Origin of the sequence: Neobacillus sp. NPDC058068, assembly GCF_042885335.1 — a bacterium.
In the GTDB taxonomy this organism is placed as follows: domain Bacteria; phylum Bacillota; class Bacilli; order Bacillales; family Cytobacillaceae; genus Neobacillus.
In genome coordinates, this window is record NZ_JBHVSI010000026.1 from 1 (window position 1) to 57,671 (window position 57,671).

The 57,671-nt window shown below is 38.5% G+C and carries 54 protein-coding genes and 1 pseudogene (1 of these 55 running past the window's edge); 33 read left to right on the forward strand and 22 right to left on the reverse strand.

The window, feature by feature from the left end:
• Positions 1-222 precede the first annotated feature (222 nt).
• Positions 223-1,860 (forward strand): AMP-binding protein, encoded by a 1,638-nt coding sequence (locus ACFVSW_RS23885; protein ID WP_387319120.1) that lies wholly within the window; start codon positions 223-225, stop codon positions 1,858-1,860.
• Between the two features lie 99 nt (positions 1,861-1,959).
• On the forward strand, positions 1,960-2,163 hold the full coding sequence (locus ACFVSW_RS23890) for a DUF6501 family protein (protein ID WP_387319121.1): 204 nt from the start codon (positions 1,960-1,962) through the stop codon (positions 2,161-2,163).
• A gap of 54 nt (positions 2,164-2,217) precedes the next feature.
• On the opposite strand, the gene ACFVSW_RS23895 is transcribed toward ACFVSW_RS23890, so the two are convergent.
• The 5 genes from ACFVSW_RS23895 to ACFVSW_RS23915 form a co-directional block, all read right to left on the reverse strand.
• A complete protein-coding gene (locus ACFVSW_RS23895) occupies positions 2,218-2,814 on the reverse strand; it encodes a YhcN/YlaJ family sporulation lipoprotein (protein WP_387319122.1) in 597 nt (198 codons plus the stop codon).
• 185 nt (positions 2,815-2,999) lie between these two features.
• On the reverse strand, positions 3,000-3,791 hold the full coding sequence (yidC, locus tag ACFVSW_RS23900) for a membrane protein insertase YidC (protein ID WP_387319123.1): 792 nt from the start codon (positions 3,789-3,791) through the stop codon (positions 3,000-3,002).
• Positions 3,792-4,280: 489 nt separating this feature from the next.
• Positions 4,281-5,033, reverse strand: a complete 753-nt coding sequence (gene pflA, locus ACFVSW_RS23905) for a pyruvate formate-lyase-activating protein (RefSeq protein WP_387319124.1) — start codon at positions 5,031-5,033, stop codon at positions 4,281-4,283.
• Positions 5,034-5,100: 67 nt separating this feature from the next.
• The gene (pflB, locus tag ACFVSW_RS23910) at positions 5,101-7,326 is read right to left on the reverse strand and encodes a formate C-acetyltransferase (protein WP_387319125.1); all 2,226 of its coding nucleotides are present in this window, start codon (positions 7,324-7,326) and stop codon (positions 5,101-5,103) included.
• Between the two features lie 336 nt (positions 7,327-7,662).
• Complete coding sequence (locus tag ACFVSW_RS23915; protein ID WP_387319127.1) at positions 7,663-8,115, reverse strand: cupredoxin domain-containing protein; 453 nt, start codon at positions 8,113-8,115, stop codon at positions 7,663-7,665.
• 263 nt (positions 8,116-8,378) lie between these two features.
• Between ACFVSW_RS23915 and mprF the strand changes: the two genes are divergently transcribed.
• The gene (mprF, locus tag ACFVSW_RS23920) at positions 8,379-10,904 is read left to right on the forward strand and encodes a bifunctional lysylphosphatidylglycerol flippase/synthetase MprF (RefSeq protein WP_387319128.1); all 2,526 of its coding nucleotides are present in this window, start codon (positions 8,379-8,381) and stop codon (positions 10,902-10,904) included.
• Positions 10,905-11,049: 145 nt separating this feature from the next.
• Positions 11,050-12,210: a D-alanyl-D-alanine carboxypeptidase family protein gene (locus ACFVSW_RS23925; RefSeq protein ID WP_387319129.1), complete on the forward strand. Its 1,161-nt coding sequence runs from the start codon at positions 11,050-11,052 to the stop codon at positions 12,208-12,210.
• A gap of 40 nt (positions 12,211-12,250) precedes the next feature.
• Here ACFVSW_RS23925 and ACFVSW_RS23930 read toward each other — a convergent pair whose 3' ends face one another.
• A complete protein-coding gene (locus tag ACFVSW_RS23930; RefSeq protein WP_387319130.1) occupies positions 12,251-12,508 on the reverse strand; it encodes a hypothetical protein in 258 nt (85 codons plus the stop codon).
• Positions 12,509-12,687: 179 nt separating this feature from the next.
• Between ACFVSW_RS23930 and ACFVSW_RS23935 the strand changes: the two genes are divergently transcribed.
• Together ACFVSW_RS23935 and ACFVSW_RS23940 are read left to right on the forward strand one after the other, a co-directional pair.
• Positions 12,688-13,170: an Hsp20/alpha crystallin family protein gene (locus tag ACFVSW_RS23935; protein WP_387319198.1), complete on the forward strand. Its 483-nt coding sequence runs from the start codon at positions 12,688-12,690 to the stop codon at positions 13,168-13,170.
• A 93-nt stretch (positions 13,171-13,263) separates the two neighbouring features.
• Entirely contained in the window at positions 13,264-13,674 is a 411-nt protein-coding gene (locus ACFVSW_RS23940; protein ID WP_387319131.1) for a hypothetical protein, read from the forward strand.
• 29 nt (positions 13,675-13,703) lie between these two features.
• Here the strand turns inward: ACFVSW_RS23940 and ACFVSW_RS23945 are convergent, their stop codons facing one another.
• Positions 13,704-13,946 carry a YkuS family protein gene (locus ACFVSW_RS23945; protein WP_387319132.1) on the reverse strand — a complete coding sequence of 81 codons (243 nt, stop codon included), beginning with the start codon at positions 13,944-13,946 and terminating at the stop codon, positions 13,704-13,706.
• 99 nt (positions 13,947-14,045) lie between these two features.
• Here ACFVSW_RS23945 and ACFVSW_RS23950 point away from each other — a divergent pair, with 99 nt between their 5' ends.
• Positions 14,046-14,177 carry a YuzL family protein gene (locus ACFVSW_RS23950; protein ID WP_387319133.1) on the forward strand — a complete coding sequence of 44 codons (132 nt, stop codon included), beginning with the start codon at positions 14,046-14,048 and terminating at the stop codon, positions 14,175-14,177.
• A gap of 49 nt (positions 14,178-14,226) precedes the next feature.
• On the opposite strand, the gene ACFVSW_RS23955 is transcribed toward ACFVSW_RS23950, so the two are convergent.
• On the reverse strand, positions 14,227-15,846 hold the full coding sequence (locus ACFVSW_RS23955; protein WP_387319134.1) for an ABC-F family ATP-binding cassette domain-containing protein: 1,620 nt from the start codon (positions 15,844-15,846) through the stop codon (positions 14,227-14,229).
• 381 nt (positions 15,847-16,227) lie between these two features.
• Positions 16,228-16,830 carry an SCO family protein gene (locus ACFVSW_RS23960; RefSeq protein WP_387319135.1) on the reverse strand — a complete coding sequence of 201 codons (603 nt, stop codon included), beginning with the start codon at positions 16,828-16,830 and terminating at the stop codon, positions 16,228-16,230.
• A 138-nt stretch (positions 16,831-16,968) separates the two neighbouring features.
• On the opposite strand from ACFVSW_RS23960, the gene ACFVSW_RS23965 reads away from it, so the two are divergent.
• The 3 genes from ACFVSW_RS23965 (at position 16,969) to ACFVSW_RS23975 (ending at position 20,327) form a co-directional block, all read left to right on the forward strand.
• The gene (locus ACFVSW_RS23965) at positions 16,969-17,364 is read left to right on the forward strand and encodes a CidA/LrgA family protein (protein WP_387319136.1); all 396 of its coding nucleotides are present in this window, start codon (positions 16,969-16,971) and stop codon (positions 17,362-17,364) included.
• Positions 17,348-18,025, forward strand: a complete 678-nt coding sequence (locus tag ACFVSW_RS23970; protein ID WP_387319137.1) for an LrgB family protein — start codon at positions 17,348-17,350, stop codon at positions 18,023-18,025. Before ACFVSW_RS23965 ends, ACFVSW_RS23970 begins: the two co-directional genes overlap by 17 nt.
• A gap of 373 nt (positions 18,026-18,398) precedes the next feature.
• On the forward strand, positions 18,399-20,327 hold the full coding sequence (locus tag ACFVSW_RS23975; protein WP_387319138.1) for an endonuclease MutS2: 1,929 nt from the start codon (positions 18,399-18,401) through the stop codon (positions 20,325-20,327).
• Positions 20,328-20,369: 42 nt separating this feature from the next.
• On the opposite strand, the gene ACFVSW_RS23980 is transcribed toward ACFVSW_RS23975, so the two are convergent.
• Entirely contained in the window at positions 20,370-20,501 is a 132-nt protein-coding gene (locus ACFVSW_RS23980) for a hypothetical protein (protein WP_387319139.1), read from the reverse strand.
• Positions 20,502-20,562: 61 nt separating this feature from the next.
• On the opposite strand from ACFVSW_RS23980, the gene ACFVSW_RS23985 reads away from it, so the two are divergent.
• A complete protein-coding gene (locus ACFVSW_RS23985) occupies positions 20,563-20,766 on the forward strand; it encodes a cold-inducible protein YdjO-related protein (RefSeq protein WP_024029740.1) in 204 nt (67 codons plus the stop codon).
• Positions 20,767-20,838: 72 nt separating this feature from the next.
• Here the strand turns inward: ACFVSW_RS23985 and ACFVSW_RS23990 are convergent, their stop codons facing one another.
• Entirely contained in the window at positions 20,839-21,024 is a 186-nt protein-coding gene (locus tag ACFVSW_RS23990; protein ID WP_387319141.1) for a hypothetical protein, read from the reverse strand.
• A gap of 120 nt (positions 21,025-21,144) precedes the next feature.
• Positions 21,145-21,282, reverse strand: a complete 138-nt coding sequence (yhfH, locus tag ACFVSW_RS23995) for a protein YhfH (RefSeq protein ID WP_007086707.1) — start codon at positions 21,280-21,282, stop codon at positions 21,145-21,147.
• Positions 21,283-21,561: 279 nt separating this feature from the next.
• Between yhfH and ACFVSW_RS24000 the strand changes: the two genes are divergently transcribed.
• From ACFVSW_RS24000 to ACFVSW_RS28085, 4 genes and pseudogenes are all read left to right on the forward strand, one after another.
• Entirely contained in the window at positions 21,562-23,715 is a 2,154-nt protein-coding gene (locus ACFVSW_RS24000; RefSeq protein WP_387319142.1) for a PAS domain S-box protein, read from the forward strand.
• A gap of 131 nt (positions 23,716-23,846) precedes the next feature.
• Positions 23,847-25,919 (forward strand): formate dehydrogenase subunit alpha, encoded by a 2,073-nt coding sequence (fdhF, locus tag ACFVSW_RS24005; protein WP_387319143.1) that lies wholly within the window; start codon positions 23,847-23,849, stop codon positions 25,917-25,919.
• Between the two features lie 190 nt (positions 25,920-26,109).
• Entirely contained in the window at positions 26,110-26,601 is a 492-nt protein-coding gene (locus ACFVSW_RS24010) for a LysM peptidoglycan-binding domain-containing protein (RefSeq protein ID WP_387319144.1), read from the forward strand.
• Between the two features lie 47 nt (positions 26,602-26,648).
• Positions 26,649-26,939: pseudogene (locus ACFVSW_RS28085) on the forward strand (3D domain-containing protein); the annotation flags it as partial.
• 47 nt (positions 26,940-26,986) lie between these two features.
• On the opposite strand, the gene ACFVSW_RS24020 reads toward ACFVSW_RS28085, so the two are convergent.
• Complete coding sequence (locus ACFVSW_RS24020) at positions 26,987-28,285, reverse strand: MFS transporter (protein WP_387319145.1); 1,299 nt, start codon at positions 28,283-28,285, stop codon at positions 26,987-26,989.
• 213 nt (positions 28,286-28,498) lie between these two features.
• Positions 28,499-30,004 carry a nitrate/nitrite transporter gene (locus ACFVSW_RS24025; RefSeq protein WP_387319146.1) on the reverse strand — a complete coding sequence of 502 codons (1,506 nt, stop codon included), beginning with the start codon at positions 30,002-30,004 and terminating at the stop codon, positions 28,499-28,501.
• A gap of 315 nt (positions 30,005-30,319) precedes the next feature.
• Here ACFVSW_RS24025 and ACFVSW_RS24030 point away from each other — a divergent pair, with 315 nt between their 5' ends.
• Complete coding sequence (locus tag ACFVSW_RS24030) at positions 30,320-30,973, forward strand: potassium channel family protein (RefSeq protein ID WP_387319147.1); 654 nt, start codon at positions 30,320-30,322, stop codon at positions 30,971-30,973.
• Between the two features lie 57 nt (positions 30,974-31,030).
• On the opposite strand, the gene ACFVSW_RS24035 is transcribed toward ACFVSW_RS24030, so the two are convergent.
• Both ACFVSW_RS24035 and ACFVSW_RS24040 read right to left on the reverse strand, forming a co-directional pair.
• Positions 31,031-31,189, reverse strand: a complete 159-nt coding sequence (locus tag ACFVSW_RS24035; protein WP_387319148.1) for a hypothetical protein — start codon at positions 31,187-31,189, stop codon at positions 31,031-31,033.
• 114 nt (positions 31,190-31,303) lie between these two features.
• Positions 31,304-31,492 (reverse strand): hypothetical protein, encoded by a 189-nt coding sequence (locus ACFVSW_RS24040; protein ID WP_387319149.1) that lies wholly within the window; start codon positions 31,490-31,492, stop codon positions 31,304-31,306.
• Positions 31,493-31,916: 424 nt separating this feature from the next.
• Between ACFVSW_RS24040 and ltaS the strand changes: the two genes are divergently transcribed.
• Positions 31,917-33,875 carry a lipoteichoic acid synthase gene (gene ltaS / locus ACFVSW_RS24045; protein WP_387319150.1) on the forward strand — a complete coding sequence of 653 codons (1,959 nt, stop codon included), beginning with the start codon at positions 31,917-31,919 and terminating at the stop codon, positions 33,873-33,875.
• A 52-nt stretch (positions 33,876-33,927) separates the two neighbouring features.
• Positions 33,928-34,839, forward strand: coding sequence for a thermonuclease family protein (locus tag ACFVSW_RS24050; RefSeq protein ID WP_387319151.1), 912 nt, complete (start codon positions 33,928-33,930; stop codon positions 34,837-34,839).
• 42 nt (positions 34,840-34,881) lie between these two features.
• Here the strand turns inward: ACFVSW_RS24050 and ACFVSW_RS24055 are convergent, their stop codons facing one another.
• A complete protein-coding gene (locus tag ACFVSW_RS24055) occupies positions 34,882-35,358 on the reverse strand; it encodes a hypothetical protein (RefSeq protein WP_387319152.1) in 477 nt (158 codons plus the stop codon).
• A 216-nt stretch (positions 35,359-35,574) separates the two neighbouring features.
• Between ACFVSW_RS24055 and ACFVSW_RS24060 the strand changes: the two genes are divergently transcribed.
• From ACFVSW_RS24060 to ACFVSW_RS24110, 11 genes are all read left to right on the forward strand, one after another.
• On the forward strand, positions 35,575-39,018 hold the full coding sequence (locus ACFVSW_RS24060; protein ID WP_387319153.1) for a hypothetical protein: 3,444 nt from the start codon (positions 35,575-35,577) through the stop codon (positions 39,016-39,018).
• 187 nt (positions 39,019-39,205) lie between these two features.
• Entirely contained in the window at positions 39,206-40,366 is a 1,161-nt protein-coding gene (locus ACFVSW_RS24065; protein WP_387319154.1) for a cation:proton antiporter, read from the forward strand.
• Positions 40,367-40,528: 162 nt separating this feature from the next.
• Entirely contained in the window at positions 40,529-40,657 is a 129-nt protein-coding gene (locus tag ACFVSW_RS24070; RefSeq protein WP_387319155.1) for a hypothetical protein, read from the forward strand.
• Positions 40,658-40,925: 268 nt separating this feature from the next.
• On the forward strand, positions 40,926-41,924 hold the full coding sequence (locus tag ACFVSW_RS24075; protein ID WP_387319156.1) for an ABC transporter substrate-binding protein: 999 nt from the start codon (positions 40,926-40,928) through the stop codon (positions 41,922-41,924).
• Between the two features lie 86 nt (positions 41,925-42,010).
• On the forward strand, positions 42,011-43,042 hold the full coding sequence (locus ACFVSW_RS24080; protein WP_387319157.1) for an ABC transporter permease: 1,032 nt from the start codon (positions 42,011-42,013) through the stop codon (positions 43,040-43,042).
• A complete protein-coding gene (locus tag ACFVSW_RS24085) occupies positions 43,017-43,811 on the forward strand; it encodes an ABC transporter ATP-binding protein (protein WP_387319158.1) in 795 nt (264 codons plus the stop codon). The genes ACFVSW_RS24080 and ACFVSW_RS24085 overlap by 26 nt, the downstream gene beginning before the upstream one ends.
• Positions 43,812-44,056: 245 nt before the next feature.
• Positions 44,057-45,172: a 4-hydroxyphenylpyruvate dioxygenase gene (hppD, locus tag ACFVSW_RS24090; protein ID WP_387319159.1), complete on the forward strand. Its 1,116-nt coding sequence runs from the start codon at positions 44,057-44,059 to the stop codon at positions 45,170-45,172.
• 300 nt (positions 45,173-45,472) lie between these two features.
• Positions 45,473-46,405: a fumarylacetoacetate hydrolase family protein gene (locus tag ACFVSW_RS24095; protein ID WP_387319160.1), complete on the forward strand. Its 933-nt coding sequence runs from the start codon at positions 45,473-45,475 to the stop codon at positions 46,403-46,405.
• Entirely contained in the window at positions 46,405-47,568 is a 1,164-nt protein-coding gene (locus ACFVSW_RS24100; protein WP_387319161.1) for a homogentisate 1,2-dioxygenase, read from the forward strand. The genes ACFVSW_RS24095 and ACFVSW_RS24100 overlap by 1 nt, the downstream gene beginning before the upstream one ends.
• Before the next feature lie 113 nt (positions 47,569-47,681).
• Positions 47,682-48,296 (forward strand): NUDIX hydrolase, encoded by a 615-nt coding sequence (locus ACFVSW_RS24105; protein WP_387319162.1) that lies wholly within the window; start codon positions 47,682-47,684, stop codon positions 48,294-48,296.
• An 89-nt stretch (positions 48,297-48,385) separates the two neighbouring features.
• Positions 48,386-49,747 carry an aspartate kinase gene (locus ACFVSW_RS24110; RefSeq protein WP_387319163.1) on the forward strand — a complete coding sequence of 454 codons (1,362 nt, stop codon included), beginning with the start codon at positions 48,386-48,388 and terminating at the stop codon, positions 49,745-49,747.
• Between the two features lie 91 nt (positions 49,748-49,838).
• On the opposite strand, the gene ACFVSW_RS24115 is transcribed toward ACFVSW_RS24110, so the two are convergent.
• Positions 49,839-50,405 carry a DUF2238 domain-containing protein gene (locus tag ACFVSW_RS24115; RefSeq protein ID WP_387319164.1) on the reverse strand — a complete coding sequence of 189 codons (567 nt, stop codon included), beginning with the start codon at positions 50,403-50,405 and terminating at the stop codon, positions 49,839-49,841.
• 164 nt (positions 50,406-50,569) lie between these two features.
• On the opposite strand from ACFVSW_RS24115, the gene ACFVSW_RS24120 reads away from it, so the two are divergent.
• Positions 50,570-51,187, forward strand: coding sequence for a GntR family transcriptional regulator (locus ACFVSW_RS24120; protein ID WP_387319165.1), 618 nt, complete (start codon positions 50,570-50,572; stop codon positions 51,185-51,187).
• 32 nt (positions 51,188-51,219) lie between these two features.
• On the opposite strand, the gene ACFVSW_RS24125 is transcribed toward ACFVSW_RS24120, so the two are convergent.
• Both ACFVSW_RS24125 and ACFVSW_RS24130 read right to left on the reverse strand, forming a co-directional pair.
• On the reverse strand, positions 51,220-52,779 hold the full coding sequence (locus tag ACFVSW_RS24125; protein WP_387319166.1) for an ABC transporter permease/substrate-binding protein: 1,560 nt from the start codon (positions 52,777-52,779) through the stop codon (positions 51,220-51,222).
• Complete coding sequence (locus tag ACFVSW_RS24130; protein WP_387319167.1) at positions 52,779-53,900, reverse strand: ABC transporter ATP-binding protein; 1,122 nt, start codon at positions 53,898-53,900, stop codon at positions 52,779-52,781. Before ACFVSW_RS24130 ends, ACFVSW_RS24125 begins: the two co-directional genes overlap by 1 nt.
• 273 nt (positions 53,901-54,173) lie before the next feature.
• Between ACFVSW_RS24130 and ACFVSW_RS24135 the strand changes: the two genes are divergently transcribed.
• Positions 54,174-54,857: a M50 family metallopeptidase gene (locus tag ACFVSW_RS24135; RefSeq protein WP_387319168.1), complete on the forward strand. Its 684-nt coding sequence runs from the start codon at positions 54,174-54,176 to the stop codon at positions 54,855-54,857.
• Positions 54,858-55,146: 289 nt separating this feature from the next.
• Entirely contained in the window at positions 55,147-55,611 is a 465-nt protein-coding gene (locus ACFVSW_RS24140; protein ID WP_387319169.1) for a GreA/GreB family elongation factor, read from the forward strand.
• Positions 55,612-55,683: 72 nt separating this feature from the next.
• On the opposite strand, the gene ACFVSW_RS24145 is transcribed toward ACFVSW_RS24140, so the two are convergent.
• Entirely contained in the window at positions 55,684-56,205 is a 522-nt protein-coding gene (locus ACFVSW_RS24145) for a MerR family transcriptional regulator (protein WP_387319170.1), read from the reverse strand.
• Positions 56,192-57,091, reverse strand: coding sequence for a MerR family transcriptional regulator (locus ACFVSW_RS24150; protein WP_387319171.1), 900 nt, complete (start codon positions 57,089-57,091; stop codon positions 56,192-56,194). Before ACFVSW_RS24150 ends, ACFVSW_RS24145 begins: the two co-directional genes overlap by 14 nt.
• A 253-nt stretch (positions 57,092-57,344) precedes the next feature.
• Between ACFVSW_RS24150 and ACFVSW_RS24155 the strand changes: the two genes are divergently transcribed.
• Positions 57,345-57,671: the 5' portion of a VC0807 family protein gene (locus ACFVSW_RS24155; protein ID WP_387319172.1), read on the forward strand. It continues 318 nt past the right edge of the window; 327 of the gene's 645 nt are visible here — the first part of the coding sequence; the start codon lies at positions 57,345-57,347; its stop codon lies off the right edge, out of view.

The following is a 57,671-nucleotide window of genomic DNA, read 5'->3' on the forward strand; positions in this document are numbered from 1 at the left end:
GGTCTCACCTGTCCCGCTGCTCCCGCAGGAGTCTCGCGCCTTCCACTCCAATCAACATTGTGCTCAAAATCAACAATGTTCTTTAACACAGCCAATAATTAAAAAAGGATTCACACATTTTCCACAAAGTGAAATTATATTTTAAAAATATTGAATATTCTTATAAGTATGGTAACATAATTTTGACAGCGTTTCATTTTATAATGACTAGGGGGGAAGAGTTTGTCGACTTTATTGAATGTTACGATTGGTGAATTATTAGAAAAAAAGGCAGATTTGCATCCATATCATGAAGCGGTGATTTATTCAGACCGTAATTTACGCCTAACTTATCGTGAATTTGATGATATTTGCCGCAGGGCCGCAAAAGGTTTTATCAAATTAGGAATTGATAAAGGAGAACATCTTGCAGCTTGGTCGACAAATACGCCAGAATGGCTAATCACCCAATTTGCGACCGGGAAGATGGGGGCAGTCCTTGTGACAGTGAACACGAATTATCGCACAGCTGAACTGGAATATCTGTTAGAGCAATCAGATGCCACCACAATCATATTAATGGATACCTGGAAAGATTCATCTTATATCGAGATGCTCAATGAGATTGTACCGGAATTAAAAGATGCTGAGCCTGGTAAATTGAAAAGCAGCCGTTTGCCCTTTTTAAAAAATGTCATCGTCCTTGGGGATCAAAAATATCCGGGAACCTATTGCTGGGATGACATTTTAAAACTTGGCGAAACCGTTACAGATGAGGAATTAAATGAACGAATGACAACTCTCGACCCGGAGGATGTCATAAATATGCAGTACACCTCAGGAACAACCGGGTTCCCAAAAGGAGTAATGCTCACCCATAACAATATTGTCAATAATGGATTTAATATTGCAGGCTGTATGGAGCTGAAAACAGAGGACAGGCTTTGTATTCCTGTACCGTTTTTCCATTGCTTCGGCTGTGTTCTCGGAACCATGGCCTGTGTATCTGTTGGTGCCACAATGGTTCCGGTTCAAGAATTCAATCCAAAAAGAGTTTTGCAAACCGTTCAGGATGAAAAATGTACAGGGCTTCACGGCGTTCCTACGATGTTCATAGCCGAATTAAATGATCCTGATTTTGAAAAGTATGATTTATCCACGCTTAGGACAGGAATTATGGCGGGATCGAATTGTCCAATAGAGGTGATGAAAGCAGTTATCGAAAAGATGGGAGCCGCCGAAATAACAATCGCATATGGGCAAACAGAATCATCACCAGTTATCACACAAACAAGAACTGATGACCCGATTGAATTACGTGTTGAAACGGTAGGTAAGGCACTTCCGAATGTTGAAGTGAAAATTGTTGAGCCTGGGACGAGCAAGGAAGTAGTTCGGGGCATACAGGGAGAGTTATGTACAAAAGGTTACCATGTTATGAAGGGGTATTATAAAAATCCTGAGGCCACAAAGGAAGCCATCGATAAAGACGGCTGGCTCCATACAGGCGATTTAGCTGTAATGGACGAAAATGGCTATTGCAAAATTACCGGTCGCCTGAAAGATATGATTATCAGGGGAGGGGAAAATATTTATCCGCGTGAAATTGAAGAATTTCTCTATTCCTATCCAAAAATTCTTGATATCCAGATAGTTGGTGTTCCGAATGAAGTTTATGGGGAGGAGGTAATGGCTTGGATTATTTTAAAAGAGGGGGAATCGGCCACTGTAGAAGAAATTCAGGAATATTGTAAAGGGAAGATTTCCAAACATAAAATTCCGCGTTACATAAATTTTACTGATTCCTATCCAATGACTGCATCTGGGAAAATCCAGAAATTCCGCCTTAGGGAACAATCTGTAGAAAGTGTCAAAAATTAAAACGATTTCAAAAGTCGAAGAAAACGATATTGTTGCGCTGCATTGCTCCAATTGATTATACTAATAATTGGACAATGACCGAAAGGAACGGTGGCAGTAATGATTCATTTATCTTGGCGTGATCGGGAAACAGTTAAGAAAGTAAAATGTGTTCATACGGATGCAAAAAAATATCTTGTCAGTAATACCTTAACGGCAGGGAATTACTATGATGTGAAAAATGAAACAGAAGAGTTTTATTACCTTATCGACAATACCGGAAAAATTGGCGGCTTTTACAAAGAATATTTCCAAGACGCCTAAACCCAAAAAATGCCTGGCTAAAACAGCCAGGCATTTTTTAAATTAAATTTGCCGTTATCTTGCGTTAGGAAACACCCTGCGGATGGTATCAGTAAACTGGTTAAAGAATCCGGAGATTGGTCTGCCATTGCGAATATCGCCTGCATAGTTATTCATTCGATCATAGAAATCTGGGTTAACGGATACATAAACATTGTCAATATCCCGATCGACTGATTTAACTGCACGGGAAATTTTATCTTCAATAGTTGATGTCATTTCATTTCGAGATGAACGGTCCAACCTAGCAGCAACGTAAGCGTTATTTTCGGTAACGATGACATTTGCTCGGTCCACTTCAGGTAAATCCGCTACCTTATCTGCTGCCTTGTCAGCCACTCTCATTTTTGATTGATTGTTTCCAACGTTGTTTCGATCATTACGTACATTTCTTACATTGGTACGATCCATATTCCGATCAAGTCTTGTGTCACTTGTATCAATACCCGTTACCGCAGGTCCGCCGGGATAATTAGGGTTGGTGTAATTTACCCTAGTCGGTTCTGTTGCAATCCGGTTGCGAGCAACATTATCATTTACATTATTCCGTGCGCAACCGGATAAATAAAGACTAAAGATGAGGGTTGATATGACGAATAAACTTTTTTTCATGTTGTTTTAACACTCCTTTTGTCTTAGTGGTACAACATTAGGATTCCAAATTTGAATTAAACTATCCTTACAAACAAAATGGAAAAAAATAAAAATGGTTGTTAAAATGATTTGCCCTTTGCGGCCTCATAATTGGAAGAAGAAAATAAAAAGAAGCGCTCAAATTGCGCTTCTTTTTTGTCCATTTATTTTTGCTTCACCGGTATTACTTCCGGTTTTTTCGTTTGATAAAGTTTTCTGCTTATCAGTGTTTGAACAGTCAAGAATATTCCACCCACTACCCAATAAAGCGGCAGGGCTGCTGGAGCGCTAAATGAAAACATGACAATCATTAATGGAGAAAGCAAACCCATGTACTTCATTTGCTGCTGCTGTGCTGTTGGCATATTAGATTGTGAAACCTTAAATTGAAAATAATAAATAATCCCGGCAATTATGGTAATCACTATATCAGGATGTCCAAGGCTAAACCATAAGAATTTATGGTGTGCAATCTCTTGAGATCCGCGAATCGCATAATAGAAGGCAGTTAGAATTGGCATTTGAATCAGCAGTGGTAAACAGCCCATATTTAATGGATTTACACCATGCTTTTTATACAAACCCATCATTTCAGCTTGAAGCTCTTGCTTTTTCTTTGGATCTTTTTCGGACTTCATTTTCTTTTGAATAGCATCCATTTCAGGCTTTAGAACATCCATTTTCTCTTTCATGCCCATTTGGTTTTTATACTGTTTTAGCATTAATGGCATTAAGATAAGTCTGATTATTACTGTCACAAGGATAATAGCTAACCCATAGCTTCCGTTAAATAATTCAGCAACAGTTCTAATGAAAATCCATAACGGGTGAACAAGGAAATCGTGGAAAAAATTTCCGTTTGTCCCGCTGGGATCTTGTGAAGAGCATCCAGAAAGCAATAAGGTTGTTAACGATAAAAGAGCGATTAGTATAAGTGAAGAACGTTTTGTTTTCATATTTCCTCCTAAAATGTGTATAAATTGTTAAGTAAGAAGGAAGGAAATAGGTTCTTCGGAATCATCTTGAGAATATTCTTTTTTGCGAATAAATTTTACAATTCTAATGAGAATAAAACTGCCATTTAAACAGCTTTTTTTCTTATAAAAAAACAATGGATGAATAATTTTTGTGTTCGCAGGATTTGATATGGAGCCAATAAATGAATATTCCACACCCCATGCCAATAAAAATTTCAGTATTAAACCAAAGTAAATACTGATATAAAGAGCATTCAGGGTATTAATATCCGAATGATCGATAAGTAACTGAAACAAAAATTATCACCTCATTTGTGTAACCAATGATATGAGTATATAGGAGAATAGCTAAATAATCAATTTAAACTATAGCAAAATACCAGTGTTTGAAAACTTTACTAAAAGTGAAATAGGCATCGATAAACAGCAACACCGGTTCCATTTGGAAGCGGTGTTCATTAAATAACGTTATTTTTCTAGTATTGGCTTATTCCAATGTGCAGTCAGCATGTGATAAGCGAATTCCACTTTATCTTCAGATGGCGGCTCGACATCCTTTAATGGATATTCAAGACCAAGTGCTTCCCATTTATAGACCCCAAGTTTGTGATAGGGGAGAATCTCAATCTTTTCGACATTTTCCAGCGTTCCAATGAATTCACCCAGCTTTTGCAGGTCTTCAGGATCATCGCTTACAGTTGGCACCAATACATGACGGACCCAAATTGGTATATGTCGATCTGATAAAAAATTTGCAAATTCAAGGATATGATCATTTGCCATTCCGGTTAGTTGGATATGCTTTTTACGGTTGATATGTTTTAAATCAAGCAGGATTAGGTCAGTGTACTGCAAGAGTTCCTCAAGCTGCTCAATGAAAAGCTTAGAGTGAGAGAAACAGCCCCCTGAAGAATCAATGGTTGTATGAATCCCTTTTCGTTTACATTCTTTAAATAATTCAATCAGAAAAGGTATTTGCAATAACGGTTCACCGCCGCTTACCGTAATCCCGCCTTTAGAAGCTTGAATGAAAGGGAGATAGCTCATCAAATCATTCATGATTTCGGAAACGGTCATTTGTTTTCCCGAGCCGATTTCCCAGGTATCTGCATTATGGCAAAACTGGCAGCGTAAAAGGCAGCCTTGTGTAAAAACAATATAACGAATCCCTGGTCCGTCGACTGTCCCTAATGTTTCTATGGAATGAATATTTCCGTTCATGATGATATTCCCCTTTCATTTATCGGAAGGGAGCTCCTCGAAAAAGGGCCCCTTCTTAAACTGCTATTTACAATGATTCATGGAAAGTTCTGTTGATGACGTCAAGCTGCTGTTCTTTTGTTAGTTTAATAAAGTTTACTGCATAGCCAGAAACACGAATTGTTAATTGTGGATATTGTTCAGGATGTTCCATTGCATCAATTAATGTTTCTCGATTAAAGACGTTTACGTTAAGGTGATGTCCAGTTTTTATGGCATAGCCATCCAAGATGGAGACTAAGTTGCGAATTTGTGTCTTTTCTTCTTTGCCCAGCGCCTTAGGGACGATCGAGAAAGTATTGGATATACCATCCAAGCAAAAGCTGTAAGGAAGTTTAGCAACAGAAGATAGGGAAGCTAATGTTCCTTTCGTATCACGGCCATGCATTGGGTTTGCACCTGGTGCAAACGGCTCTCCGGCGCGGCGGCCATCAGGCGTATTACCGGTTTTCTTACCATAAACAACGTTTGAAGTGATGGTTAATACTGATAATGTGTGAACAGAATTGCGATACGTTCCATGTTTGCGTAATTTTTTCATGAAGGTTTCAACAATTTCTACGGCGATGCTGTCAACACGGTCATCATTGTTGCCGTATTTAGGATAGTCACCGGCTGTTTCAAAATCTACAGCCAAACCATTTTCATCACGAATCACTTTTACTTCACCATATTTAATTGCACTAAGGGAATCAGCGACAACGCTTAAGCCGGCAATTCCTGTTGCCATTGTACGAAGTATTTCTGTATCATGCAGAGCCATCTCAATTCTTTCATAGCTGTATTTATCGTGCATATAATGGATGACGTTCAAGGTGTTAATGTAGAGACCTGCAAGCCATTCCATCATTTGATCAAATTTTTCCATGACTTCCTCATAATTCAATACTTCTTTTGTAATTGGCTGATATTGTGGACCAACCTGAATCTTTAACTTTTCATCGACGCCGCCGTTGATAGCGTAGAGAAGGGCTTTGGCAAGGTTTGCACGAGCACCGAAGAACTGCATTTGCTTACCGATCTCCATTGCGGATACACAGCAGGCAATTCCGTAATCATCGCCATATTCAGGGCGCATAATATCGTCATTTTCGTATTGAATCGAACTTGTTTTAATCGACATATTCGCACAGTATTTTTTAAAGTTTTCAGGCAGCTGCGGCGACCATAGAACAGTTAAGTTTGGTTCTGGTGCAGGTCCTAAATTATCTAATGTATGAAGGAAACGGAATGAGTTCTTGGTAACAAGAGCACGTCCATCCAAAGACATTCCGCCAATTGATTCTGTTACCCATGTTGGGTCGCCGCTAAATAATTCATTATAATCCGGTGTTCGGGCGAATTTCACAAGGCGCAGCTTCATGACAAAGTGGTCGACAATTTCTTGTGCTTCCGCTTCAGTTAATGTACCATTTTGCAAATCTCTTTCGATATAAATGTCAAGGAAGGTAGATACACGTCCAAGGCTCATTGCGGCGCCGTTTTGCTCTTTGATCGCTGCTAAATAACCTAAGTATAACCATTGAAATGCCTCTTGGGCCGTTTCAGCAGGGCGTGAAATATCAAATCCATAGCTTGTGCCAAGCTCTTTCAATTCTTTAAGTGCGCGAAGTTGTTCAGCCATCTCCTCGCGTAACCGGATATTTTCTTCTGACATAACTTTGCTTGTATTTCGATAATCCTGTTGTTTTTCTTTGATTAAGAAATCGACACCATATAAAGCAACCCGACGATAATCGCCGATAATCCGGCCACGGCCATAGGCATCTGGAAGTCCGGTAATGATAGCGGCTTTACGAGCAAGCATCATATCGTCTGTATAAGCATCAAATACACCTTGATTGTGAGTTTTTCGGAACTCAGTAAAAATTCTTTCGATTTCAGGGTTTAATTCGTAACCGTACGCTTCGCAGGCTGCCTTAGCCATCCGAATCCCACCGAAAGGCTGCATCGACCGATTAAATGGTTTGTCCGTTTGAACACCAACGACCTTTTCCAATTCTTCATTAAGATATCCTGGTCCATGGGAAGTAATCGTAGAAACCGTTTCAGTATCCATATCGAGGACACCGCCATTTTCACGTTCCTGCTTAGTAAGTTCCATTACTTGCTCCCAAAGTTTGTTTGTAGCGTCTGTAGGACCAGCTAAGAAGGAGTCATCTCCCTCAAATGGAGTGTAGTTTTTTAAGATAAAATCGCGAACGTTAACTTCCTTGGACCAAGTCCCAATAATAAATCCATACCATGCTTTCATTATTTTTCACCTCGTAAGTTTTTTTAAAAAAATATAACAGATGAGATATTTTTACCTTAAACACAGTATAACAGGTAAATTTTGAAGTGTGGGGCATAAAATAGGGGGTAATTGTTAAGATATTGTGAAGTGTTGGTGTTTAAGTGTTTTTAGAGGTTTGGATGTGACTATTCTATGAACTTTTCCTAGTTCGAATTAAAACTGTACTATAAAAAATAGATAAAATAGATAACCTGTTATATAAGGAGAAGTCGATAATTTCAACATATTAACAGTGAAAACCTATGAAACAGTAGACTTTGAACATTGAAAAAAGCAGGAATACTGCCCCTGCTTTTAATTGACTACAATATCAGCAACCATCGGACCATTATGCGATCGATCTGAATGTGCCTCACAAATTATCCGGTAAGTACCTGCTTTATTGAATTGAAGTGGAACTATGGTTTCCTCACCCTTTTTTACAGTTCCCTTAATTTTTGTGCCTTCAATATAGAAAGGATGTTTTTCTCCGTTAATTCCGCTAATAAACAAATTCACTTTTTCACCCTGTTTCATAGAGATTGATCCAGGATCCCATCGATATACCTCTAATTCCTTGCCATTTTTCATTTTCGTTTTGAATTCTACTGTAACCATATGAATCTCACGGATATCCTTATCTGATTGTTGATTAAATACCGTAGAATCACCTGCTTTTAACATAAACCATGCTGAAATACTGGCAAGTACAACTACTACCGCTAGAAAGAAAAGCAATGTTTCTTTTTTTAAGACCAAGAATTTCACCCAAAAACCCCCTCATCAATTTGTCCTAATTAATACTTATGCAGAGTAGGTTAGGAAACTTGTCTATTTTTTAAAATTTTAATTTGCATAAGCGCAAAAAAAGGAACACCGCATGTTGGTTTCATAGATTGCAGAGGTTGAACATCTAAGAAAATGTCTACAATGAGAATAACGAAATGGCGTTTAAACGAATATATTTCTTTGTTTTTCCTAGCGAAAAGTTTATATTTAAATCAGGAATGAAAAAATAGGTGGTTATCTTGTTGGGGATTAGAAAAGAAAAAATATTAAAAGCAGCAAAAATCATTTTTCCATTGTTTTTATTAATCTTTGCAATCATAGAAATCAAAAAGTTTACCGGGGATTTGAATGTACAGTTGCTTAAAGATGAGATCAATCAACTGAACTTCTGGATTTTATTGCTTATATTAGCGATTACCTTTGTTGCGGTATTACCAATGCTGCTATACGATGTTATTTTAATCCGCATTTTGAAATTAAGGGTTCCGAAAAGAGAGCTATTAGAACAATCGTTTATTGCTAATTCTTTTTCCAATTTAATCGGTTTTGGCGGTCTGATTGGCGCCATGCTGAGAACCTACTTTTTTCACAAACTTGAACAGGATAAACGAAGGCTGCTTGGGATCATTGCCTCGGTTTCACTTTTTTATTTAACAGGGATTTCAGCGCTTACCTGGATTGTAACGATTGGATTCCGGCACTTTCCATTGTTTGCTGATGTGAAGTGGCTCTATTTTGCCGTGTTAGGCGTGGGACTTTATCTGCCGATTTTTTTAGTTATCCATACCTATAAGTCAAAAAAAAATCAGTCCTTGATTACGGCTAATGTCAGTATTGAGCTTGTTATCGTTTCTATTGTAGAATGGCTGGCAGTTTTTATAGCTATTTATGCTTTAAGCAGGATTTTGGGCATCCCAATCTCTTTTAAGAATCTTTTTCCTGTATATATTGTGGCAGCATGTGCCGGTATTATTAGTATGATCCCTGGCGGACTTGGGTCGTTCGATTTAGTTTTTATCTGGGGCATGCAGGATTTACATATACCTGAAGAAAAAGTATTAGTGCTTCTATTGTTTTACCGAATCGGTTATTATTTCATCCCTTTTCTTATCAGTCTTGTGTTTTTTGTAAAACTATATTGGAAAAAATGGAACCAGTCATGGAATTATTTGCCGAAAGCGATTATCCAAAGATTGAGCCATGTCCTATTAACAATGCTCGTTTTTTTATCAGGATTAATCCTGCTTTTATCTGCAAGTGTACCAGGTATCATGTCCAGGCTAAAGGTAGCTCAAGAACTATTATCACTGCCAATTATTAATGTTTCCCACCAACTGTCGGTGGCGGCTGGATTTTTACTGTTGGGTTTATCCCGCGGAATTGAATACAGTGTTAAAAGGGCATATGAATTGACAATGTTCGCGTTAATTCTTGCGGCGTTATTCTCTATTTTTAAAGGAATAGATTATGAGGAAGCTATTTTTTTAATTATTGTAGCGCTAATCCTTCGGGCTTCAAAGGGACAATTCTATCGAGAAAGTTATGTTCTTACATGGGGAAAGACCATTTTTGATTTTACAGTCATTTTGATTATCACATCGATGTACATTTTAATAGGGTATTTAAATTTACCGATAGCAAAATTAACAATTCCACAAAAATTGTTACCTTATGTGATTGTCGATTATCGTGATTTATTTACGAGTGCCTTCATTGGATTGGTGATCGCGTCATTAATTATTGTTACAGGCTATTTGATCAGCTTTCGTAAAAAATGGAAATTTGAGAAATCGCGGGGACGTGAAAAGGAAATCTTCACCCATTTAACGAAGTATCAAGGGAAGGTTTTATCCCATTTGATTTTCCTGCATGACAAATATATCTTTTGGAATTGCAAGAAAAATGTTTTAATCCCTTTTCAGCAATACGCAGACAAGCTTGTTATTCTAGGAGATCCCATTGGTGAGCAAAACGAAATCTCTAACGCAATCGATGAATTTCAGGAAATCGCGGACTTACACGGATTTACGCCTGTTTTTTACCAAGTCAGTGATGCGATGCTTCCTTATCTACACGGACATGGCTTTGCGTTTTTTAAATTGGGTGAAGAAGCATTTGTCGATCTTAAGAACTTTTCACTCTCAGGAAACAAAATGAAAAGTCTAAGAGCGATAAAAAATAAATTTAATCGTGAACATTTTTATTTTGAATTGTTGCAACCTCCTTTTACAGATGAACTCTTAGCAGAACTAGAAGAAGTTTCAAATGATTGGCTTCAGGGGAGAAAAGAGAAGGGGTTTTCATTGGGATTCTTTGATCGCGACTATTTAAATAAAGCGCCGATTGCACTTGTAAAAGATGATCAGAACCGGATTATGGGCTTTATGAGCATTATGTTTGTGTATGATGATTATCAAACAATTTCAGTTGATTTAATGAGGTTTAGGCCAGCAGCAGAAACAGGAACAATCGATTTTCTTTTCCTTTCTTTAATTGATTGGGCAAAGGATCAGGGTTATCAACGATTTAATATGGGGATGGCACCGCTGGCAAATGTTGGACTATCAAGATTTTCTTTCTTAAGCGAAAAGATTGCGGCGCAAATTTTCTTGCACGGTCACTTTATTTACCACTTTCAAAGCTTGAGAAAATTTAAAGCCAAATATACAAATATTTGGGAACCGAAATATTTAGCTTACAGACGAAAAACTTCGTTACCCCTCATAATGACACAAATTACCTTATTAATTTCGAAAAGAAGAGCTTAGATTACCGCCGGTTGGGAATATTCCTCCAACCGGCTTTTTGTCCCGTATTATTCCCACTTTGCACCAAACTTTAGGGAAAACTATTTATTTTTCCAAAAAATCTGGTAAAATCAAAGAGGAATTAAACATAAAAGGGTGTTAAATAGTGAATAAATTTGTCTCTTTTCTCATGGTTGTACTCCTGCTGTTTACGAATCAATTAAGTGCCAATGCAGCAGAAAATCAGCAATTAGCTCTAAAAAGTGAAGGCGCTGTCTTGCTGGATTCAGATACTGGTGCTGTGCTCTATGCAAAAAATGCTGAAGAAAAAATGTACCCGGCAAGTCTTACCAAAATCGCTACCGCCATTTATGCGATTGAAAAAGGGAATTTAGACAGTATCGTTACCGTCAGTGCTAATGCAGTAAATCAAGATGGAACCAGGGTATATTTGAATGAAGGGGAACAGGTCCCGTTAAAGAAGCTAATCCAAGGGATGCTAATTAACTCCGGAAATGATGCGGCAGTGGCAATTGCTGAGTATATGGACGGAACTGTAGAACATTTTGCAGAAAATCTTAATGAATATCTTAAATCAACGATTGGAGTGAAAAATACCCATTTCATCAATCCTAATGGTTTGTTTGATCAAAATCATTATACAACCGCAATGGACATGGCTTTAATGACGAATTATGCCATTAAGAACCCTGTTTTTTATGAAATTTTTGGAACAAAAAGGCTTGAGTGGGAAGGGCAGTCATGGAAAACGACGCTCTTCACCCATCACCGGATGTTGAAAGGCGAATTGCCTTACGATGGTATTACCGGCGGGAAAACAGGCTATACAACAGAAGCGAAACAAACCTTGGCAACGACCGCTAATAATGGGAAAATAAGGTTAACTGCTGTTGTCCTGAAGTCTGAGCAAAAAAGAGATAAATATGATGACACGGCTCTTTTGTTTGATTATGGATTTAAAGCTTTTCAGCAGGCAACAATTAAGCAAGGGGAAATTTTTAAAGAGGATAATAAAGAATTTTATCCTGAAAACGACACCATTATTACAGAGTCAGTCGACGGATGCATTAAAAACATAGATAGCAACGGAATGTTGTCGATAGAAAATAAAAATGGTCAAGTGATCCAGTCAATCCAATTAAAATATTACGAACCGCCTAAGCCTAAGGTAGCTGCTAAGAAGATTGAAAAACCAAAAGAAAGTGAACAACCGGTACTCCAGGTAAATGTTATTTTGGGGTTTATGATTATCGCGTTTATAGGAATCTTAATAGGTATCCGAAAAAAGATTAATAGAAAATTTTAAAAAGCCGTGGAAAGAATCCTCTTTCCGCGGCTTTTTTTCCTTACATCTTTTCAAAGTTAAAAGGACGAGAGTCGAAGGAGGCAGGAGAATCAATTTGATCTCTGTCATCAACAAAGCTTCGTGTTCCGAAAAAATCACTATGATCAGCTGAATTTTGCCCAAAGCCCTGATTTTTTTTATCATAATTATGCCAGTCAGCTAAAAGATTTTGACCAATATTTACTGCAGAAGCATTTTCGAAGGAATTAATTTTAATCATAAATATATTAATATTAATATATGGAGCTGGAGCGGGCATTTCATCGCCTCCTTTTTCTTGCTTTTAAATATATGCGTTTCTTGAACGTTTATGAAGAAGAGGGATATAAGGATTAAAATACAAACCAGTTTAGTAATATGGAAGTAGGCAGATAAAAATAGTTTACATTGTTGTTACGTACCCTTTTAAAGGGACGAAGGGGGTGTGGATAGTTGGATATGGAAAAATTAAAACAATGGATGGATGTTGCCAAGAATATGAATGGCGGGGATTTCTGGAGTAATATATTTGACCAAGAGTTCACCAAGCAATTTATGAATGACCAACAATTTAAAACGCCTTTTTCAAACGTTGAGGGGGGGCCAGTTCGAGAAGAGAAAAATTCACGGACATTCCCGATTTTCGATGTGTTAGAAAGTGAGCATGAAGTGATGGTCATGGTGGAGCTTCCAGGGGTTAAGAAAGAGAATATTGAATTAGGGCTCAACGGCGATATCCTAACCATTAAAGGCACGGCCCTGCCAATCCATCCACAATTTAAAATCACCTATTCTGAAAGGTTTTATGGCGAATTCCAGCGTCAAATTAAATTACCTGATACCGTCCGTCCCAATCAGCTTAACGCCAAATTTTGGAACGGCTTATTGTTTGTAAGTTATCATCGCACGATTGAAAAAGGAGAAATCATTCCCATCGACTAGCTAAATTAACCGTCTCCTTTTTATAGTGGACATGTTAAGCTGTTTTTCCCATATAAATGAAGTATGGTATAAAGTAAGGGAGCGTTTGTGAGCATGTCATTAAAAAATTTATTCCTGAGATTCCGGAAAAATGAATATGAAAAGGAATTAAAGAAAAAATTGTCTTCCTTGGAAATCAATATAATGGAGATAAAAAGTACTTTGCAAAGCTTCCAAGAGCAAATTCCTACAGAAAAAATAATCAAAACCAAGGATCCGCCGATAATCATCGAAAAAATTAATATTGAAAAAATCATAGTGGATAAATACGAGCTCAATAATAATTTTGGCCAGCTGGGAATAAAAGAATTATCAGGCAAATTAAACATTGGGGCAACATATGGCAGTGAATATACCCCTAATTTAGAGGAAGAAGAAAAAGGGGAAAACAATCGAAGCGAAAAAAAGCAAGAGCCTTTTTCAGAAAAAGGACCGAAGGTGAATATAAAAGCAAAAAAAGACTAAAGTGGAAGTTCTTTAGTCTTTTGAAAAAATTATTGCAGCCTGCTCTCCACTTGTTGACATACTTCATCTGCGGACATCCCATTTGCATCAATAACAGAGCCTTTTGTGAAGGTATCCTGCATTCCCATCATGTTAGAATCCAGACCGGTAATCACGCAGCAATCACAATTTTGCGCATCTGTTTCCTGTTTTAGTTCTACTACATCATAACCCTTTTCCCTTAATGCCTGCTGAATATTTGTAAGAGATTGTTCCACTCCAACTTTTGCCATACAAAACACCTCCTCCTCTAGATTATCATGCCAAAGTTTCAGGTAAATATTCTGTATAAAAGAGATAATCTTCCAAAAGCTAATAGAGGAGGTGGGCATATGGGAAAGCGTAAAAAAGACGCATCGACAATCGGGCTAAATTCTGCGCAAGTGGAAGGCCAAGGAACAACAACAACCGAAACAGGTGCAAGAGCAGAACCGTCATCTAGAAAAAAACAAAAAAGATACTAACAAAAAAGGCACCCTAGGATTGAAATCCGGGTGCCTTTTTCTTTTCTTTTTATTGATACATTTCTGCAACTTGTTTTTGAACATCCGCATTTTCAAGATATTCATCATATGACATTTGCTTATCCACTAAGCCATTTGGCGTTAATTCAAACACGCGGTTAGCTATGGTTTGAATGAATTGATGATCGTGTGAAGCGAACAGTAATGAGCCTTTAAAATTGATTAATCCGTTATTGAGAGCGGTAATCGATTCTAAGTCCAGATGGTTTGTCGGCTCATCCAGCAGTAACACATTGGCACCGTTTAGCATCATTTTAGAGAGCATGCAGCGAACTTTTTCTCCCCCTGAGAGGACGCTTGCTTTCTTCAATACTTCTTCCCCGGAGAAGAGCATTCTTCCTAAGAATCCCCTTAAGAAGCTTTCGCTATCATCCTTTGGAGAAAATTGGCGAAGCCAATCGACAAGGTTGAGGTCGCTATTTTCGAAATACTCGGAGTTATCTTTAGGGAAATAAGCCTGTGTAGTTGTAATTCCCCATTTGAAAGTTCCGGCATCTGCTTCCATTTCACCCATTAAAATCTTGAAAAGAGTCGTCTTGGCCAGCTCATTTGTCCCGACAAGGGCAATTTTGTCACCCTTATTCATAGTAAAACTAATATTATCAAGGACCTTCACACCGTCAATTGTTTTTGTTAACCCATCCACTCTTAATAAATCGTTTCCTATTTCACGATCTGGAGTAAACCCAACAAAAGGATACCTGCGTGAGGAAGGTCTTATATCATCAAGTGTTATTTTATCTAACAATTTCTTACGGGAAGTTGCTTGTTTTGACTTAGAAGCATTCGCGCTAAAGCGGGCAATAAAGGCTTGAAGTTCCTTTATTTTTTCTTCTTTCTTTTTGTTCGCGTCTGATGCCATTCTTGTGGCTAATTGGCTCGATTCATACCAAAAATCATAGTTTCCTACATAGACTTGAATTTTTCCAAAGTCCAAATCAGCGATGTGCGTACAAACCTTATTAAGGAAATGACGATCATGGGAAACAACGATAACAGTATTTTCGAAATTAATTAAGAAATCCTCAAGCCATTGAATCGCTTTGATGTCCAAGTGGTTTGTCGGCTCGTCTAGCAGCAGTACATCTGGTCTGCCGAATAAAGCCTGGGCAAGCAAAACTTTCACTTTTTCTGAGCCTGATAGATCGGCCATTTTTTTATCGTGAAGGTCTTCACCAATTCCGAGACCTTTTAATAGAATGGCAGCCTCTGGTTCAGCTTCCCAGCCATTTAATTCAGCAAACTCACCTTCGAGCTCGGCCGCTTTCATGCCATCCTCATCCGTAAAGTTTTCCTTCATGTAAATCGCGTCTTTTTCCTGCATGACTTCATAGAGTCTCGCATGACCCATAATAACGGTTTTTAGTACTTCAACTTCCTCGTATTCAAAATGGTTCTGTTTTAACACAGCCATCCGTTCATTTGGTCCAAGTTGAACAGTTCCGGTTTGTGCTTCGATTTCTCCAGATAATATTTTCAAAAAAGTTGATTTTCCGGCGCCGTTTGCGCCAATAAGGCCGTAGCAGTTCCCAGGTGTAAATTTAATGTTTACATCTTCAAATAGCTTGCGGTCTCCATATCGTAAACCTACATTACTAACGGTAATCATATTTAAAACATCCTCCAAAAAACCATATTGCCATATATTATACCATGAAAATAGAAGAAGAGCGAATGCCATTTTTAAGTGTATGATTTTAGTAAGAAAATTTTCTAAAAAATTTTTTCCATTTTCACACTTTATTCATAAATTTGTTGTAGAATTGTTTTTAAGAAGTCTTAAAGAGGGTGAGAAGTATGGCAAAAAAACAGCTTACTGAACTCGTTAACAAGTTAAAAAAAGCAGGTATTAAAGCGAGTCTAACCAAACCAAAGTCCAATTACCTATTATCTTTACAGCAAATTAAAAAATTTCCTTCATCAGTGAATTAAATAAGAAAAATCGGTAATAAAAAGCGATTGATCCAAGGGACTAACCGCTTTTTTTTATTTATCTAATTCTCTTCATGATTTTGTCATAGACCTCTTGTTTATTAAAGCCTTTTCCCATTGGAAATTTCGCAGTAAATTTATTGTTTTGATCCACTAAATAAATAAACGTGGAATGGACGAACTGTCCGTTTCCCGGGTCCTTGTATTGAAATTGCAAGGCATCCGTTACCTGGTTAATATTGTTTTGATCCCTTTTAATATTTTTCTTTTCCCCCGTTAAAAACATCCAATGATTGTCATTGTTAATTCCGAACCCTTTCATATACACTTGAAGAATCTCCGGGGTATCACGATAGGGGTCAATTGTTATCGTGATAAATTCAATATCCTTACCGAAAACGCCACTTTTTACTAAATCCTTTTTCAAGTCCACCATCTTTTGTGTGGTAGTTGGACAAATGTCTGGACAATGGGTATAAATAAATTCTATTAGCTTTACTTTGGTCTTATCTTTACCAAAATTATAGGATTCGCCATTTTGGTTAATTAAGCTGACATTTGCTGGTATGGCCGCATTTGCATCCCGAATGAGAAAGAAAGAAATTCCTCCGGCAATACCGCAAAACACGGCAAGACAGCAAATGAGATAGATTTTTTTCATAACATTCCCTCCTACCATTAAGATAAAGAAGTTTTTTAAAAAAGGATATGGATATTCTGTGAACAAACATAATGATTCTGATTTGTCATTCATTTATACTTATTATTGGTTGTAATTTTGGAAAGTTAGGTGTTAAACATGATAAGAAAGATGGGGAAATTTTCGATACAAATTTTGATACTTATTGGTATTTATCAAATTGGCAATCTTACAGTACGGATTTTCCATTTGCCGATCCCTGGTAACGTCATCGGTATTATTATTCTTTTCTTCTTGCTTTGGATGGGTATCATTAAGATTGACCAGATAGAAATGGCGGCTGGCTGGCTGCTAAAGCATCTAGGCTTTTTCTTTATTCCGATTTCGGTAGGATTAATGACACTAGGGCCAGTCTTTGTAACTAAAGGCATATCCTTCCTGTTTGTTCTTATCATTAGTGCATTTATTGGTCTTTTATCAGCGGGAAAAGCAACGCAAGCCGTTATTATGAAAAAAGAAAAGGAAAAAGTGAACTATCATGATCACGCTTTATAGTATTCTCTTAACTGTGTCAGTCTATTATTTTGCACGTTTCCTAGCAGCGAAATATTCTTCTCCGTTAACAAGTCCGGTATTTATTAGCACGGTCATCATTATCATTTTTTTAGTTATGTCAAATGTTTCTTATGATGAATACATTCCTGCAAAAAACATCATGACCTATTTGCTTGGTCCAGCAACGGTTGCTTTAGCAGTTCCCATTTACAAAAATCGGCTTTTGTTTGCTAAATACTTTGGCGCAGCCATTATGGGGATATCAATCGGGATTGTGACCACAATAACATCGGCCATTCTATTAGCAAAATGCTTTCAATTTTCGAAAGCTTTTACGCTTGCTTTAACCGTAAAATCGGTTACTGTTCCGGTTGCAACGGAAATAGGGAAGATCATTCATGGAAATATCTCGTTAATCGCTGCCTATGTGATTATAACTGGAATGATTGGCGCGATGTTTGGAGCAAAGCTCTTGAACATGTTTAAGGTTGATCATCCATTTGCCCGCGGGCTGTCTATTGGTACGATTGCCCATGGAATTGGTACTGCAGAGGCTATAAAAGAAGGAGAGATTCAAGGGGCAGTTTCAGGTGCGGCGATGGGGATTGCGGCAGTATTCACGTCGTTTATCATCCCATATCTCATTCCTTTATTGTTTTAATTGAGGTTTAGATTTTGATATTGACAAATGGTTCCAAATATCATATTCTTTAGAAGAATTTAATTTTTCTTAATAAGGGAGTTTGTTTTATGTTAGGTGTCGTTCTTAACTAATCCAACCAATTGGATAGGTTCATTCCGGTTAGCCTCGTTTTTTTAAACACGAACGGGTGCTTATTTAGCCATGGAATGAGGTTAAGAACAATGGGCAAGCATAAGCATACATCCTTTTACCAATGTAGCTGTGTACACTCGTGTAGACAGTTTTTATTTTGGTAATATTTGAGTATGAAAAATGAGTGAATCCACTCATATCCTTTAGCCGCAATGACATTGTTCATTGCGGCTATTTTTAATTTTAGGAGGAAAATAAATTGAACCTGCAAACCATTAACACTTTAGAATTCAACCAAATTAAAGAACAAATTGCCCAATACGCATTGACAAAAGAGGGCAAAGCAAAAATCGGATGCCTGACACCTTCTACCAATAAAAGGCAAATCGAAGCGTGGCTTGATGAAGTTTCTGAGGCGGTTGAGATATTGAAAAAGAGTGCGAGTGTTCCTGTTCATGGGCTTGACGGGATGGAACAGCTGATAGGGAAAATGAATAAGGGTGCTGTGCTTAGACCAGACCAGTTGACAAAATTTTATGATTTTTTGGATTGCTGTGGCAAGATGCGCCGTTTTATGAAGGATAAAGCTTACTACGCTCCAAGCGTGTCTGCCTATATAGATGCAATTGATGAATTACCTGAGTTAGCAAGTGAAATTATCCGCTGTATTAGAAACGGCAGGGTAGATGATTATGCAAGCAAGGAGCTATTAAAAATAAGGAAGCAAATAGCGATTCATGAGGAACGGTTGAAAGAAAAAACGCTCCAGCTGATTCGCTCGAATAAATATAAAACGTATTTACAGGAAAATGTAGTCAGCCAGAGAAATGGGCGCTATGTGATTCCGATTAAGAAGGAATATCGCAATAAACTAAAAGGAACAGTTTTAGATACTTCGGCTTCCGGTTCCACCTTATTTATCGAGCCAGAAGAAATTGCCATTTACCAGGACCAGTTAACGTGGGCCATTGCCGATGAAGAAATGGAAGAGCAAAAGGTTTTAAGTTTCTTGACCGGTTTAGTTGAGGAAAAAGAACCTCAGATCCACCTAGCAATGGAAACAATGATCCACTATGACTTTTTGTTTGCAAAAGCAAAGTATTGTCGGTCTATTAATGGCTCTATGGTGAGTATCAATGAAACCGATGAAATTAATTTGATTCAAGCAAGGCATCCGCTTTTAGGAGGAAAAGCGGTGCCGTTGTCACTCCGGTTGGGTAGGGAGCGTCAGGCATTAGTCATTACCGGTCCGAATACGGGCGGAAAAACGGTAACAATTAAAACCGTCGGTCTATTAACCTTAATGGTCCAGTGCGGTCTTCATATTCCTGCAGCCAAACAAAGTACACTTTGTATCTTTGAGAAGATACTAGTGGATATCGGGGACGGACAGAGTATAGCAGAAAATTTAAGTACGTTCAGTTCAAGAATTGTCAATATTATTGGAATCTTGCAGGATACTACTAACCGGACATTGGTTTTATTAGATGAACTTGGGTCTGGAACGGATCCCGGGGAAGGAATGGGACTGGCGACAGCGATACTGGAAACCCTTTATGAAAAAGGAGCCGCTATCCTGGCCACGACACATTATAGTGAGATTAAGGAGTTCGCCGAAACACATCACGGATTTATAAATGGTTCGATGGAATTTGATTTAAATACACTTAGTCCAACCTATCGTTTAAATATTGGAAGAGGCGGGGATAGTCAGGCATTTGCCATCGCTCTAAAGCTTGGGATTCACCCGAAAATCATTGAGAGGGCCCATCACATTACCTATAAGGAAGAGAAGCAGTATACAACGGAAGTAACAGATACGTGGAAATTGAAGGAATTAGAAAAACAAGTGACGGTCAATAAATACAAGGACCGAAAAAGGGACACAAACAAAACCGAGGTGAAAGTGTCAATTTTTCAACAGGGTGACAATGTAAAAATCTCGCCAACAAACGAGTTTGGGATTGTCTATTCCGGTCCTGATTCCCATGGGAATTATCTGGTTCAGATTAAGGGGGAGAAAGCTTTAATCAACTATAAGAGGATTAAGCTATATATCGCGGCAAATGAGCTTTACCCTGACGATTATGATTTCGATATTATTTTCCAAACTAAAGAAAACCGCAAGAAAAGCAAACTTCTTTCCAAGGGACATGAGGAAAATATTACGATCGACTATAATGAATAAAAAGTGCAAGCTGGAACTTTTGTGAAGAAGTTCCAGCTTTTTTTATTTCTGTTTCATATATTGTTTTGCAAGCAACTCTTTTACTTCATTATAGCTTAAACCAGACTGGCTATTTAGCTGTTTGACCTCTTCAATGTCAGTTCCTACAACGGTATATCTTTTTTGACTTTTCATTTTATAATTCCTCCAAAGTTAAAATGTTTTCCGAAATGAAAAGGGACTTTTTGGACATACTATGAAAAAGGAGGCGGTTCTCATTTTTTATGGTAAACGTAAAGAAGAAGAAATTGAAGTAATAATGGTGGATACTGAAATTTATTCGTGTATGGACCATTCATGTATCGGGTGGATGAGAAAGGATTTTGTTGCAGATGACTTACTTTGCCCGATGTGCGGCAATGAAATGACGCATGAAATAAGAGAGCTTCCGAAAATTTAATAACGGGATAATGCAGAAGACTGTCACAGGAAATTGGACAGTCTTTTTTTATTTCCCGTAGGAACCAAACTACTAAAGATTTTCGTTCTGTTGCCCAATTTCATCGCCTGCAATTATGGTATTCGCTTCTTCAAGGTATTTATGTTCATCCACTGAATCCCCGGCAATATTTTTTAAATTAGGAAAAATAGCGCCATTATTTATCGTCATTTGAGGTTCTCTTGGAGCCGTTGTTAAATAATCTTCCTTTTTCGCCATTCCCATCATCTCCTTAATTAAAGTTTTTGTTTCCAAAGCAAAGATTATCCCTGCCTAATCCTATCCAAAACGGAAATAACATGAAAAAACTCTCCATTACCTGGAGAGAATTTTCAAATCCTATTCTTCTCGTTTTGATAAACAGCGATCGCATTCCATTAAATAGCTTTCTGCTTGTTCCTCCATGATGTGTTGACCACATTCTGGACATTCCTTCTTTGGCAAGTTTCTGAAAAATTCAACCGGACTCATTAACATAATAAAATCCCCCTTTGTTAATACAGTTTATTTTAATCACGCTTGTTATAGTACAGTATAAACAAAAAAAGCGAAAATGTGTAGACTGTTTTTTAAAAAATCCAAATAATTTTAAAAAATAAGTCTTTTATCACAAAAACCGATAAGGGTGATTTAAATGAATATATTTTTTAGTTTTATAGTAAATTTGCCTTTCCTATTGATTTTATACTTCCATAACATACTCCTTTACATTACAATCATAGTAGAAACAGATTTGAAAATGGGGGATGCTGGATAATGAATGCATTGTTAGGAGCTTTTCATCCTTATTTTATTATCATTGCTATCGGGTTAACCATCATGGCATCGTATACAGCATTAGACATGTTTACCTTAATTAGAACATCCGACCAAAATAAACGGCTATTGTTTCTTGGTGGTACATTCTCAATGGGAATTGGAATATGGGTAATGAATTTTATGGGATTGATATCAGCCGATACAAACCGATTTGCCAGCTATCACATACCACTAACGATTCTTTCCATTTTTATTGGTGTGGCTTTTACAGGAATGGCTTTCCTTCCGTTTTATGGTAAAGTGATTCGATTTTACCATTTACTCGGCGGCAGTTTATTTTTAACGTTTGCCGTTATTGCGATTCAAGTAATTGGACTTTATGCGATGAACTTAAATGTAACCTACAATATACCATTATTTACTTTTTCGGGGTTGTTAATCGCCGGATCATTTTTATTTTCTTTATGGATTCTATTTTCTTCAAAAAGCTACAATCAAAGTCATCAGGTTTGGTTAAAACCTATTAGTGCCATTATCATGTCAGCTGCAATCGCCGAAGGACATTTCTTGTTAAAAAGGGCAACAGTTACGACAAGTGAGCTATTACAAGAGTCAAACACCGAAAGTCCGTTCTTTATTTATTTGGTCCTATTTATTTCAGTATTAATTATTGGTGGACTCATTGTCTCAAGTACATTAATTAGTAAGCAGTTAGCAGCGACAGATACAAATTTAAAAGACATTAAGGCAGCGCTTGATGCGTCAACAATTGTTGCCATTACAGATCCAAGTGGAATAATCGTGTATGTTAATGATAAATTCGAAGAGATTTCAAAGTATAAACAAGAAGAAATTATCGGAATGAATCATCGCATTTTAAATTCAGGCTATCATTCAAAGGAATTCTTTAAAAATCTATGGACAACAATCCAATCGGGAAAGATTTGGCGCGGAGAAATCCGTAATAAAGCAAAGGATGGCTCATTTTATTGGGTTGATACCACGATTGTTCCTTTTTTGAATAAAAAAGGGAAACCAATCCAATATATTGCGATTCGGTCAGATATCTCTGACCGAAAAAGGGCAGAGGAGCACCTAAAGGAAACAATTAAAGATAATATTGATATTAAATTTGCCCTTGATCAATCCTCGATAGTAGCCTTTACGGATGCAAGAGGAAAGATTACCAGTGTTAACGATAAGTTCTGTGAAATTTCCAAGTATAGTCGTGAAGAAATACTGGGAAGGGACCATAATATCCTCAATTCAAATTACCACTCAAAAGACTTTTTCAAAAACCTCTGGAAAACGATTGGTGAGGGAAATGTGTGGAAAGGAGAAATTAGAAATAAGGCAAAGGATGGGACGTATTATTGGGTGGACACAACAATTGTTCCCTTTTTAAATGAACAAGGAAGGCCGTACCAATATTTAGCCATCCGTAATGACATTACGGAGCGGAAAAAAACAGAGGAGGTCCTGCACCGCCAGGATAAGCTTGCCGCCGTTGGACAATTGGCAGCAGGTGTCGCCCATGAAATCCGCAATCCGCTTACTTCAATGAAAGGTTATACGGAATTCTTACAGCTTGATGAAAAAGACCCGGAGCGGCAGGAGTTTTTGAACATCATTCTTGACGAAATTGAGCGCGTTAATACGATTGTTGAGGACTTTATGGTATTAGCCAAACCAAAGGCAGTCGAATTAGAAGAAAAGAATGTCGTTCCTGTGATTCAAACAGTTGTTTCTCTACTTGAATTTGAAGCGCGTAAGAAGAATGTGCGCTTGTCATTTGACTGTACCCACGAAATTATCCAAATTGAATGTGATGAAAACCGCTTAAAGCAGGTCTTTCTCAATTTCATTAAAAACGGAATTGAAGCAATGCCAAATGGCGGGGACCTGCACGTTAAAACATTTATCCAGGATAATAATGTGCAAATCTCGATTCAGGATTCAGGGGTTGGGATACCGAAGGAAAAATTGAAAAAGCTCGGAGAACCGTTTTTCACCACCAAGAAGAACGGGAATGGTTTAGGATTAATGGTTAGCTTTAAGATTATCGAAAGCCATAATGGTAAAGTATTTGTTGAAAGTGAGCCAAACAAAGGCACAACCTTTAATATATTACTGCCGGCAAAAATTGCTTAAAAACGAGTGGATTCCTCTCGTTTTTTTTATTACATTTATATCCTTTTGAAAAAAGACAAAATATTTTCGAAAAAGGAATCTACAAATGAAATAAATAGATTAATATGGTTATATAGGTTTAAAAATATTTAATGGGAGGGAACAAAGTGGCTGAAGCAAATTTTGTGAAAACAATCTGCGGATACTGTGGTACTGGATGCGGCTTAGTCCTGGAAGTCCAGGATAATAAAATTATGAAAATCCGCGGGGATAAAGAAGCACCAGTGAACAAAGGACAAACCTGTGTAAAGGGTGCATTTGCCTATGAATATGTTCATGCGAAAAATAGATTAACATCACCACTAATCAGGTCAGCCGGTCAGCTTGTAGAAACCACATGGGAAGAAGCCTATCAATTCATCGCCAATAAATTAACGGCAGTCAAAACAACATGGGGTTCAAACGCGATAAGTATGTTCGCTTGTGCTAGATCCACAAACGAATCTAATTTTATTACGCAAAAATTTATGAGAACGGTCATCCACAGCAATAACATTGATGGTTGTAACCGAACGTGACATGCTCCTAGCGTTGCCGGTCTGGCAACTGTTTTTGGAAGCGGTTTCCCTACTAATACACTTGAAGATTTTGACAAGGCAGAAGTATTACTTCTTATGGGTTCGAATACGACAGAGTCACACCCAATCATTGCCAATCGGATGAAAAAGGCTGCGAAAGCTGGTTTGAAAATAATTGTCATTGATCCAAGAAAGATTGATATGGTAAAAGTGGCACATCGCCATTTACAAATCAATGTCGGTTCAGATATTGCCCTAATTAATGCTTTTATACGCGTCATCTTGAAGGAAGGCCTATACAAACCGGAATTTATTGAGCAATTTACAATCGATTTCGATAAATTAGCAAAACAAGTTGAGCCATATACGCCGGAATTAGCAGCAACAATAACCGGTTTAAAGGCGGAAGATATTATTGCAACTGCAAGGGAATATGCGAATTCAAGCAGTTCCATGATAGCGTATACACTTGGGATTACTGAGCACCATTGTGGTGTGAACAATGTATTTGATATCGCTAATTTAGCGTTGCTAACGGGTAACATTGGGAAGGAAGGAACTGGCATCATGCCGCTAAGGGGACAAAATAATGTCCAGGGCGCAGGTGATATGGGCTGTTTGCCAAACCAATTGGCAGGAGCTATGAGCTTAGCAAATGAAGAGTTCCGGGCTCGTTACGAAAAGGTTTGGAAGGTTGAACTGAATCCACAAGCAGGGGACACGCAAACCCGCACGTTTGATCGCTTAGAAATGGGCGAGTTAAAAGCTCTTTATATTATTGGTGAAAATCCGCTGCTTGCCGATGTTAATATGAATCATACGAAAAAATTATTTGAAAAGCTTGATTTATTAATCGTCCAGGATATTTTCATGACGGAAACAGCGAGGATGGCCGATGTTGTACTGCCTGCCCGTTCATGGGGAGAGGTGGAAGGAACCTATACCAATACGGATCGCAGAATCCAACGGGTTCGTAAAGCAATTGATGCCCATCCTAATACAAAAGAAGACTGGGAAATCCTTTGTGATCTTTCTACAATGATGGGCTATCCGATGCACTATCATAATAGTGAGGAAATCTGGGATGAGGTTAGAAAACTTGCCTGGGAGATGTATGGCGGCATATCGTATGAACGACTTGAAAAAGAATATAGCATCCATTACCCATGCCCTGATGAAAGCCACCCTGGAACATTTATTATGCATGAACGGTTCCATAACGAGCAGCCAGTGGAGAAAAAATCTCCATTTGTCCCAGTGGATTATACGGAACCATTAGAATTGCCTGACGCGGAATATCCGTTTACATTAACAACAGGGCGAAGGTATGAATCATATAATACCCATACACAGACCCGCCACTATGCAGCTGGTGTCAAGGTGAAACAAACTGAGGAAACCGTCGATATCCATCCAGAAGATGCAGCTGTATTAGGAATTACGAACGGAGATGTAGTACAGGTTCGTTCACGAAGAGGGAAGCTTGAGGTGAAGGTCAAGGTTACAGAACAAGTGGTGCCTGGTCTTGTCTTTATGAGTTTCCATTGGAGTGAAACGCCTACGAATGTGTTAACCTTAAATGAATATGATCCTATTTCCGGGACTGCCGAGTACAAAGCCTGTGCAGTTGCGATTTCGAGGGTATAAAGAATCTAAAGAATAGTGCGGGAGGAAAATTCCGCACTATTCTTTTTGTTCAGGGATTTGGTTGTTAAGAAATATTATTGTAATATAATTGCCATTCTTGTAAACGAATTAACATCCCCCTGTTCTTTGTTTCAGAAAAATCCATGATATCATTGCTACAGTTAGCTGCGAAATCATGGGAGGTAAAGAAATGATTAAAAAAATTAAAGCATTTATTGCTGTAGCTGCACTCTCAGGAACAGTAGGTGCTAATGTACAAGCTGCAGAGGTAACAGTGGAAAAAGGGGATACCCTTTGGGGTCTTTCTCAAGAACATCATACTTCAGTGGAAAATATTCAAAAATGGAATCATCTTTCGACAGCGCTTATTCATCCGGGAGATGTTTTAACTATTGCAACTGAAAAACACTATACGGTCCAACAGAAAGATACTTTATGGGGTGTGGCCGTGAAATATGATGTGTCAGTTAATCAAATTAAAGAATGGAATAAATTAAATACAGACCTGATTCATCCAGGATTAATACTTGTCATTTATGATGAAATTCCTAATAATGTTAAAAATGTGGAGCCAGCACAAGTATCCAAACAAAACAATACGAAGCAAAGTGAAACTGGCCGTGTTGAAACTTCTTCGCACAAGCCGCGACAGGGACAAGTGAAAGTGAAAAAACTGCAGTAAAAGCAGCTGACAGCGTTAAGGAAACTACCACGAGTAATAACACATCAAAGGAAATTACTGTAAAAGCAACAGCTTATACAGCTTACTGTGAAGGTTGTTCCGGCACCACAGCAACTGGTGTTGATTTAATTGCTAATCCAGATGCCAAGGTCATTGCTGTTGACCCATCTGTCATACCGTTAGGAAGTAAAGTATATGTCGAAGGGTACGGTGCTGCTATCGCCGCAGATATAGGCGGAGCGATTAAAGGCAATCGAATTGATGTGTTTCTTCCTGATAAACAAGACGCTTTAAATTGGGGTAATAAAAACGTGACTGTAAAAATATTAAATAACTAATCAAAAAACCTGCCTAAAATTTTTAGGCAGGTTTTTTGATTAAACTTTTACGCTTGTTTTGCTACTGTTCTGGCAGCTGTTGCTTTTCGTTGGTAGAAGAACCAGTTAAGTCCAAAAGCAATTACATAGAATCCGATAAAGAAGTAAAATGCGGTAACCGGTGTACCGGTTGTTTTAACAGACCATCCGAAAAGCTTTGGAATGAAGAAGGAACCGTATGCCGCGAATGCTGCTGAAAATCCAATTACAGGTGCTGCTTCTTTTGGAATAAAGATATTTGGAATCATTTGGAATGTTGAACCAGAGCCGATTCCAGATGCAAGGAAAAGGACTAAGAAAGCAATTAAGAATCCGGCGAATTGTTTACCATTTAAGAAATATATAACCCCAGCTGCTCCAATTCCCATGACCACTAAAACATATGCTGTTACCCTTGCACCGCCTAGTTTGTCTGCCATCCAACCGCCGACTGGTCTTGCCGCAGCTGCCAATAAGGCGCCAAGGAAGGCGAGTGAGATGTATTCAGGAAATTGAGATTTTAATAACAGCGGGAATGCCGCAGAATAGCCAATGAATGATCCAAAGGTTGCCACATAAAGGGCAGTCATAATCCAAGTGTGCTTTCGTTTCACAATCACGAATTGATCTGCTACAGTTTGTTTTGCTCCGGGAACATTATCCATCTTAAACATTGCAAGGAGCGTCATAATGACGATCGGAATGACCCAAATAAATGCCGCGTTTTGTAAATATACCGCCTGACCGTTTGCTAATACTTGTTTGCCGCCAACTAGTGCGAAAGTTCCTGAAGTAATAATTAATGGTGTAACGAATTGGACAACAGATACACCCATATTTCCTAAACCGCCGTTAATTCCTAAGGCTGTTCCTTTTTCCTTCTTTGGAAAGAAAAAGCTAATATTGGCTGAAGATGATGAAAAGTTACCGCCGCCAAGACCACAAAGTGCTGCCAGCAAAAGCATAATAGTGAATGGCGTTTCTGGATTTTGAACGGCAAAACCGATTCCGATTGCTGGAATTGCTAAAACCGCTGTCGAGATAACTGTCCAGTTTTTACCGCCGATAGAGCCGACAGCGAAGGTATACACAAAGCGAAGTGTTGCCCCGACAAGACCTGGTACTGCTGCTAGTGTGAATAGTTGTTCATCAGTAAAATGAAAACCAATATCGTTAAGCCTGATTGCAACTACTGACCAAATTTGCCAAACGATAAATGCGAGCATTAAAGATGGAACTGAAATCCATAGATTCCTTCTTGCATGTTTTTTTCCTTCTGCGTTCCAGAACTTTTCATCTTCTGGATTCCAATAATTAATTCGAGCCATGATTGTTTCCCCCTATATTGTTTTTTTTAAAGTTTCAAAGCAGCTATTGTTTATGTTGTTACTATAAACCACATGTTAACATGATATTTGTGACGTACATCACAAAAGTAGTGAAGGATTTGTGAACTCAAATTAATTGACAAAAAGTTGTAATATTTATCACTTAATCAATAAAAAAGAGACCTTCCTTTTTGGAAGCTCTCTCGTTTCATTTTAAATTTTCTTAGATTTTTCGTCTTCTTCGTTAAACATGCCAATATAATTTTTAGTTTCTCCGGCGTCATCTTTAATGGCCGTAATCGTTAACCATTCTTTATATATTTCATTATTTTTGCGTTTATTCCAAATGTATCCTTCCCACACTCCTGTTGATTTTAAGCTATCCCACATTACTTTATAAAAATCATTGTTATGTTCCCCGGATTGAAGGACACTTGGTGTTTTTCCGACTACTTCCTCTTGGCTAAACCCGGTTATTTTTGTGAATGCCGGGTTGACGCTTTGAATGATCCCATTGACATCAGTAACACAAATGCCGTCAACAGCATGGTTGACAATCTTTGCGGAAATATCTAGCTTATCTTGATAGTAAAGCCAAACAACGATGACAAGGCTCGCAAGTGAGAATTCAGACAGAGACATAAACCCAATCGCATAATGTCCAGTCCAATTAAAGAGTATTGTTAGAATGATTGGCGGGAAAAAACCGCCAAGACCACCCATTGCTGCTACAATCCCATTGACAATCCCTGCTTGTTTTGAAAAATATAATGGAACTAACTTAAAGATGGCTCCATTTCCAATCCCTGCGAAGAAGGCAACTAGTAAACAGCCGAATGAATATATTGGCAGCGATGGTGTGAACGATAGCAGGAATCCTGCAAAGGTAAGGCTGAAAAACACTGCCATAAGGATAAGAAAGGGATTGATTTTATCGCCAAGCCATCCCCCTACTGGTCTAAAGAAAGTAGCTAGGGCAATGAAACCCGCTGTTCGTAAGCCGGCATCGACCTTATCTAAATCAAAATGATTCACTAAAAATGAAGGCAGATAAATGGTGAAAGCTACGAATGAGCCAAATGTGATGAAATAAAATAAGCTTAAAAACCAGAGCTTAGGATTTTTATAAACCTGTTTAAAGCTCGTTGAAAAGGAATTATTTACTTTATGTTCTTTTTTGTCTCCAAATAGGAAATTCATTATAGCAAAAATTAGAACAATAATTAAAAAAATCTTTATCGTCGTTCTCCATCCAAAGGAACTAGCGAGAATAGGTGCCGAAAAGGAAGTAATGGCTGTTCCGATATTACCTGCACCATAAATTCCATTGATAAAACCGTGTTTAGCTTTCGGATAATATTTCGGCAAGGATGTAACGCCGATGGAAAAGACTGCTCCTCCTATACCTAGCATAAATCCGCCTAATATCAGCATAAAAATCGAATTTGCATAACTGAGAATGGCAATTGGCAGAAGCAAAATAATAAAACTAATCGTAAATAAAATTCTTGCACCATAGCGATTGGCCCAAAACCCAATTGGAATCCGGAGCAGTGAGCCGAGGATGACAGGCACTGCCGTGGCCCAGGCAATTTGTGTTGAAGAAAGGTTAATATCCTCTTTAATAAAAGGCATTAGTGAAGAAATTAGTACCCAGACCATAAAGCCAGCAACAAGGCTTCCTGTTTGAATAAAAAGCTGTTTTGTTCCTTGATTCATTTTCATCCCCCTCAATTCCAGTTGGGTGGTATATTTTTCCTATACTGGCATTTCCCATTATATTATGAATGTTAACAAAAGGGGAAATAGACGTAAAGAAAAAAGGAATTGTTGAACAAAAAATCCTTCATACATAAGGTTGCTTTGGGAAAAGTAGAATAGACAATTAATTATCTTTACAATGTTTGCCGGCAGGGTCGGACCATTAACTATTGCCTATGCCTTATCCATTCGTAAAAATCCAGATTCATTCCGATACCTAAAGGGTAAAATCATGATAGGGCAGTTTTAACATCAAGGGGGCTCGAAGAAAATATGGCTAACCAATACGCAGTAATTGGTTTAGGTAGATTTGGGCTAAGTATTGCCAATAAGTTATTTGAATCTGGCCAAGAAGTACTTGGAGTGGATGTAAATGAGGAGCGGGTGGAGGATTCCCATCCGTATGCAACTCATTCGATTATTGCAGATTCGACAGATGCTGATGCATTAAAATCGATAGGGATTCGAAATTTTGATACCGTCATTGTGGCAATAGGAAATGATATCCAAGCGAGTATTCTTAGCGTTTTGCTATTAAAGGAGCTAGGGGTTAAAAAGGTGATTGCCAAGGCACTAAACAAGCTTCATGGCCAAGTTTTAAAAAAAGTAGGGGCGGACTGGGTTGTTTTTCCGGAGCGGGATATGGGAATTCGGGTTGCCCATCAGCTCTTATCACCCAATGTTTTGAATTTTATTGAGATATCAAAGAATTATAGTGTGGAAGAAGTGAAAATTCCAGATCGGATGTTGAATAAAACCTTAAGAGAGCTTGACTTAAGGGCAAGGTATAATTTGAGTGTTATTGCAATTCGCCATGAAGACGAAATTAATATATCGCCTTCACCTGATAAGAAAATTGATTATGGGGACGTCCTTGTTGTGATAGGTGAGAATCGTGATCTCGAACGATTTGCCAATCTCAAATAACTTAGGAAATAATAAATGAAATAAACAAAATTAAAGGCAGGATAAGCTTCCTGCCTTTTACATATCTTCGTTTTCTTTATCGACATCACTAGGCTGCGGCTGTTCTTGCGAGACAATACTCCCAAGGACCTCTCTGTTATGACTACTAGCATCTTTTCCTGCGCCCGGTGCGATATTCGCCATTGGCAGCTGTTCTAATTCTTTTCCTCTAGGCATTTTCCACACCTCCTTTTTCTTACCTTATCCAATTCGATGGACTTCAATTCATTTGAAGGCTGGTGGTAATGGTAATCGTTCGTAATCGCTTTCTTCTATTATATATATTCCATGCTAATGATCATAAGGATAATCAATTTGAACTCCATTCAAGGACCCAGGATCATCTAGGTCTTCAAGGCTGTTTAGATAATTTTCCAACTCTAATTGCAGTTCTTTTGGTGCTCCGTCCTTTAAATGCCAATTTCCAGGCTCATCAACAAAATACGGACTCTTTGTAAATTCAGGTCTAATTCTCGGCATACTTCATTCCCCTTTCAGCACCTTTTTCTTCATTGCGGTTATATTAACCAACAGTTATTACTATTATTAGCTTGTTCCATTTTTCTGTAAAAATAAGGCTAAATTCATATTGCATAGAAAAAGGTTCAGGTTTATGATAATTAGCAAATGAATATTAGGTGAAACTATTTTTTAATTTCATCGTCTTATATTAATGAAGATTGAAACGGACATGTCCATATGTGAGACCCGCACAGCTAAGTATGGAAAACTGTCATCATAAATTACCGTTTTAGTCGAATTAACTAGAATATTGACATAAATTATTGCTGTGCATAAGACAAATAATGGCATGATTTATGTTTTTATTTTTTATGAAAATGTGATATAGTAGTTGAGGTTCGTTTACCGAAGCTTAATTGGTAAGTGAGAGGAGAATATAGAAATGAATAAACTAAGATTGCCTAAAAAAATAAACAATAGCCATATTACATTTTTTGCAATTGCCGTAGTTTTATTTTGGCTAAAGACTTATGCGGCATATCAAATTGAATTTAAACTTGGAATTGATAATAGCCTGCAGAAATTTTTGTTATTAATTAACCCATTGAGCTCTGCGCTATTCTTTTTTGGAATCGCCCTGCTATTTAAGAAGCGTACAAAACTTGTCATGATTATCATAAATTTCTTTTTATCGTTCTTATTGTACGCAAATATAGCCTATTATCGTTTCTTTAATGATTTCATTACAGTACCTGTTTTAATGCAAACAAAGACCAATGCGGGTCAACTTGGAGATAGTGCACTATCCTTAATGTCGCCGCTTGATATTTTTTATTTTGCTGATTTCATTATATTAATTGCATTAGCATTAACCGTTTTTAAGAAGGTTACGGTAACGAACAGAAAATCATTTAAAATTGTGTTTTTGTTTGCCATCACCACATTTTTATTTAATCTAGGTTTAGCGGAGAAGGATCGTCCACAGTTACTGACCCGTTCCTTTGACCGAAATTACTTAGTTAAATATCTTGGTGCCTATAACTTTACGATTTATGATGTTATTCAAAATATTAAATCTTCGAGTCAGCGTGCTTTAGCTGATAGCAGTGATATTACCGATGTTGAGAACTATCGGAAAGCTAACTATGCAGCACCAAATCCAGAATACTTTGGTAAGGCAAAAGGGATGAACGTAATTTATATTTCAATGGAATCCTTCCAAAGCTTTATGATTGACTATAAATTGCCTAATGGCCAAGAAGCAACACCGTTTTTAAATTCCTTGGCTCATGATAATAACACCTTTTATTTTGAAAATTTTTACCATCAAACAGGACAAGGGAAAACATCAGATGCTGAATTCTTGATGGAAAACTCATTATATCCAATGGGCCAAGGTGCTGTATTCGTTAACAAAGCTCAGAACACCTTCCAAGCTGCACCGGCTATATTAAAAGGCCTTGGCTATAATTCCGCCGTCTTTCACGGTAATTACAAAACGTTCTGGAACCGTAACGTGATGTATAAGGCTTTAGGGTATGATCAATTTTTTGATGCTGATTATTATAGCATGTCAGAAGAAAATACAAAGAACTATGGTATGAAGGACAAACCATTCTTTAAAGAGTCAATGCCGTTGCTTGAAGGTTTGAAACAGCCTTTCTATACCAAGTTCATTTCATTATCGAACCATTTCCCATTTGCGATGGATCCGGGAGACACCGATTTCCCTGCAGGTGATTTTGGAGATACGGTGGTAAACCAATATTTCCAATCAGCCAATTACATGGATCAAGCATTTGAACAATTTTTTAACGATTTAAAAGCTAATGGTTTATATGATAATACTGTGATTGTCATGTACGGTGATCACTATGGTATATCCGAGAACCATAATGAAGCAATGGCAAAAGTGCTTGGTGTTGACGAAATTACACCTGATCTCAATGCGAAATTACAGCGCGTACCATTATTTATCCATGTTCCTGGTGTTAAAGGCGGCGTTCAGAAGCAAGTAGGTGGAGAAGTGGACGTACGCCCAACAGTTCTTCATTTATTAGGTGTTGATACAAAGGACTATATGGAGTTTGGTTCAGATCTATTATCTAAGGACCATCGAAATTGGGCTTTATTCCGAAATGGTGATTTTGTTTCTTCAGATGTCATTCAGATTAAAGATAAGTGCTACTCATCTGAGACAGGCGAATTACTGGAAAATGCTGAATCATGTAAGGATATTTCTGAAAAAGTGAATACTGAGCTCCAGATGTCCGATGAAATTGTCTATAAAGATTTGCTCCGTTTCTATAAACCTGATGGATATACACCGATTAATCCAAACGATTATGATTATCTAGCACCTAAAGGAAGCAAAGGGAGCAAAACATCTGATAATAATTAAGACAGAGAGAAGATTTATTCTTCTCTCTTTTTGATACAATAGGGGGCTTTATATGAAAAACAAAATTGTTCATGCACTATTATTTTTCTTGGTAATGGCTTCAATCCTTATTTCTGGCTGTGCCAGCAGTGATGTGACGAAAGAAACTACCACAAAGGATACACCACCACCACCAGCTGTTAGCTCTAATCAAAAAGAGAACGGGGAAAAAGATAAACAAACAGCACAGGAAACTATCACGCCTGCTATCGCAAAAAGCGGTGCGAAACTTATCGCGGGGACGATTGTTAGGAATATCGATGGCGATACTGTCGAAATCGAGATAAATGGTAAAGCGGAAAAGGTAAGAATGCTTTGTGTAGATACTCCCGAGACGCATCATCCACGGTTAGGAGTACAGCCATTCGGGCCTGAAGCATCCGATTACACGAAAAAGATTCTCGCTGTTGGGACAAAGGTTGAAATTGAACCTGGTATTGGAGAAGGCCGCGATAAGTATGGGCGTTTACTTGCCTACATTTATATCGATGGCAAAATGTTCAATGAAATGCTGTTAGAACAAGGTCTAGCCCGTGTCGCGTATATTTATGCCCCAAATACACAATATGTGGATGAATTTTATGCTATCCAAAAAGAAGCGCAGAAAAAGGGAATAGGTATTTGGTCGATTGAAAATTATGCTCAAGAAGATGGGTACAACACGGATGCAGCCAAAGGGACGCAAGAAAAAGATCCAAATTCAAAAACTTCAACTGGAACATCATCAGGGAACAGCTATCAAAATAACCCAAGTGATGATCAAGAAACAAATTTAAAATGTAAAGGGAAGATTAAGGGAAATGCCAATTCCCATATCTACCATGTTTCTGGTGGGTCTTATTACGAGTCTACCAAAGATAACATCGTTTGGTTTTGTTCAGAAAATGAGGCGGAAGATGCCGGTTATCGAAAATCAAAGAGATGAAAAAAAGGCAGTGCTGAATTTCCAGCACTGCCCTTTTTTCGACTATTTTCGATTAAAGCCCTCTTCCTGCAAAAACGCTTCAGCTTCTCCGTATGTATCAAAGCTGGCATCGAGGTTTAATCCAAAATAGATATTCCAGCTATCATTTTCATTTATTAGTATTAACTGATTGTTTTCAGCGTCAAACCAGCGCTCTTCTGTAGAATCGCCAATGATTGCTTCCTCAGATGCTGATTTTTCAATTGGTGACAAGCCTTGAATTGCTGATTTAAGTAACTGTCTGAGTTGTTCGGCGGAAATGTCGCGGATATTTACTAAACCCTTTTCGTCCGTTTCGTAGTTCCCAGACTTTCCAGCATAAACAAAGCCATTTCCATTTGGATGTAAATGATAAACAATATTTTTTTTATCGGAAATACTATTTGGGAATTGAAAATTTACGCGGCCGAGAGAGACATTCTTTCTTTCTAACTCCGGGAACGATTCGATAATGGCTAATTTCTCATTAAATGTAAGCATAATTTCCTCCATCTTTAAATATGAACATTCTTATATCATACAGATTTTACCCCCAAACATACAACTTTATTTTTTAATCGTGATTATTTTTAGAGAAAATATTGAAAATATTCCACAGTAGTGTAAAATTACACTATAGATGGAAAAACATACAGTTTTGCTTAATTAATGCAAGGAACTAAAAAACCATTAAAGGAATGAATGTGGGGAGATTTAATGGAGCCGAATAAAAGGGAAGAGAATAGACGGATTTTTAGGCAAGAGCTATTTACCTTGAGAGAAGAAGGTTACTTATCTGAGGATATCGTGGACTCAGTCGCTAAGGCGCACCGGCAGTACCATCTGGATTTAGTAGAGATAGAAGCGATTCCACTGCCAGCTGAAGCGAATGTACAAATCAAAAAGGCGGTGCCTTCAGAACCAAATGTTCAAATCAAAAAGGCAATGCCGTCAGAACCGCCAAAAGTGAAAAAAGCACTTACCCCGGAAGAGGTTCGTGAAAGGAACATTACGTGGTCGTTAAACATAGGGGTTATTTTTCTATTAATAGGCGGGTTATTCGTAGCTACAAGTAACTGGGAATCAATGACAAGTTACATGAAAAGCGGATCGATTGCATTTGTAGCACTGCTATTTTACGGAATTTCCTTGTTAACAAAGAAAGTATTGCATATCGATAAAACAGCCTTTGCCTTTATCGTTCTAGGAAGTTTATTTTTGCCGATTTTTATTCTTTCGCTTGGATGGTTTGGTCTTTTAGGCTCGTATTTAGCGATAAACGGAGAAGGGCGTTATCTGCTGGGGATGTTGGGCAGCTTTCTTCCAATGATTGTTTATATTCTTTTTGCCAAAAATTTAAACTCGAGACTATTTGTCTGGTTTACCTTTGTTTCCCTATCTGCGGGGATGGCCTTTTTATTGGCAGGGCTGCACCTAAAGGTTGATTTCTTTTACCTGGGAATGACAGTATTTAATGCGGCGCTTATTTTTGGCTATCTTCAAGTAAAACACAGGGAATTACTTAAATTATTTACAAAAGAATTTGTTCCGTATGTCCAGATTAATTTAGTCCTTAGTACACTTTTCATGCTTTTTTTATACAACAACGAGGTGCTATACAGTTTCAACCTTTTATTGACTGCGGTTATTTATTTATCGATGATGTATGTCAGCGGGCGGAAGGAATACCATTTTATATTTAGTGTTATGCTCGTTTATGGAGCCTATCAGCTAATCGAGCATAGCTTCCTTAATTATTTTGGCGAGGTTGTCTACGCTTTAATCGGATTTGGTGTAGTATTTGTTCCAAGGTCGATGAACGGAAGATTTTCTCTTGATAAGGTATTTCAATATACGAGTGCAGTAATCTCCGGTTTCGCCTTTATTTACATTAGTCTTGAAGGTATTCTGCTTCGAGCAGGCAATCCGTCGATTATCTTGATGCTGGCCTACTTTATCATTGCTGGTAACTTTATTTATTTATCCCATAGCAGTTCAAACCGTCTTTTTAATTATTTGAGTTCGGTTTTTGCCGCTTCTGGCATCTATGAGGCTATTCTTTTACTGGTCAAACCAATTTATAGTATAAACTTTTCACTTACATTGTCTTTGACTGGCTTTATCTTGTTTGTCGTGTTTGGGGTTGTACCATTAGCGAAATATTTAAGAATCCTTCAGAATAGCTCTAAGGACGTAGGAATCGCGATTATGACTTTTGCACTTTTGGCCGCGATATCGCTCTTTCAATGGTGGCAAGCTGGAGTTATTCTACTGCTCGTAACGATCGTTTCCTTTTTAGTCATTAAAAAAGAAACAAGGAGCTATTACAAGGAAGCTGCCTTATGGGTCTTACCAAGTGCCCTAGGTCTTTCAATTGCCGCTTTCGCTGAAGAAATGAATGTCAATTTCATTTATTACCGTGAAGAATTTGGTTACGCAATTAATTTTGCATCGGGGGCAATTCTCGTTCTATTGACGAGCTTTGTCTGGAAAAAAGCAGAAGAAAAAGAATTAGCGAGGATTTCATTCTTTGTATCCCAGGCATTATATACCTTTGCCATTTTCCATGCGCTATTAAGCCCAATCAATCGATTGTGGGTTCAACCCATCGTGTTATTAGCCGGAATTGGGATGTATTTCTATTTATATAAAAAGATTGGCACGAAATGGGTTCCATATCTTGTCAGTATTACAACTGTGTTAGCTTATTTTTCGTTGGTTGATGCTATTAAGATGAGGATTCCATTCAGCGGTACAGTAGATTCATTAATTGTCTCAGTAAGTGCGGTCATTCTTCTGTTTACGGCATTCCTTTGCAGGAAAAAAGATTCGGTCATAGCCGCTGCTTTTGCCTGGACAGGTCACAGTATATACCCAGCGGCGCTTGTGTTTACCTGGTTTGTCTATCATACTGATTCGATTTATAGTTTTATTTTGGCATTGCTTGCATATGGGATTAGTACAAAATTAGCGAATCGGGAATGGAAGATCAAAGTATTTCTTTATGGAGTTTTTACAACTTTATTTTTTGCTGTTTCAACAGGAATCGATTTTTTAAACATTCACTTTACCGGACTGTATGAATTTCCAATCACAAGTGTTCTTATTCTCCTGTTTGCACTTTTTGCCAAAGGAGAATTTAACAAACGGACAGCCTATTATTTAGTGCCATTTTCGATTATTGGAATTGGATCGATGCTATTGATTTATCCGTATTCCTGGCTGCCTTACGTTGTCACCGGTGGGTATGCTTCTATTCTTCTGTTCTATTTGCATAAAATTAAATGGGATTTATTGGGGATTATTCCCTTGTTCCTAGCTTTTATAGCAACCGTAGAATTCTCGTACCTAAGTGATATGGGTGCACTGCAAAAACTGCTTTTATCCGGCGGGTTAGGAACACTTATGGCACTAAACGGACAGATTGTGTATAAAAAGCTGTTTGAAACTGGACCGAAACTTGGGGATATAAAAATAGATGGATATACAGCAGTCTCCTTCTTGTATTTTTGGCTGATGTACTTTTTTGAGCATCCATCGATATGGATTAAAGCGCTCCCTGGTGTCCTGATTGCTGTTTCTTTTTGGATGCAGAGAAAGCGAGTTCCGGCTAATCTTTCGGTCTTTATGTCTATCCTTGGAGCTGCCTATTTATTACAGCCTTATTATTCGATTATTGCTAGGTTAAATATCCCGTCCCTGTGGGAAAGGGAAGTGCAAGTCCTTCCATTTGTTGTTTTGATTATTTTTATCAGAATCCTATTAAAAGGGCGATATTCGAATATAACGAAAGCAATTCAATGGGGAGTCCTCGTTTGCGTTTCACTTGTCTTAATTCAAGATGGGTTAGCGAGCAATACCATTTATGATGCGGTTATCATAGGATCACTCTCCTTGTTATCGATGTTGGCAGGGATGTTCCTGCAAATTAAATCATACTTCTTCGTAGGGGCCGGTGTGTTATTATTAAATGTTTTTCTGCAAACGAGACCATATTGGGGACACATGCCATGGTGGTTCTATTTATTAGTTGCGGGGCTAATTTTAATCACTGTTGCCAGCTTCAATGAATGGAATAAGCAAAAGACATTGAAGGGAGAATCAACCTTTATTACTAAAATAAAGGAAAAGGTAATTGGCAAAATAAAACAGTGGGATTAAGCAGCTTGAAATGTATGATTAACCATGGTATTATAGTGATAACTTAATGTTCGTCAAATGGAGGAGCCTGTCACTAAGGGGGAATTATGCCCTTTTGGTTTGACAGGCTTTTTTCTATTCTTTAGGGAAGAGTCTGTCATTATTGAGACAGACTCTTTTATATTTTTTGAAAAGGAATGGTGATTAGATGGAATTAATCTTTGAGTTAGCGATTATTTTATTTGCTTCTAAATTAGCAGGGGATATTAGTGTAAGGTTTGGCCAGCCCTCTGTTTTAGGGAAGCTTCTTGTAGGAATCCTTTTAGGTCCAGCGGTTTTGGGGCTCGTATCCGAAACGAAAACATTGGAAGAGCTAAGTCAACTAGGCGTTATACTGTTAATGTTTATTGCGGGTATGGAGACCGATCTAGATGAATTTAAACGATCTGGGAAAGCAGCGACACTCGTTGGTGTTAGTGGAATAGTCGTCCCGCTGTTTGTAGGTTACTTAACAGGAATCATGTTGATGATGACGACCTATGAAGCGGTATTTTTAGGGCTGCTGCTGTCAGCTACCAGCGTAAGTATTTCCGTTCAGGCACTGAAAGAGCTTAATAAAATGCAGTCAATAGAAGGGACGACAATATTAGGAGCGGCCGTGATTGATGATGTGCTCGTCATAATTGCCTTAGCGTTTTTAATGAGTATGGCAGGCGGGGATGTAAATTTAAGTATGGTCATTATAAAAAAAGTACTATTCTTTGGAGGAGCTATTTTAGTAGCTTGGAAGGTTGTGCCGTGGGTATTAAAGAAGTTTGCCCCGTTAAAGGTGACGGAATCTCTCCTGTCCTCCGCATTAATTATTTGTTTCCTTTTTGCCTATGTGGCAGAATTAACAGGTGTTGCTGCCATCATTGGCGCGTATATTGCGGGGGTAGCAATTGGTTTAACAAAATATAAGCATGAAATAGTTGAAAAGGCAGGAACACTTGGTTATTCGATTTTCGTTCCGGTTTTCTTTACCTCTATTGGTGTGAAAGCAAGCTTTGCGGGTCTTTCGCAGCATTTAGGTCTTATAATTGTCCTTAGTATTCTAGCAATCTTAACCAAATTAATTGGTGCTGCAGCTGGGGCGAAAATGGCGAGCTTTTCGTGGAGAAACTCGCTCGGAATTGGAGCGGCAATGGTTTCTCGCGGGGAGGTTGCTTTAATTATTGCCACGATTGGATTGGAGTCGAAGTTAATCAGTCCAGAACTATTTTCGATAATAGTCATCGTCGTTCTTGTAACCACGCTTGTTACTCCGCCGATGATGAAATACTTTTTTAAGCAGCCGAGTCTTCGAAAAGATATGAAAAACACTGCGTAAAGGAAGAAAAATCCAGCCCTATTTAGGCTGGATTTTTCTACTTTTTATGGTACTGATTATAATGGTATAAAACTTTTTAAAATACCCCCGTATTTTACATCAATAGATCGAAATGTTTATTAAAGAAATATTCAATTGAAAACTTAGGAGGTTAGAGATGAGATGGGCATCGTTTTAATCGATATCGACAAATTACTTGAAGCAACTACAGATCTAACATCTGAGAAAAACATTCATAATGTGAAAAAAGTTGAGATAGATAAATTACTCGAAAACACCCGTGATTGGTAAGATACATATTTTCGTTCCTCCCCTCATAATTTAAAATACATGCGTCAATGCCTTCTACTAGTTAGAAGGTATTTTTTTTTTTTTTTTCTAAGAAGGGAGGATGAGGTAATTTGTTTCCTTATAGGGGATTATGTCGCTTTAAAGCGAAAAAATATTTTTGCTATTTCTATTGCTTTTAAACCAAAAAAATACTAGAATAATCTAATATATTTAATTTTTAGAAAATTTATTGTTTTCGAAAAGGGTACTATTAGGGGGATGTTGGTTAATGAAGAAAAAAGTTCAAGCACTTTCAATTGCCTTGGCAGGAATGCTGCTGCTAGCCGGCTGCGGCAGTAAAGAATCAGCAGGAGGTTCAGAAAAGGGAGGAACGGATAAGAAGTTCAAAGTCGGAATTAGCCAGTATGCTCCGCATCCTTCCTTAGATGCTGCGACAGAGGGATTTAAGAAGGCGTTGGCAGACAAGGGTATTAAAGTAGAGTATGATGAGCAAAATGCGCAGGCAGATCCGAATAATCCTCAAGTAATTGCCAAGAATTTTGTCGGCGACAAGGTAGACTTGATTTTTGCCAATGCTACCCCAAGTGCGACTGCTGCCTTAAATGCGACAAAGAAAATTCCGATTATCTTTACTTCGGTGACAGACCCAGTCGGTGCTGGCTTGGTAAAGGCGTTTGATAAACCAGGGGAAAATATTACTGGTACAACTGACAACCATCCGGAAGCAACTAAAAAGACGATTCACTTTATTACCGATGAACTAAAAGCAAAAAACATTGGTGTCATCTATAACTCTGGGGAACAGAATTCAGAAGTACAAGTGAATGAAGTAAAAAAATTAGCGGAAGAAAAAGGCGCTAAACTTGTCGAAGTTTCTGTTGCAAATACGTCTGAGGTTAAGCAGGCAGCCGAGTCACTAGTCGGTCGGGTCGATGCCATCTATATTCCAACTGATAATACTGTTGTTACTGCCCTTGATTCGGTCATCGCTGTAGCCAACAGCAAAAAAATTCCTCTTTTCGTCGGCGAGCTTGATTCGATGAAAAAAGGTGCCGTTGCAGCAAGTGGCTTCAGCTATTTTGAACTCGGCTATCAATCCGGATTAATGGCTGTAGAAATTTTAACAGGGAAAAAGAAGGCTTCTGAAATTCCTGTGGAACTTCCAAGCAGCTTAAAGCTAGTCATCAATAAGGCTGCAGCCGAAGCACAAGGTTTAAAAGTGAAAGAGGAATGGAGCAAGCTTGGCGAATTTTATGATGGAAAATAAGAAATGACTTTTTTCAAGGGGGAGATCTGTTTAGAGGTTACCTCCTTGATTCATACATATGAATGAATTTTGAAAGGATGATCTCAATGTTTACAGCCATATTTTCATCATTCGAAACAGGTATCATCTATGCGATTATGGCACTTGGCGTCTATCTTTCCTTTCGTATTCTGGATTTCCCAGATTTGACGGTGGATGGGAGTTTTGTAACAGGAGCAGCGATTTCAGCGGTAATGATTGCGGGTGGGGTTAACCCATTTATCGCTACAATAGTGGCCTTATTTGCTGGTTTTGCCGCAGGATGTATAACAGGGCTTCTCCATACATTTGGAAAAATAAATAACTTGCTCTCCGGAATCTTAATGATGATTGCACTATATTCCATTAATTTAAGAATCATGGGACGCCCCAATACCCCGCTATTAAATATCGAAACAGCATTTACCAAAATTAGCGGCTTATTTGAACGCACCGGAATTGATTCATTTTTCAATCGTTTCCTTTCAATGGTTGGTCTTGGGGATAGTCTTCCGGACACATGGGGAATTCTCATTTTTATGATTTTCGTCACCTTCGTTATCAAGTTCCTAACCGATCTGTTCTTACAAACGGAAATTGGTTTAGCAATCAGAGCGACCGGAGACAATAAGCGAATGATTCGCAGCCTTTCCGCTAATACAAACCTTCTTGTCATTCTTGGACTGGGGCTTTCCAACGCATTGGTTGCTTTCTCAGGCTCCCTGATTGCCCAGCAAGGCGGCTCCGCCGATGTCGGAATGGGAATCGGGATGATCATTATCGGCTTAGCCTCTGTTATTATCGGTGAGGCTCTATTCGGGACAAAAACCATTGCAAGAACAACTCTTGCTGTCATTGGCGGTTCGATTATTTACCGAATTGTCGTATCCATGGCCCTTAGGATTGATTTCTTGAAACCTGGCGATATGAGGCTGATTACGGCAGTAATTGTCATTGTTGCTTTAACAACACCGAAAATAATCGAGCGATCGAAAGAGAAAAAGCGAAAAGCGCGGAGAAGGGCAGAACATCTATCTGCCATTCGTACTTCTGCCACGGGAAAGGGGGACAATCATGCTACACTTAAATCAGATTCATAAGATTTTTAATGAGGGGACACCCGATGAAAAGATCGCGATTGATCATGTTAACTTAACCCTTAAACCCGGTGATTTTGTTACAATTATTGGCAGTAATGGCGCGGGAAAGTCGACTTTAATGAATGTCATTTCCGGTGTTTTATTCCCTGATATCGGGGAGGTTCATATTGGCGGAAAAAATGTAACCAATATTTCTGAATTTAATCGTTCAAAAATGATTGGACGCGTCTTTCAAGACCCTATGGCCGGAACGGCTCCAAGTATGACGATCGAAGAAAATCTAGCGATGGCTTATTCACGGAATAAATCAAGAACACTCCGAAAAGCAGTCACGAAAAAAAGACGCGATTTATTCCGGGAAGTGCTTGAATCCTTGCATCTTGGTTTGGAAAACCGCCTCAGTGCAAAGGTCGGTCTATTATCCGGCGGAGAACGCCAGGCACTATCGTTATTGATGGCCACCTTCACGGAACCATCCATCCTTTTATTGGATGAACATACGGCAGCACTAGATCCATCAAGAGCAGAGTTGATTACGAATCTAACCAAAGAAATTGTTGAAAAATACAAACTCACTACCTTAATGGTTACCCACAATATGCAGCAGGCAATTGACTTGGGGAATCGTTTAATTATGATGGATAAAGGACAAGTTATTTTGGAGGTGGATGAGGATAATAAGCGTCACCTGACGATTGAACGATTATTAGCGGAATTTAAACGAATTCGTGGTGTCCAAATGGTTAGTGACCGAGCGATTCTTTCGTAAAATTTTTTTAACCGCCTAAATAGCAGGAATATTTTAGTGAAAAATATATTCCCTAGTCCAATAGTAGAAACAACCTAGTCCTAGGTATGTTTCTTTTTGTTTTAGCTGAAATAATTATTATGATGATAGAGTATTTCTTTACTGCCTAAAAGCGTTATTGCTTTACTTCCTGCTCTTGAGAGAACAAAAGCCTTCATTTAAGATTAATTCAGAATATTAATATTATTATAAATGGAGGTTTCTAGATGAAAGAACAAAGAGTAAGGGCAGATCAGCTTGTCGATGACTTTTTTCCAGTTAGGGATGTCGATTATATTGAGATTTACACGGGGAATGCTAAGCAATCTTGTCACTATTTTTGCACGGCCTTTGGGTTTACGCCGGTTGCTTATTCCGGACTAGAAACAGGGAATCGTGAAACGGTCTCCTATGTCCTCAAGCAGCGAAATATTCGTCTTGTGATTACAGGCTCTTATTCTGAAGAAAGCCGGGTAGCTCAATTTGTCAAGAAGCACGGGGACGGCGTAAGGGATGTAGCCCTGTTGGTCGAGGATGTTGATAAAGCATTCGAAGAGGCCGTAAATAGAGGAGCCATCGCCCATGCAGCCCCATTTGAAATGAAGGATGACAAGGGAGTCGTTAAAAAAGCTGTTCTCGGTACATATGGTGACACAATCCATACGTTAATCGAACGCAAAAGTTATCAAGGGGCGTTTCTACCAGGATTTGAGCCATACTCTATCTATTTGCCAAATGAGGATGCCGGGTTAATTGGGATAGACCATGTGGTGGGTAATGTGGAGCGGATGGAAGAATGGGTTGAATATTATTCGAAGGTAATGGGCTTTAAAGAAATGAAGCATTTCTCTGACAAGGATATTACCACGGAATACTCGGCCTTGATGTCAAAGGTCATGCATAATGGCGGGCGCATCAAGTTCCCTATCAATGAACCGGCTGAGGGGAAACGGAAATCGCAAATCCAGGAATATCTGGAATTCTACAATGGTCCAGGAGTCCAGCATCTGGCCATATTAACCGAAGATATTGTCTCAACAGTTGCCACTTTGAAGAAGAACGGTGTTGAATTCCTTAAAACACCTAGTGCTTATTACGAATCATTAGGTGAGCGGATTGGCAAAATTGATGAAGATATTGAAAAGCTTCGTGAATTAAATATTTTAGTTGACCGTGATGATGAAGGTTATTTATTGCAGATTTTCACTAAGCCGATTGTCGACCGTCCTACTGTTTTCATTGAAATCATTCAACGAAAAGGGGCGCGCGGTTTCGGTGAAGGAAACTTTAAGGCATTATTCGAATCGATTGAGCGTGAGCAGGAAAAACGCGGGAACCTGTAAAATATCGAAAACATAGAAAAGCTATATTTAAAGGGGAAAATTACCAAACGGAGCGAAAAAGGGAGAAAAATTTCTCCCTTTTTTTAAGGCTGTGTTAAAGAACATTGTTGATTTTGAGCACAATGTTGATTGGACGTGGATACAGCGAGACTCCTGCGGGAGCAGCGGGACAGGTGAGACCCCGCAGGCGCTTTAGCGCCGAGGAGGCTCACCGCCCGCCCCGCGAACCGCTCGCGCCTGGAACGGAAATCAACATTCACTTTTAACATAGCCTTTATTAAAAGGAAAAAAGGTGAACTAATGAAATTTGTAACTTTTGAAAAAAACGATGGGAAGATTAGGGCCGGGTTTCTCTTGGACCAAGAGCATGCAGTCGATATGTATGAAATGTCTGATGGGGAGTTACCTGATAATCTAGTAGATTTTCTCGATAACTGCGAGGAAAATTTAAAAAAAGCGGCATTGTTGTCCCCAACAAACAAACAGCCCGGGGTTTACCCATTAAATAAAATCCGCTTACTTGCTCCTCTTCCTTTACCCAGAAGCTTTCGTGATTTTTACGCCTTTGAGGAGCATGTGAAAACGGCAAGAGAAAACCGCGGTCTTGAGATGATTCCTGAATGGTATGAAATTCCAGTCTTTTATTTCTCAAATCACCTCGCAATTAAGGGGCCAGGGGAAGAAATCATCAAGCCATTTGGCTGTGACTGGCTTGATTATGAACTCGAAATCGCATGCATCATCGGCAAAGAGGGAAGAAATATCCGGGCGGCAGATGCTGATGAGTATATTTTTGGTTATTGTATTTTGAACGATTGGAGTGCGAGAGATCTGCAGCGGAAGGAAATGAAGATCGGACTTGGCCCAGCAAAGGGAAAGGATTTTGCCACCTCGATTGGTCCATGGATTGTCACGAAAGATGAGCTGGAACCATTGAAAACGGGAAAGGGCTTTGATCTTTCCATGAAAGCGCGGGTAAACGGACAATTACTGTCGGCAGGAAATATGAAGGAGCTTTTTTATTCCTTTGGGGAGATGATTGAGCGTGCCTCTGCCGGCGTTACCCTTTATCCAGGAGAGATGATAGGTTCTGGAACAGTAGGAACAGGATGCATCCTTGAACTTGGCCAAGAAGTGCACCGCCCTCTTGCATCTGGGGATATAGTAGAGTTACAAATTGATTGTCTAGGTATTTTACAGAATTCGATTATCGAAGGAATAGAGGTGAAATAATGTATTACCATAAAATGGGAAAAGTCCCGCATAAACGACATACGATGTTTAAAAAAGAGGATGGCAGTCTGTATCGAGAGCAGGTTATGGGAACACGAGGTTTTTCTGGCACCCAATCGATTTTATATCACCACTATATGCCCACTGAAGTGGTGAAATCTGAATTGGTTGGTCATTACTTGCCGGAATACGAAGCACAAATAGGGCTTAATCACCGTCACTTTTTGACCAACAAGACAACCCAAAAAGGTGATGCCTTAAACGCCAGAGAATATATATTAGGAAATCAAGACTTGCTGATTGGAACTGCAAATGTTACTGAGCCAATGGAAAGCTTTTATCGCAACGGTGATGGCGATGAAATGCTCTTTATCCATTACGGATCGGGAAAACTAGAAACGATGTTCGGGACGATTTCCTATACTCATGGTGATTATCTCATCATACCGATTGGAACGATTTATCGAATAATCCCTGATGCGAATGAAATGACGAAAATGCTCATTGTTGAAGCGTATAGTCAAATTACGACACCAAGGCGCTATCGTAATGAATATGGTCAGTTATTAGAGCAGAGCCCGTTTTGCGAACGAGATATTCGCGGACCGGAAACATTGATGACTTTTGCCGAGAAAAGTGAATATGAGGTTTTAACGAAATCGCGAGGTATGATTTCCTCCCATATGCTGGGACATCATCCCTTTGATGTAGTCGGCTGGGATGGCTACCTATATCCCTGGGCCTTTAATATTGAAGATTTTGAACCGATTACAGGAAGGGTTCATCAGCCGCCGCCTGTTCATCAAACCTTTGAAGGAAATAATTTTGTTGTTTGTTCCTTTGTGCCTAGATTGTATGATTACCATCCTGAGGCAATTCCTGCACCATACTACCACAGTAACGTTAATAGTGACGAGCTCCTTTATTATGTGGAAGGCAATTTTATGAGCCGTAAAGGAGTTCAGGAGGGGTCAATCACGCTTCATCCAGGCGGAATTCCTCATGGACCACATCCAGGGAAAACAGAAGCAAGTATCGGCAAAAAGCAAACACTAGAATTGGCTGTGATGATCGATACCTTTCATCCTCTAAAAATTGTAAAAACAGCTCAGGTCTTCGAAGATCCAGCTTATATGTATTCATGGTATGAAAAGAAGGAATAAGATTTTCCAGCGACAATCCAACTTTGTTGAAGTTGGGTTGTTTTTTTTCAATATCAGGATAAACATGTTATTGTAGATAGTAATAACACTCGAGAATGAATAGAGGTGAAATCATGGAGCTGGAAACAGTTGTAACAAAATTAAAAAGACATAACCCTGTGATATTAGGGAGCGAGAAGTTCGCAAAATATGCTGTAATGCTGCCTCTTATCGAAAAAGAGGATGGGATTCATGTGCTATTTGAAGTTCGTTCGCTGGAGCTCAGAAGGCAGCCCGGCGAAATTTGTTTTCCCGGGGGAAAAGTCGATTTAGAAGACATAGATGAAAAAGAAGCCGCTATTCGTGAAACAGAGGAGGAATTAGGAATTAGCGGGGAAAATATCACGGAAGTTTATCCGCTTGATTTTATGGTTTCTCCTTTTGGTATGTTGGTTTATCCGTATACAGGATTTATTAGTCAATCAGATTGTATTCAACCCAATCCTGCAGAGGTTGGTGAAATTTTTACGGTTCCTTTATCTTTTTTTATCATGAATGAGCCAAAAATCTACCATATTGAATTTAAGGTAGTGCCCGAGGAGAATTTTCCTTTTGATTTAATTGTCGGCGGTGAAAACTATAATTGGCGGACAAGAGGGATAGAGGAGTATTTTTATGTATATGAGGGTAGAACAATCTGGGGGATGACCGCGAGAATCCTTGCTCATTTTATTGAAATAATCCGTTAATTTCTCCAAAATCCCGTGGTAAAATGCTTGAATTTTTTCTGAATTTAGATAAAATTAAGATTATATTTTTGGGATTAGGAGATGTATTCATGAAGGTAGTAAAGTTTGGAGGATCCTCTTTAGCTTCCGGAAACCAAATTGAGAAGGTTTTCCAGATTGTTATTTCTGATCCCGAGCGTAAAGTTGTCGTCGTATCAGCTCCAGGGAAACGGTTTGCCGAGGATCAAAAGGTAACGGACTTATTAATTGAATGTGCTGAGCGATGTCTGCTGAAACAGGATTCAGAGGAAATAGTTGCAGCCGTCATCAAAAGGTATTCGACGATTGCTGAGGAACTACAGCTTCCTTCTGAAATTATTAGTGAAATTCAAGCTGATTTAGAAGCAAGACTAACTGGGGATAGAAGTAAACCTGAACGGTTTATCGATAGGGTTAAGGCAAGTGGTGAGGACAATCATGCTAAATTAGTGGCTGCGTTCTTCCAAGAGCAGGGGGTAGAGGCCTCTTATGTTAACCCTTGGGAGGCTGGCCTACTCGTTAGTGCTGAGCCGGGAAACGCTCAAGTTTTACCGGAATCGTATGAGCGGTTGTATTCCTTGCGCGACAGAAGCGGGCTGTTAATCTTTCCTGGATTTTTCGGGTTTAGCAAAGAAGGGGAAGTATTCACTTTTTCACGGAGCGGCTCGGATATTACGGGCTCCATCCTTGCAAATGGCCTAAAAGCAGATTTATATGAAAATTTTACAGATGTGGATGCCGTTTATTCGGTCAATCCATATATTGTCAAAAATCCTAAGGAAATCAAGGAATTAACGTACCGGGAAATGCGTGAGCTTTCATATGCCGGGTTTACCGTTCTTCATGACGAAGCCCTGGTGCCGGCCTTTCGAGCAGGAATTCCCGTTCAAATCAAGAACACGAACAATCCTGGCGCACCAGGAACGAGGATTGTTAATGAGAGCGGCAATACAAATGGTCCTGTCATTGGGATCGCCAGCGATCAAGGGTTTTGCAGTATTTATGTAAGTAAGTACTTAATGAACAGAGAGATTGGATTTGGCCGAAAACTCTTAAGCATTTTAGAAGAGTTTGGCTTATCCTATGAACACACCCCTTCGGGAATTGATGACATCTCGATCATTTTAAGGGAAAACCAGTTTGAGGTCGAAATGGAGGGGGAAATAACCAAGCGGATAATCGCAGAATTACATGCAGATGAAGTGAAATTCGAGCATAGCCTTGCCCTTATTATGGTTGTTGGTGAAGGCATGCGCCATAATGTCGGCACGATGGCAAGGGCGTCCAAAGCCTTGGCAAGGGCGAACATTAATATTGAAATGATTAATCAAGGCTCGTCTGAAGTCAGCATGATGTTTGGCGTAAAGGAAGTCGACGAAAAAAGAGCTGTTCAAGCATTGTATAAAGAGTTCTTTGCAGCCGTAACGGTGTAATCGTGAATGAAAAAAGCAGTTCTAAATTTGCGTTTAGACTGCCTTTTTTCATTAATGGGAATGAGCTTACGATTCATTTAATCACCTCTAACTAAACCTTGTGTTTTCGAACGAGAGCATACAATGCCACAATGAGACCGCCGGCTAAACCACAGATCAGGTCATACATTGTATCCTTATTGCCGCCTCTTTGCATCGTGTGGGCAATGGTTAAATCGCCGATAAATTCATAAATCTCCCAGATTACACTGGCCAAAACGGAAAGTGAGAGGACGAAAAGAAATAGTAACCAATGGGATACATCATTGCGGACATATTTTGGAATCCATCGTTTATATAATGTTATTCCAATGCAGCTAATAAATATCCCCTTAAAAAAATGAAGGGTGGAGTCCCACCAATTGAGATGAAGATAAAAGCTTTTAATCGAGCCTAAAAATAATGAACAAAATAAAAAGATAAAATAACTGACAATAATTGGAATGTTGAAGGGGTTATTTTTCAACCGTAATAGTAGAAGTGGGAGCGCGCCAGCAAAAATACCGCCGAGGGCAACCAGCCACCTTGATGAATCACCTTTCACTAGGTAATAAATACATAATGCAGCCATAAAGATGATGAATCCCACACTTAAACTGATGATTAATTTCCGTTTCATTTCACACCTCAATTAAAAAGACTCCTTACAATTATGTCCAATGTTCGTAAAATAAAGACAATAGGTGTCAATGGAAGCTTAAGATTTTTTTACTCGCAAACGTGTTCATAAAACGGTATAGTGAAATTGTAATGTTATTGAATAAATGGTGGTGATGGTCTGCTATGCAAAGGGCACAAATCCCAACTTATGAACGAATTGCGATTGATTTGGCCAATCGCATTTATGACGGGAAATTTAAAGTAGGGGAAAAAATTCACGGCAGGTCTACGTTGGCGAGTGAATATAAGGTATCTCCAGAGACAGTAAGGAGAGCAATTAAGATTTTAGAGGACGTGGAAATTGTTCATTCTACAAAAGGGAGCGGCATCGTCATCTCTTCCCGGGAGAATGCCTTTAAATATATATCTCGTTTTTCTAACCTGGCCAGCATCAAAGATCTTGAAAAGCAAATGAATTCTCTTATAGTAGAAAGAGAAAGTTTGGATGAAAAGGTTTTCGAAACTTTGCGGAAAATCATGGATTATTCTGGGAAACTTCGGCATACGAATCCATTGGCGCCAATTGAAGTGGAGGTATATCCGGGAAGCATTCATATCGGCAAAACTATTTCGGAAGTGAAATTTTGGCAAAATACCGGCGGCACCGTAATCGGGATGAAGCGAAAGGGCGAAATGATTATCTCCCCTGGACCGTATGCACTAATCCTAGAAGGGGATGTCCTCCTTGTCATTGGAGATGAAAAAGCGTATGACAGAGTTGTTCACTTTTTGGAGGAATAAGAAAAAGCCGGATAACCGGCTTTTTCTAGTAGTTATTTAGTTAATAATCCCTCTTTTTCTAAAAACTCTTTTGCCACTTTTGCAGGAGACTGTTTGAGGCTGTCGACCTTATAGTTAAGTTCTCGCATTTTTTCATCGTTAAGCCTGCCGGATAAAGTGTTTATTGCCTTTTTTAACTCCGGATGTACTTTTAATGTTTCTTGTTTAATTATTGGCACGGCATAATACGGTGGGAAAAAGTTTTTATCATCCTTTAACACCTTCAATTGAAATGCCTCGAGTAATCCATCGGTAGAAAAGGCATCGATTACATCAGTTTTATGGTTATCAAGTGCGGTATAGCGCAATCCGCCATCAACGGCTTTGACATCTTTGAAATCGATATTATACGTTTTTGCAAGTCCAGGTAATCCATCTACACGGTTTGGAAACTCAATGGTTGGACCGAAGACTAATTCATTGCTTACGTTGGCAAGATCCGATATCGACTTTATATTATACTCTTCTGCTGTGTCTTGCCGTATAGCTAAGGCATAGGTGTTATTAAACCCAAGCGGTTTTAATAAGTCAATTCCATATTTTTGCTTGAATTCTTGTTGAACAATATCATAGACTTTGTCCGGATTACTTTCTGGAGGCTGATTTAATATATTTACCAAACCTGTCCCCGTATATTCTACATATAAATCAATATCCCCATTTTTAATCGCACTGAAAGCAACCTGGGTCCCGCCAAGATTTAACTTCCGTTCTACTTGAATATCCGTCTTGTTTTCGATTAGATCGGCAAGCATATTCCCTAAAATTATGGACTCACTGAAATTCTTTGACCCAATGACGATTTTGTCTTCAGCATTGGCGATTAAATAAACTTTAAGTGAACCGGCAGCAATTAACAAAATAGAGGCTGCGCCAATTATCCATTTTTTTGCCTTTTTACTTGATTTAGCTACAGATTTTTTCTTGTTCGTATAAGAAAGGGAGGATTCAAGTTTCCCAACGGCAAAGTCAATCAAGAGTGCTAAAATACAGGCAGGAATCGCTCCGGCCAAAATCATATGATTATCGACGGTCTGTACACCTGAGAATACGAGGTACCCTAGGCCGCCTGCTCCAACGAATGCAGCAATTGTCATCAAACCAACAGCTGTAACCGCTGAAATTCTGATACCCGCCATAATCATCGGGAAGGCGAGCGGAAGCTGAACCTTTCTCATTGTTTGACTCTTAGTCAGACCGATGCCTTTGGCGGCTTCAAGAATGTCTCCGTCAATGTTTGTTAAGCCCGTATACGTATTCTTTACGATTGGAAGGAGCGAATAAAGGACAACCATCACAATCGCCGGCGTACTGCCAATTCCAACAAAGGGAATCAGAAATCCGAGTAAGGCCAAGCTCGGGACGGCTTGAATAACGTTTGTCGTTCCGATAATCGGTTTTGAAAGCTTCTTTTCATTTGAAATTAAAATCCCTAGTGGAATACCAATGATAATGGCAATAGCTACTGATATAATACTTAAATAAAGATGCTCTCCTAGTAAACTAAGTATTTGCTGATAGTTACCAGTTAGATAATTCCAAAAATCACTCATTAAAATGCCACCTCCAAGTCAATTAATTGACTGCTTAATGCTGATAAAATGCTGCTTCTTGTGATCAGTCCTGTTAACTGTTTACCACTGTTGACAACAGGAAGATAACCTATTTTATGCTCATTCATGGTTGCTAAAACGGAAATTAAATTAGCATCCTGTGAAACGGAAAGCACATTTTGCTCCATGATCATTTCAATTGAGGTAGTTCGATTGAGCAATTGAATACCTTTTAAGGTTACAAGACCCTTAAGGACATTATGTTTGTCTGTCACCATTAAACTGTCTACCTTATGTTCCTTCATGATCTCAATGGCCTGCAGTACGGTGCGCTTCGCGGTAATTTTTACAGGCTGATGAATCATGATATCCTCGGCCATCAATAATTCAGGGTTGTTCCAAACCCTTCTTTTCCCAATGAAGCCTTCAACAAAGTCATTAGCTGGATTTTTGAGAATATTTTCAGGAGTGTCGTACTGGAGGATATCGCCGTCTTTGAGAATACAGATCTTATCTGCTATTTTAATAGCTTCGTCCATATCATGGGTGACAAAGATGATGGTCTTGTTTAATTCCTTCTGCATTTGGAACAACTCATCCTGCAGTGAGCTTCTTGTGACAGGGTCCAGAGCACTGAACGGTTCATCCATCAAGATGATATCGGAGTTAGTAGAAAAGGCTCGAGCTACCCCAATCCGCTGCTGCTGTCCGCCACTTAACTCCTTTGGAAATCGGTCCAAGTATTCCTTGTCTAATCCGACCATCTCAAGTAATTCGATTGTCTTCTTCTCAATAGAAGCTGGATCTTCGCCCTTAAGCTTTGGAATTAACTCTAAGTTTTCTTTAATCGACATATGTGGAAAAAGTCCGGTGTTTTGAATAACATATCCGATATTCCTGCGTAGTTCAATGGGATTCATTGTGGAGATATCCGTCCCATTCACAAAAATTTTTCCGGAAGTTGGTTGGATTAATTTATTGATCATTTTGAGTAAGGTGGTTTTTCCGCAGCCACTCGGTCCAATAAAAACGACCAACTGCCCAGCATCAATTTCCAATGAAAAAGGATTAATGATGCTTTTGGTTCGATACTTCTTTACAATATTCTTAAACTCTATCAAATTTCATTCCTCCTAAAATAAAAATGTACGTTCACTAATGCAACAACCCGATGATAACATATAAGTTGTTGGTTTGTCGAATCCATTTCAATTTTGATCTACCCTTCTTTCAAAATTATCTGGCTTTCCAGTACATTAGATAAAAAAATAAACGGATAGTGTAAAGAAAATAAAATTAGAATTTTCTAAGTCTCTGAGTGTTAATTTGCGATTGATTCAACAAAAAATGTTAAAATGAGGTATGAAGAAATTTATTAAAGAGGGGAATCTATTTTGAGCTTTGTTCGCGAAAAATTAAGTACGAAGTTTTTCCTATTTCTCGTGATAGCTTTTTTGTTGATTCACGTACCGCTTCTTGGAAATTATGCAAAGGTCATTAATACTCTTATTCATGAATCAGGTCATGCTTTGATCGCCTTGGTTGGCGGTAATGTGGAAAAGATTTCTTTATTTATGAATTCAGAAGGGGCAACCTATAGTAATCAGTCTACCTGGATTGGCAGCTTCTTTACGAGTCTTGCCGGCTATACCTTTGCCTCGTTTATGGCGTTCCTATCTTTCTTACTGATAGGAAAGAAAAAGCAAACTCTTTTAATTGATATTTTGCTAGTTTTTATTTTTCTAAACCTTATTTTTTGGGTTCGAAACCCATATGGGATCTTTTGGCTATGCTCATTCGCTGTTGCCTTCCTCTTCTTACTAATCAAAGGGAGCCAGGCTGTACGAGATCATTTGTTACTTCTTATTGCTTCAATTCTATTAGTGGATTCAATTCAAAGTGCCTATGAAATCTTATATTTAAGCGTTATTCAGCCGTACGGAGCGGGGGATGCTGCTAACCTTGCCCAGTTAACAGGTATTTTTCCGGCACCGTTCTGGGGGATGTTTTTCTTTCTTCAATCCTTGTGGTTTTGTTATTTCGCGCTAAAAAGAGGTTACTATAAATTAGGAAATTAAAGGACTCCAGCGACTGAGCAAGAAGCTGGAGTCTTTTCTTGGTGTTTAGCATATTGGCGACTTTTCTGACTAGATATGGTAATATAATACTAAGATTTTCCTTTCCTAAAAGGGTAGGATAACTTTTCATTTTCGTATAGGGATACTACGGTTTTACTCTATTTATTAGGGGGAACCAAGGATTTTCTATACAAATGGAAGGTTCATTTTTTTATTAAGGAGGAATTTATTATGAAAAACTTTATGAAGTTCTGCAGGAAATTTGACCCTAGCTTGGAGGCGATTTATTATGAACCATAGTAAACCCACCAAAGACTTTTTCAGCCAGCAGGTTGTATTTATTGAGGAGAATATTCAGGAATTAACCACTCTTTATTTTTCTTCAACCCCTGTCCAAGAGAGAATGAAGCATTTCTTTAGTTTGTACGTCTTAGAGGTTGATGATTTACTAAAGCAAAATCGTAATAGTACTTTCATCTCATCAATTCCTAAAGTTTTTATCGGAACAAAAGTAACTGTCCTTTACGACGATGACAATGAGACGGAAGATTATACAATCTGTTTTCCAGAACAGTCTGAACCCGATCAAGGGCATATTTCCTTTTTATCACCCGTCGGCAGACAGCTGCTGCTAAAAAATCTTGGTGAACAGCTATCACTGAAGATTCCAACAGGCGAAATTCCTGTTACTATCAAGGAAATAACATATGCCGGGGAGTTGTTGGAAGTGAAAGAGAGATTAAAAGAAGCATGAAAATGACAGAAAAAAACATGTCCGAACGAGGAAATCCGTTTGGACATGTTTTTTTGCTCGGTTAATTTTGAATCAAAAGCCAAATAGAGAACCAACGATATTTTTCTTTTTTCTTTTTACTTTGCTATCATTTAATATAAATGGTTTGTCTAATTGTGGGGGTATGTTCATTTCCTTTATTTGAATTTGAAGCCGTTCAAGCTCCAGCGCTAATTGGGTTACATGATTTTGTAAATCATCTATTTCTCGGCGATGCTGGAGGATTTGATAGGATGCAACGGAATCGGCCTTGGAATTTAGCGATATTTCTAATTCGCTGACCTTCGTAACCAAACTCTCAATGGCTGTTTCCTTTTCGCCTGTTTTAACCGACCCTTTTCTAACTCGTTTTTTTTCAATCACTGGGGTAATATCCTGAAGTAATATTCCATTTTGAAGTTGTTCATGAATAGTTTTTAATAGCTCAATATCTTCGTTATTAAAATGATAATGTCCCCGGTCATTTTTTTCCATTGGCAGCTCCATCAGTTTAACCCAGCGTTGGATGGTGCTCGCAGACACCCCTAATAATTTCGCCACTTCACTTGTATTCATGTGAGTTCCCCCTTAAAGACCAGAATTTCCACCATTTCCTCTCTTTGGCCGCAGCGACATCTCTAAAGCTTACTAACATTTGCTGGAAAGCTCGTTCCCTTTGTGTAATTTCAAGCCGATATTGATTAAACTCTTCAACAAAGAATTCACGGTCGGTTGAAATAGCCTCAGTTAGACTAGAAATTTCGTTATTTGTGGTATCGGCATAATGAGTTAACTCTTCAGAGGCTTCAGACAGCTTCCTAGAAAGGGTATGAATCTCTTCGGAATTCTCAAGTGAGACATTTGCAATGCTGTTACTAAGGTAGTGTAAAGAGTCAGCGGTCAACTCCAAAGATTTTTCAAGTGTTTCGGATAACTCTCCGATATCAGCTTTGGTGTTGGCAGTTGATTTGTAAATGGAATCAGACAGTGATTTCACCGTAATTAAGGTGCCTTTTGATATTTCTTTTTTCAGCTCGTCTACTACCTCTTTACGAACAACATTACGAATTTCATCCTTAACCTCATTTAAGAAATTTTTCTTGTACGTTTCCATTGCCTCAAAAAATAGGTCAGCATTATTTGGTGCAGTTTCATCAACAGTGATTGGAGAAACCTTTTCAGCAATGATTTCTAGTGACACTTCCGCTGTTTTTGTACTATTTTCACCCCCAGCCTTTTGTCCATTTTTCATTAATTTTCGTATCTGATCTTTACTTAACTTCTTGGTGGTCATTTGTTTTATTTCTACCAGTTGGTCAATCAACAAATCTGAATAGATTCTTGCACCTTGTTTAGATCGGGGAATTTCAAACGTTTCATCAAAGTCTTTTTCCCATTGACGTAACGTCCCCGGTGCAATATTTATTTTTCTAGATACTTCTTTTAAGGTATAGGTCTTCATTAAAATACATTCCTCTCTATTGAATCTAGGAAATAATGATCTTTGTGATAGTTATTCACCAACTGGTATCCCATTTTCCTGCCTAATGACAAAAGCTATCAAAACAAGACTGAAATCACGAAATAACAACATATTCTTGCAAAATGAGCAATTTTAACTTCAGGAAAAAAAAGTAAAAAATAATTGACAAACCGACTGACGGTTTGTAAGATAAAATTGTAAGCTAACGAAAGTAAAAAGGGGTGTAGGAGAAGTGAAGGTTTCGTCAAAAAAGAAATTGATTCAAATGATTGTTTTAAGTCTTGTTATAAACGGTGCGATTCCTGTAGTTGTTTATAATTTGCTTACGAACTACTTCTCAAGTTTTGTCTCATTGCTAATCGCCACACTGATTCCATTAGGGGATAACCTATATCATGTTGTAAAATATAAAAAAGCAGATGCTTTTGGCCTGTTTATGCTAACCGGGTTTATCTTAAGTTTATTTGCCTTTGTGCTGGGAGGAAACGAAAGATTGATTTTATTAAGGGAATCGATGGTCACTGGATTATTAGGAATGATCTTTATCGCATCGTTGTTC

Excerpts from the sequence above, each read along its gene's own strand:
- ACFVSW_RS23890 (WP_387319121.1), top strand. The coding sequence starts at position 1,960 with ATGATTCATTTATCTTGGCGTGATCGGGAAACAGTTAAGAAAGTAAAA.
- ACFVSW_RS23895 (WP_387319122.1), bottom strand. The coding sequence starts at position 2,814 with ATGAAAAAAAGTTTATTCGTCATATCAACCCTCATCTTTAGTCTTTAT.
- yidC (WP_387319123.1), bottom strand. The coding sequence starts at position 3,791 with ATGAAAACAAAACGTTCTTCACTTATACTAATCGCTCTTTTATCGTTA.
- pflA (WP_387319124.1), bottom strand. The coding sequence starts at position 5,033 with ATGAACGGAAATATTCATTCCATAGAAACATTAGGGACAGTCGACGGA.
- pflB (WP_387319125.1), bottom strand. The coding sequence starts at position 7,326 with ATGAAAGCATGGTATGGATTTATTATTGGGACTTGGTCCAAGGAAGTT.
- ACFVSW_RS23930 (WP_387319130.1), bottom strand. The coding sequence starts at position 12,508 with ATGCCCGCTCCAGCTCCATATATTAATATTAATATATTTATGATTAAA.
- ACFVSW_RS23935 (WP_387319198.1), top strand. The coding sequence starts at position 12,688 with ATGGAAAAATTAAAACAATGGATGGATGTTGCCAAGAATATGAATGGC.
- ACFVSW_RS23940 (WP_387319131.1), top strand. The coding sequence starts at position 13,264 with ATGTCATTAAAAAATTTATTCCTGAGATTCCGGAAAAATGAATATGAA.
- ACFVSW_RS23945 (WP_387319132.1), bottom strand. The coding sequence starts at position 13,946 with ATGGCAAAAGTTGGAGTGGAACAATCTCTTACAAATATTCAGCAGGCA.
- ACFVSW_RS23950 (WP_387319133.1), top strand. The coding sequence starts at position 14,046 with ATGGGAAAGCGTAAAAAAGACGCATCGACAATCGGGCTAAATTCTGCG.
- ACFVSW_RS23955 (WP_387319134.1), bottom strand. The coding sequence starts at position 15,846 with ATGATTACCGTTAGTAATGTAGGTTTACGATATGGAGACCGCAAGCTA.
- ACFVSW_RS23960 (WP_387319135.1), bottom strand. The coding sequence starts at position 16,830 with ATGAAAAAAATCTATCTCATTTGCTGTCTTGCCGTGTTTTGCGGTATT.
- ACFVSW_RS23965 (WP_387319136.1), top strand. The coding sequence starts at position 16,969 with ATGATAAGAAAGATGGGGAAATTTTCGATACAAATTTTGATACTTATT.
- ACFVSW_RS23970 (WP_387319137.1), top strand. The coding sequence starts at position 17,348 with ATGATCACGCTTTATAGTATTCTCTTAACTGTGTCAGTCTATTATTTT.
- ACFVSW_RS23980 (WP_387319139.1), bottom strand. The coding sequence starts at position 20,501 with ATGAAAAGTCAAAAAAGATATACCGTTGTAGGAACTGACATTGAAGAG.
- ACFVSW_RS23985 (WP_024029740.1), top strand. The coding sequence starts at position 20,563 with ATGAAAAAGGAGGCGGTTCTCATTTTTTATGGTAAACGTAAAGAAGAA.
- ACFVSW_RS23990 (WP_387319141.1), bottom strand. The coding sequence starts at position 21,024 with ATGGCGAAAAAGGAAGATTATTTAACAACGGCTCCAAGAGAACCTCAA.
- yhfH (WP_007086707.1), bottom strand. The coding sequence starts at position 21,282 with ATGTTAATGAGTCCGGTTGAATTTTTCAGAAACTTGCCAAAGAAGGAA.
- ACFVSW_RS24000 (WP_387319142.1), top strand. The coding sequence starts at position 21,562 with ATGAATGCATTGTTAGGAGCTTTTCATCCTTATTTTATTATCATTGCT.
- ACFVSW_RS24010 (WP_387319144.1), top strand. The coding sequence starts at position 26,110 with ATGATTAAAAAAATTAAAGCATTTATTGCTGTAGCTGCACTCTCAGGA.
- ACFVSW_RS24020 (WP_387319145.1), bottom strand. The coding sequence starts at position 28,285 with ATGGCTCGAATTAATTATTGGAATCCAGAAGATGAAAAGTTCTGGAAC.
- ACFVSW_RS24025 (WP_387319146.1), bottom strand. The coding sequence starts at position 30,004 with ATGAATCAAGGAACAAAACAGCTTTTTATTCAAACAGGAAGCCTTGTT.
- ACFVSW_RS24030 (WP_387319147.1), top strand. The coding sequence starts at position 30,320 with ATGGCTAACCAATACGCAGTAATTGGTTTAGGTAGATTTGGGCTAAGT.
- ACFVSW_RS24035 (WP_387319148.1), bottom strand. The coding sequence starts at position 31,189 with ATGCCTAGAGGAAAAGAATTAGAACAGCTGCCAATGGCGAATATCGCA.
- ACFVSW_RS24040 (WP_387319149.1), bottom strand. The coding sequence starts at position 31,492 with ATGCCGAGAATTAGACCTGAATTTACAAAGAGTCCGTATTTTGTTGAT.
- ltaS (WP_387319150.1), top strand. The coding sequence starts at position 31,917 with ATGAATAAACTAAGATTGCCTAAAAAAATAAACAATAGCCATATTACA.
- ACFVSW_RS24050 (WP_387319151.1), top strand. The coding sequence starts at position 33,928 with ATGAAAAACAAAATTGTTCATGCACTATTATTTTTCTTGGTAATGGCT.
- ACFVSW_RS24055 (WP_387319152.1), bottom strand. The coding sequence starts at position 35,358 with ATGCTTACATTTAATGAGAAATTAGCCATTATCGAATCGTTCCCGGAG.
- ACFVSW_RS24060 (WP_387319153.1), top strand. The coding sequence starts at position 35,575 with ATGGAGCCGAATAAAAGGGAAGAGAATAGACGGATTTTTAGGCAAGAG.
- ACFVSW_RS24065 (WP_387319154.1), top strand. The coding sequence starts at position 39,206 with ATGGAATTAATCTTTGAGTTAGCGATTATTTTATTTGCTTCTAAATTA.
- ACFVSW_RS24070 (WP_387319155.1), top strand. The coding sequence starts at position 40,529 with ATGGGCATCGTTTTAATCGATATCGACAAATTACTTGAAGCAACTACA.
- ACFVSW_RS24075 (WP_387319156.1), top strand. The coding sequence starts at position 40,926 with ATGAAGAAAAAAGTTCAAGCACTTTCAATTGCCTTGGCAGGAATGCTG.
- ACFVSW_RS24080 (WP_387319157.1), top strand. The coding sequence starts at position 42,011 with ATGTTTACAGCCATATTTTCATCATTCGAAACAGGTATCATCTATGCG.
- ACFVSW_RS24085 (WP_387319158.1), top strand. The coding sequence starts at position 43,017 with ATGCTACACTTAAATCAGATTCATAAGATTTTTAATGAGGGGACACCC.
- hppD (WP_387319159.1), top strand. The coding sequence starts at position 44,057 with ATGAAAGAACAAAGAGTAAGGGCAGATCAGCTTGTCGATGACTTTTTT.
- ACFVSW_RS24095 (WP_387319160.1), top strand. The coding sequence starts at position 45,473 with ATGAAATTTGTAACTTTTGAAAAAAACGATGGGAAGATTAGGGCCGGG.
- ACFVSW_RS24100 (WP_387319161.1), top strand. The coding sequence starts at position 46,405 with ATGTATTACCATAAAATGGGAAAAGTCCCGCATAAACGACATACGATG.
- ACFVSW_RS24105 (WP_387319162.1), top strand. The coding sequence starts at position 47,682 with ATGGAGCTGGAAACAGTTGTAACAAAATTAAAAAGACATAACCCTGTG.
- ACFVSW_RS24110 (WP_387319163.1), top strand. The coding sequence starts at position 48,386 with ATGAAGGTAGTAAAGTTTGGAGGATCCTCTTTAGCTTCCGGAAACCAA.
- ACFVSW_RS24115 (WP_387319164.1), bottom strand. The coding sequence starts at position 50,405 with ATGAAACGGAAATTAATCATCAGTTTAAGTGTGGGATTCATCATCTTT.
- ACFVSW_RS24120 (WP_387319165.1), top strand. The coding sequence starts at position 50,570 with ATGCAAAGGGCACAAATCCCAACTTATGAACGAATTGCGATTGATTTG.
- ACFVSW_RS24125 (WP_387319166.1), bottom strand. The coding sequence starts at position 52,779 with ATGAGTGATTTTTGGAATTATCTAACTGGTAACTATCAGCAAATACTT.
- ACFVSW_RS24140 (WP_387319169.1), top strand. The coding sequence starts at position 55,147 with ATGAACCATAGTAAACCCACCAAAGACTTTTTCAGCCAGCAGGTTGTA.
- ACFVSW_RS24145 (WP_387319170.1), bottom strand. The coding sequence starts at position 56,205 with ATGAATACAAGTGAAGTGGCGAAATTATTAGGGGTGTCTGCGAGCACC.
- ACFVSW_RS24150 (WP_387319171.1), bottom strand. The coding sequence starts at position 57,091 with ATGAAGACCTATACCTTAAAAGAAGTATCTAGAAAAATAAATATTGCA.